The sequence below is a fragment of the Undibacterium sp. Di27W genome, from assembly GCF_049340345.1.
GTDB lineage: Bacteria > Pseudomonadota > Gammaproteobacteria > Burkholderiales > Burkholderiaceae_D > Undibacterium.
On sequence record NZ_JBMPOS010000016.1, the window covers coordinates 115,344 to 164,712 of the forward strand.

General features: G+C 49.9%; 40 protein-coding genes and 2 pseudogenes (1 of these 42 running past the window's edge). 21 read left to right on the forward strand and 21 right to left on the reverse strand.

The window, feature by feature from the left end; genetic code table 11:
* Positions 1 to 2,162, reverse strand: the 5' portion of a protein-coding gene (locus ACO0LF_RS26350; RefSeq protein ID WP_423019482.1) for a S41 family peptidase. Its footprint begins 1,189 nt before the window's first position; 2,162 of the gene's 3,351 nt are visible here — the first part of the coding sequence; it begins with the start codon at positions 2,160 to 2,162; its stop codon lies off the left edge, out of view.
* A gap of 316 nt (positions 2,163 to 2,478) precedes the next feature.
* On the opposite strand from ACO0LF_RS26350, the gene ACO0LF_RS26355 reads away from it, so the two are divergent.
* Positions 2,479 to 4,260, forward strand: a complete 1,782-nt coding sequence (locus tag ACO0LF_RS26355) for a glycoside hydrolase family 44 protein (protein ID WP_423019484.1) — start codon at positions 2,479 to 2,481, stop codon at positions 4,258 to 4,260.
* Positions 4,261 to 4,317: 57 nt separating this feature from the next.
* On the opposite strand, the gene ACO0LF_RS26360 is transcribed toward ACO0LF_RS26355, so the two are convergent.
* A complete protein-coding gene (locus ACO0LF_RS26360; RefSeq protein WP_423019486.1) occupies positions 4,318 to 5,331 on the reverse strand; it encodes an NADP-dependent oxidoreductase in 1,014 nt (337 codons plus the stop codon).
* 158 nt (positions 5,332 to 5,489) lie between these two features.
* Between ACO0LF_RS26360 and ACO0LF_RS26365 the strand changes: the two genes are divergently transcribed.
* On the forward strand, positions 5,490 to 6,383 hold the full coding sequence (locus tag ACO0LF_RS26365) for a LysR family transcriptional regulator (protein WP_423019488.1): 894 nt from the start codon (positions 5,490 to 5,492) through the stop codon (positions 6,381 to 6,383).
* Here the strand turns inward: ACO0LF_RS26365 and ACO0LF_RS26370 are convergent.
* The 3 genes from ACO0LF_RS26370 to ACO0LF_RS26380 form a co-directional block, all read right to left on the reverse strand.
* A complete protein-coding gene (locus ACO0LF_RS26370) occupies positions 6,366 to 8,414 on the reverse strand; it encodes an alpha/beta hydrolase family protein (RefSeq protein ID WP_423019490.1) in 2,049 nt (682 codons plus the stop codon). The genes ACO0LF_RS26365 and ACO0LF_RS26370 overlap by 18 nt on opposite strands.
* Before the next feature lie 143 nt (positions 8,415 to 8,557).
* Positions 8,558 to 9,748 carry an acetylornithine transaminase gene (locus ACO0LF_RS26375; protein ID WP_423019492.1) on the reverse strand — a complete coding sequence of 397 codons (1,191 nt, stop codon included), beginning with the start codon at positions 9,746 to 9,748 and terminating at the stop codon, positions 8,558 to 8,560.
* Positions 9,749 to 10,020: 272 nt separating this feature from the next.
* A complete protein-coding gene (locus ACO0LF_RS26380; RefSeq protein WP_423019494.1) occupies positions 10,021 to 11,046 on the reverse strand; it encodes a CDP-6-deoxy-delta-3,4-glucoseen reductase in 1,026 nt (341 codons plus the stop codon).
* A 12-nt stretch (positions 11,047 to 11,058) separates the two neighbouring features.
* Between ACO0LF_RS26380 and ACO0LF_RS26385 the strand changes: the two genes are divergently transcribed.
* Positions 11,059 to 11,955, forward strand: a complete 897-nt coding sequence (locus ACO0LF_RS26385) for an NAD-dependent epimerase/dehydratase family protein (protein ID WP_423019496.1) — start codon at positions 11,059 to 11,061, stop codon at positions 11,953 to 11,955.
* Here ACO0LF_RS26385 and ACO0LF_RS26390 read toward each other — a convergent pair.
* The 5 genes and pseudogenes from ACO0LF_RS26390 to ACO0LF_RS26410 form a co-directional block, all read right to left on the reverse strand.
* Entirely contained in the window at positions 11,901 to 12,404 is a 504-nt protein-coding gene (locus ACO0LF_RS26390) for a sensor histidine kinase (RefSeq protein WP_423019560.1), read from the reverse strand. The two genes, ACO0LF_RS26385 and ACO0LF_RS26390, sit on opposite strands and share 55 nt — an antisense overlap.
* 15 nt (positions 12,405 to 12,419) lie before the next feature.
* A pseudogene (locus ACO0LF_RS26395) lies at positions 12,420 to 13,109 on the reverse strand (histidine kinase dimerization/phospho-acceptor domain-containing protein); the annotation flags it as partial.
* Between the two features lie 168 nt (positions 13,110 to 13,277).
* A pseudogene (locus ACO0LF_RS26400) lies at positions 13,278 to 14,615 on the reverse strand (CHASE domain-containing protein); the annotation flags it as partial.
* A gap of 23 nt (positions 14,616 to 14,638) precedes the next feature.
* Complete coding sequence (locus tag ACO0LF_RS26405) at positions 14,639 to 16,420, reverse strand: GspE/PulE family protein (RefSeq protein WP_423019498.1); 1,782 nt, start codon at positions 16,418 to 16,420, stop codon at positions 14,639 to 14,641.
* 22 nt (positions 16,421 to 16,442) lie between these two features.
* Positions 16,443 to 17,261 (reverse strand): spermidine synthase, encoded by an 819-nt coding sequence (locus ACO0LF_RS26410; RefSeq protein ID WP_423019500.1) that lies wholly within the window; start codon positions 17,259 to 17,261, stop codon positions 16,443 to 16,445.
* A gap of 307 nt (positions 17,262 to 17,568) precedes the next feature.
* Here ACO0LF_RS26410 and ACO0LF_RS26415 point away from each other — a divergent pair, with 307 nt between their 5' ends.
* Positions 17,569 to 18,450 (forward strand): hypothetical protein, encoded by an 882-nt coding sequence (locus ACO0LF_RS26415; protein WP_423019502.1) that lies wholly within the window; start codon positions 17,569 to 17,571, stop codon positions 18,448 to 18,450.
* Between the two features lie 68 nt (positions 18,451 to 18,518).
* On the opposite strand, the gene ACO0LF_RS26420 is transcribed toward ACO0LF_RS26415, so the two are convergent.
* Entirely contained in the window at positions 18,519 to 19,025 is a 507-nt protein-coding gene (locus tag ACO0LF_RS26420) for a DNA-deoxyinosine glycosylase (protein WP_423019504.1), read from the reverse strand.
* Between the two features lie 95 nt (positions 19,026 to 19,120).
* Between ACO0LF_RS26420 and ACO0LF_RS26425 the strand changes: the two genes are divergently transcribed.
* Positions 19,121 to 19,615, forward strand: coding sequence for a hypothetical protein (locus ACO0LF_RS26425; RefSeq protein WP_423019506.1), 495 nt, complete (start codon positions 19,121 to 19,123; stop codon positions 19,613 to 19,615).
* Positions 19,616 to 19,811: 196 nt separating this feature from the next.
* The gene (locus ACO0LF_RS26430) at positions 19,812 to 20,318 is read left to right on the forward strand and encodes a DUF3016 domain-containing protein (protein WP_423019508.1); all 507 of its coding nucleotides are present in this window, start codon (positions 19,812 to 19,814) and stop codon (positions 20,316 to 20,318) included.
* Between the two features lie 70 nt (positions 20,319 to 20,388).
* Here ACO0LF_RS26430 and htpG read toward each other — a convergent pair whose 3' ends face one another.
* Positions 20,389 to 22,299, reverse strand: coding sequence for a molecular chaperone HtpG (gene htpG / locus ACO0LF_RS26435; protein ID WP_423019510.1), 1,911 nt, complete (start codon positions 22,297 to 22,299; stop codon positions 20,389 to 20,391).
* 253 nt (positions 22,300 to 22,552) lie between these two features.
* Here htpG and ACO0LF_RS26440 point away from each other — a divergent pair, with 253 nt between their 5' ends.
* Entirely contained in the window at positions 22,553 to 23,314 is a 762-nt protein-coding gene (locus ACO0LF_RS26440; RefSeq protein WP_423019512.1) for a substrate-binding periplasmic protein, read from the forward strand.
* Positions 23,315 to 23,488: 174 nt separating this feature from the next.
* Positions 23,489 to 25,729 (forward strand): TonB-dependent receptor plug domain-containing protein, encoded by a 2,241-nt coding sequence (locus tag ACO0LF_RS26445; protein ID WP_423019514.1) that lies wholly within the window; start codon positions 23,489 to 23,491, stop codon positions 25,727 to 25,729.
* Between the two features lie 35 nt (positions 25,730 to 25,764).
* Here ACO0LF_RS26445 and ACO0LF_RS26450 read toward each other — a convergent pair whose 3' ends face one another.
* Positions 25,765 to 26,391 carry a hypothetical protein gene (locus ACO0LF_RS26450; protein WP_423019516.1) on the reverse strand — a complete coding sequence of 209 codons (627 nt, stop codon included), beginning with the start codon at positions 26,389 to 26,391 and terminating at the stop codon, positions 25,765 to 25,767.
* Positions 26,392 to 26,468: 77 nt separating this feature from the next.
* A complete protein-coding gene (gene cysS / locus ACO0LF_RS26455) occupies positions 26,469 to 27,842 on the reverse strand; it encodes a cysteine--tRNA ligase (protein WP_423019518.1) in 1,374 nt (457 codons plus the stop codon).
* A 398-nt stretch (positions 27,843 to 28,240) separates the two neighbouring features.
* Between cysS and ACO0LF_RS26460 the strand changes: the two genes are divergently transcribed.
* Both ACO0LF_RS26460 and leuE read left to right on the forward strand, forming a co-directional pair.
* Entirely contained in the window at positions 28,241 to 29,332 is a 1,092-nt protein-coding gene (locus ACO0LF_RS26460; RefSeq protein ID WP_423019520.1) for a GGDEF domain-containing protein, read from the forward strand.
* Positions 29,333 to 29,391: 59 nt separating this feature from the next.
* A complete protein-coding gene (gene leuE / locus ACO0LF_RS26465; RefSeq protein ID WP_423019522.1) occupies positions 29,392 to 30,048 on the forward strand; it encodes a leucine efflux protein LeuE in 657 nt (218 codons plus the stop codon).
* Positions 30,049 to 30,070: 22 nt separating this feature from the next.
* On the opposite strand, the gene ACO0LF_RS26470 is transcribed toward leuE, so the two are convergent.
* Positions 30,071 to 31,492: a PLP-dependent aminotransferase family protein gene (locus ACO0LF_RS26470; protein ID WP_423019524.1), complete on the reverse strand. Its 1,422-nt coding sequence runs from the start codon at positions 31,490 to 31,492 to the stop codon at positions 30,071 to 30,073.
* Positions 31,493 to 31,683: 191 nt separating this feature from the next.
* Here ACO0LF_RS26470 and ACO0LF_RS26475 point away from each other — a divergent pair, with 191 nt between their 5' ends.
* The 9 genes from ACO0LF_RS26475 to ACO0LF_RS26515 all read left to right on the forward strand — a co-directional run bounded on the left by ACO0LF_RS26475 (position 31,684) and on the right by ACO0LF_RS26515 (position 40,447).
* Positions 31,684 to 32,304 carry a LysE family translocator gene (locus ACO0LF_RS26475; RefSeq protein WP_423019526.1) on the forward strand — a complete coding sequence of 207 codons (621 nt, stop codon included), beginning with the start codon at positions 31,684 to 31,686 and terminating at the stop codon, positions 32,302 to 32,304.
* A 260-nt stretch (positions 32,305 to 32,564) separates the two neighbouring features.
* Entirely contained in the window at positions 32,565 to 33,023 is a 459-nt protein-coding gene (locus tag ACO0LF_RS26480; RefSeq protein ID WP_423019528.1) for a RidA family protein, read from the forward strand.
* A 62-nt stretch (positions 33,024 to 33,085) separates the two neighbouring features.
* Positions 33,086 to 34,279 carry a PLP-dependent aminotransferase family protein gene (locus tag ACO0LF_RS26485; protein ID WP_423019530.1) on the forward strand — a complete coding sequence of 398 codons (1,194 nt, stop codon included), beginning with the start codon at positions 33,086 to 33,088 and terminating at the stop codon, positions 34,277 to 34,279.
* 202 nt (positions 34,280 to 34,481) lie between these two features.
* The gene (locus ACO0LF_RS26490; RefSeq protein ID WP_423019532.1) at positions 34,482 to 35,093 is read left to right on the forward strand and encodes a glycine zipper 2TM domain-containing protein; all 612 of its coding nucleotides are present in this window, start codon (positions 34,482 to 34,484) and stop codon (positions 35,091 to 35,093) included.
* Between the two features lie 239 nt (positions 35,094 to 35,332).
* A complete protein-coding gene (locus ACO0LF_RS26495) occupies positions 35,333 to 36,169 on the forward strand; it encodes a substrate-binding periplasmic protein (protein WP_423019534.1) in 837 nt (278 codons plus the stop codon).
* Between the two features lie 24 nt (positions 36,170 to 36,193).
* Complete coding sequence (locus ACO0LF_RS26500; protein WP_423019536.1) at positions 36,194 to 38,188, forward strand: ATP-binding protein; 1,995 nt, start codon at positions 36,194 to 36,196, stop codon at positions 38,186 to 38,188.
* A 54-nt stretch (positions 38,189 to 38,242) separates the two neighbouring features.
* On the forward strand, positions 38,243 to 38,959 hold the full coding sequence (locus ACO0LF_RS26505) for a pseudouridine synthase (RefSeq protein ID WP_423019538.1): 717 nt from the start codon (positions 38,243 to 38,245) through the stop codon (positions 38,957 to 38,959).
* A gap of 127 nt (positions 38,960 to 39,086) precedes the next feature.
* Positions 39,087 to 39,701 carry a ParA family protein gene (locus ACO0LF_RS26510; RefSeq protein WP_423019540.1) on the forward strand — a complete coding sequence of 205 codons (615 nt, stop codon included), beginning with the start codon at positions 39,087 to 39,089 and terminating at the stop codon, positions 39,699 to 39,701.
* A 137-nt stretch (positions 39,702 to 39,838) separates the two neighbouring features.
* Positions 39,839 to 40,447: a lysophospholipid acyltransferase family protein gene (locus tag ACO0LF_RS26515; RefSeq protein ID WP_423019542.1), complete on the forward strand. Its 609-nt coding sequence runs from the start codon at positions 39,839 to 39,841 to the stop codon at positions 40,445 to 40,447.
* 28 nt (positions 40,448 to 40,475) lie between these two features.
* Here the strand turns inward: ACO0LF_RS26515 and ACO0LF_RS26520 are convergent, their stop codons facing one another.
* On the reverse strand, positions 40,476 to 41,549 hold the full coding sequence (locus tag ACO0LF_RS26520; RefSeq protein ID WP_423019544.1) for an acyltransferase family protein: 1,074 nt from the start codon (positions 41,547 to 41,549) through the stop codon (positions 40,476 to 40,478).
* 334 nt (positions 41,550 to 41,883) lie between these two features.
* Between ACO0LF_RS26520 and ACO0LF_RS26525 the strand changes: the two genes are divergently transcribed.
* Complete coding sequence (locus tag ACO0LF_RS26525; RefSeq protein ID WP_423019546.1) at positions 41,884 to 42,513, forward strand: flagellar basal body-associated FliL family protein; 630 nt, start codon at positions 41,884 to 41,886, stop codon at positions 42,511 to 42,513.
* 67 nt (positions 42,514 to 42,580) lie between these two features.
* Here the strand turns inward: ACO0LF_RS26525 and ACO0LF_RS26530 are convergent, their stop codons facing one another.
* From ACO0LF_RS26530 to ACO0LF_RS26545, 4 genes are all read right to left on the reverse strand, one after another.
* Complete coding sequence (locus ACO0LF_RS26530) at positions 42,581 to 43,462, reverse strand: EF-hand domain-containing protein (protein WP_423019548.1); 882 nt, start codon at positions 43,460 to 43,462, stop codon at positions 42,581 to 42,583.
* A 104-nt stretch (positions 43,463 to 43,566) separates the two neighbouring features.
* Positions 43,567 to 44,592 (reverse strand): ATP-binding protein, encoded by a 1,026-nt coding sequence (locus tag ACO0LF_RS26535; protein WP_423019550.1) that lies wholly within the window; start codon positions 44,590 to 44,592, stop codon positions 43,567 to 43,569.
* Entirely contained in the window at positions 44,589 to 45,359 is a 771-nt protein-coding gene (locus tag ACO0LF_RS26540) for a response regulator (protein WP_423019552.1), read from the reverse strand. Before ACO0LF_RS26540 ends, ACO0LF_RS26535 begins: the two co-directional genes overlap by 4 nt.
* Entirely contained in the window at positions 45,360 to 45,845 is a 486-nt protein-coding gene (locus tag ACO0LF_RS26545; RefSeq protein ID WP_423019554.1) for a CinA family protein, read from the reverse strand.
* Positions 45,846 to 46,198: 353 nt separating this feature from the next.
* Here ACO0LF_RS26545 and ACO0LF_RS26550 point away from each other — a divergent pair, with 353 nt between their 5' ends.
* Positions 46,199 to 47,026, forward strand: a complete 828-nt coding sequence (locus tag ACO0LF_RS26550; protein ID WP_423019556.1) for an HDOD domain-containing protein — start codon at positions 46,199 to 46,201, stop codon at positions 47,024 to 47,026.
* Between the two features lie 69 nt (positions 47,027 to 47,095).
* On the opposite strand, the gene ACO0LF_RS26555 is transcribed toward ACO0LF_RS26550, so the two are convergent.
* Entirely contained in the window at positions 47,096 to 48,703 is a 1,608-nt protein-coding gene (locus ACO0LF_RS26555) for an NAD(P)/FAD-dependent oxidoreductase (protein ID WP_423019558.1), read from the reverse strand.
* Positions 48,704 to 49,369 lie beyond the last annotated feature (666 nt).

Consider the following 49,369-nt stretch of genomic DNA (forward strand, 5'->3'; position numbering starts at 1 on the left):
TCGAGTTTGGGGCTGAGGAAGAAACTCCAGTCATTGATATTGACCTTGGCCTTGCTGATGTCGCCAGGTTGTTTGGCACCGGCTTCGACAACAAAGAATTCACTCGGACCCATATTAATTTGCTGGCGGTAAAACACATGCTTCTTGTCGGCGGATAAATCAAACTGGCGTATATTGCCAGCAAAGATTTCTGGCTGTGGTGAAGTCTTGCTGATGGCCAGGGTTTTCAGTGTTGCTTTGCCATCGGTACCTTCCAGTTCAGTGAAGTACAAACGCTTGTCATCAATAGCGAGATCACGGTAATTGCCATAAGCCAGGGGTACTTGATACAGGCGTTCTTCCAGGCCAGCATACTGTATCGCTGGTAGGCTTGGCTTGGCTGGTTTTTTGACTTCTGCAGTTTTTTCTGCAGTTTTATCGGCTGCGTTGTCGACGGCTTTATCAGTTGTTTTGTCAGCAGCTTTATCAGTAGCTTTATCAGTAGATTTATCTGCGGATTTATCCGTTGATTTACTTAACTCATCATCTGCCTTGTATGGAAAGCGGTTTCCTGCTTGCAGGGCCAGTGCATATACGCCAGTGCGTTTTTCAAAATACGGGCCCATATTGCGATCACCCCAGGGCGCGCGATTGCTGACCTGGAAATTGCGTTCAGAGTAAAAATACAGCCAGTGGCCATCCGGTGAAAACACGGGGGCGTGGGAGTTGTAGCGGTCGCTGGTGACGAAATGCAATTGCTTGCTGTCTATGGCATACAAACCTATTTGCTGCCTTTGTACTTTGGTGTTGGCCCTGACGATGGCGATGGTCTTGCTGTCAGGTGACCAGATGATTTCTTCCTGCTTTTCTGCACCTATCTTGCCTGCGTCGTCGATGAGTTGATTGGTCTTGCTGGCCAGGTCCAGCAGCCACAGGCGGCCGCGTTTGTCGGTATGTGCCAGCCACTTGCCATCGGGGGAAGGGTAGATACGGAAGCGATGCACGTCTCCATTACTGGTCAATACTTCTGGCTTGCCTACGCCACTGGCTGGAAATTTCCAAATTTCATTTTCACCTGTGGTGTCGACGATGGCATACACAGATTTGTCATCATGCGAGAATACAGCTTCGCGGGCGCGGGCATTTTCAGGTATAGGCAAGTCTATGCGTCTTTGCGGGCCTGTACTGGCAATCGTCACACGACCGCGGGCAGTGAGCAGCAGGCGTTCTTCCTTGCTAGCGATTTCTACATTGCTCAGATAGTCCAGCGGGGTTTTGATCAGGCGTTTGCGCTGCTGGTCAAAGTCAGATACCAGGTCTATGCTCAGGGCCTGGTCTTTAGCATTGGCAATATCGAGCACATGCAAATCGGCACCCAATTGATAGGCAATCTTGCCATCGCCTATGCTGGCATTGCGCACTTCCCATTCCTTGTGCTGGGTCAGGGCGCGGGCATCGCTGCCATCAAGATTGGCGCTCCAGATATTGAAAGCACCATTGCGGTCACTGACGAAGTACAGCTTGCCTTTCCACAGCATGGGGCGGCGGTTATTGCTCTTGTCATCGGCAAATAATTGTATGGCTTCAGTTTTCGCCTGTACGTCATAGCGCCAGACCTGCGCGGTAGCACCGCCGCGATACTGCTTGGCATTATCATTGGTGATATGCAAGCCAAAGCGGGTGAAATACAAATACTTGCCGCTATCATCAAGCACTGCTTCATTCGCATCTGCTACCGGGAACACCCTTTGCGTCAGGGTTTGCGGATTGATGGCAGCGATAATACGATGCGATGCCGGGCCTGTGCTATTGAGGGTAGTCACCAGGACTTCGCCACTGGCTGTCCAGCCTAACACGGAGACCTGATCGTTTTCAAAACTGATACGCTTGGGTACACCACCTGTCATGGGCATGACATAGGCTTCTGTTGCCCCCTCATAAGCGGCGGAAAATGCCAGCCATTTGCCGTCTTGCGAGATGGCGGGCAAAGTTTCTGCCGCCGGGTGGCTGGTCAGCCTTTGAGCCTGGCCACCATTGCTTGCTACTTTCCATAAGTCGCCTTCGGCAGTGAACACCACGGCATCGCCACGTATGCTGGGGAAGCGATAATAAGCAGGTGCGGCAAATGCAGAAGTCATCAGACTGGTCAGGCTCAATGCCAGGGCAAGTTTGGAAAGTCTCATTATTGGTCTCGGAGTATGGGAGTGAGGTGTTTTTACTAATTACTTATTCAAAATTAAACGACTATGGTCTTCGTCGCCAAACGATCCATATCAGGACAAAACCGGGTAAGCATTGCCTGAAAAATAAGCTTTATACCTGCATTTGCAACATTCTGTAAGTGGCTTTTCATTTGTGTGGGGGAATTACTTACATCTGATGTTTTACGGTTACATTTGGCGCTGGCAGCTTTCTTGAATTGTTAAAAAATATGAAGTAATCTGGACTCTGTATTTCCATATGGAAATTTATGACTTTCGAGCAGACCAGGAGTGCATCATGAGACAAGTCAGCTTATGCAAAGTTCTTTTAATTCTGGGGATTTCTGCGGAAATTTCGACAACTTCAGCCCAGAACGTCACTTTTTCTATAGATACCCAGGCAGAGCGCAAGCCTATCAGCCCCTTGATCTATGGTTATAACGCCTATGCCGATGGCACTAATCGTGCTGGTTGGGCCAATCAGGGTGGGCAGGCCGCTTTGCAAAGCCTGAATATGCGTTCCCGTCGTCTGGGCGGCAATAATATGACCAGTTACAACTGGGAAAATGGCGTCAGCAATTCCGGCAATGACTGGTGTAATTCTTCCAATGCCGGTGTCAGTGCGACTGCCGGTGCAGGCAACCCCAATTCCAGCAATGGCCTGGCTTACTATGCGCCTGGTGCTGCCTTGCAAAGTTTCCAGGATCAGTCGCTGGCCTTGGGCGTCTACTCTTTGCTGCAATTACCTGCTGCGGGCAAATTACCCAAAGACATCGTCAATTTGAACCCACCTTCGACTTGCATGGGGTCACAGTTATGGCAAAGCACGGCCGGGCCATCCAATATAGATACGGCGCGCTGGGTGAATATCGTCAATGACAAACCAGCCGCTGCTGGCGCACTGAGCCTGTCCCCAGGCTTGAATGATGGCGTTGTCTATATCGATGAGGAAATTAATTTCCTGGTTCAGAAATATGGTGCAGCCTCGTCCGCCCGCGGTGTCAAAGGCTATGAACTCGATAATGAACCTGACCTCTGGCATCACTGGACTACGCCCAGTGGTGAAAGTGGTACCCATGCCAATTTGTATCCTGTGCTGACGACGGTCACCGATGTCATACAGAGGAATATAGGTTTGGCCAAGACCATCAAGCGCATGGATGCCAGTGCCGAGACCTTTGGACCTGCCATCAGTGGTTATCTGGGCTTGTTCAGCTTGTGGGCAGTGTGGGATGGTTCAGCATCGCATCAACCGGCAGACTGGGGGCAATACAATGTTGAACCCTATTACAGCAATAATACCGGTGACCGCTATCGTTATAACGGCATGGCCATGGCCAATGCCTATCTGGCGAAAATGAATCAGGCTTCGCAAAGTGCAGGCCGTCGTTTGCTGGATGTGTTTTCTTTCCATTACTATCCGCAAGCTTCTTACAATGCCACTGACCGGGTACAGGCTGCCCGTAGTCTGTGGGATGCCAGCTATGTAGAGCCTAGCTGGATTACCCAGAATGGCAATGGTTTTACCGATGGTCGTGGCTTGCAAATGCTGCCCAAGCTGCAGCAATCCGTCAATGATTTTTATCCCGGCACCAAGCTGGCGGTGACGGAATATGATTTTGGTGGCAAGAGCGATATTACCGGTGCCATTGCCCAGGCCGATGCCCTCGGGGTTTTTGGCAAGCAGGGTGTTTATCTGGCTACGTATTTTGGTGATGCAGAACAATTCATTGCATCTGGTTTTAAAATCTATACCAATTATGATGGCAACAAATCCATGTTTCCGGCGACTTCAGTCAAGGCTGTCGCCAGCAATAATGGCAATGCTGCCGTGTATGCAGCGATTGATACCAGTGACGCTAATGTCGTCCATGTGATTGCCATTAACCGCCAGGCCAGCAATGTCACGAGCAGCTTCCAGATCAGCCATCCTGTGAATCTCAAATATGCCCAGGTCTGGGGAGTCAGTGGCAGCAATACTACGATTACTGCCAGGACAGGCTTGAGCAATATTACGCAAAACAAGTTCAGCTATACCTTGCCTGCGCGCTCTGTTCTTCATTTCGTCTTGAAACCTTGAACGGTAGGACTTACGCAAAATGGCCACCGGCAGCCCGGTGGCTATGTCTTGTCAAACTCAAGCCTTGGTGACTTTCAGGATCAGCTTGCCATTGTTTTCACCTGTGAACAGTTTTTGGAAAGTGTCAGGGAAATTTTCCAGGCCATCGACGATATCTTCACGGCTTTTCAATTTGCCAGACATGATCCAGCCACCCATGACCATGGCAGCTTCCATGGCACGTGGGTAAAAGTCAGACACCATGACACCTTTCATCGTTGCCCGCTTGACCATCAGGTTCAGGTAATTCGATGGGCCTTTGATAGGCGTGGTGTTGTTGTACTGGGAGATTGCGCCGCAGATAACCACGCGGGCACCAAAAGCCAGTTGCGCCAGTGCTGCATCCAATATGTCACCACCGACATTATCGAAATACACATCGATACCTTTGGGGCAATGCTGTTTCAGGGCGGCACTGACATCTTCGCTCTTGTAGTCGATGGCGGCATCAAAGCCCAGTTCTTCTGTCAGGTAACGGACTTTATCTGCACCACCAGCAATACCGACAACACGCGCGCCTTTGATCTTGGCAATCTGGCCGACGATGGTACCAACGGCACCGGCTGCACCAGAGATGACGACGGTATCACCTTCTTTAGGCTGGCCGACTTCCAGCAAACCAAAATAAGCAGTCATGCCTGGCATGCCCAGGGTGCTCAGGTACATGGGCAAAGGGGCCAGTTTAGGATCAAGCTTGTTGATACCATTGCCATCAGAGTAGGCATATTCCTGCACACCCAGCATGCCACTGACATGATCGCCGACTGCAAACTTGGGATTATTTGACTCAACTATCTCGCCTACAGCCAGGGCACGCATGACTTCACCTATTGCTACTGGCGGCATATAGGAATTTTTATTGTCATTCATCCAGCCACGCATGGCAGGGTCCAGGGAAATAAACAAATTCTTGATCAAGACTTCGCCGGCTTGCAATTCACGCAATTGCTCGCTAACGTGATTGAAGTCGCTGGCCTTGACGCTACCTTGTGGGCGGGCTGCAAGTTTGAATTGATAGTTGATGGTGTTCATGGTTTTTCCTTGTCGGCTTGGTGTGGGCTTTTTTAACTTTGTGAGGCAGCGATGCGCTGACCATGAAGAGCAGTATAGGCAGGATATTGTTGCTTGATAAGCTGGGTATAATGCATAATATTGTTGCTTAAAACGCGACAATCTAGAGATGATATTTTATGCTGAATCCACAACACCTGGCCGTATTTGCCACTATCATCCGCGCTGGTAGTATCAGCAAGGCAGCCATACAACTGGGTTGTGGCAAATCTTTGCTGTCGCGCCAATTGGCAAAACTTGAAGAAGACCTGGGGGCTCGCCTGATACAGCGTTCCACCCGCAAGCTGACCCTGACCGAGATCGGTGAGCAAGTCTTGCATGAAGCACAGCGCATTGATGCAGCTCTCGCCAACATAGAACAAATGGCGGGCCAGCACCAGCAAGAAGTCAAAGGGCGTTTGCGCGTTACCTGCCCCATGCCCGCCGTCTCCAGACTGGTGCCTGTCATGACAGAGTTTTGCCAGCGTTATCCGCAAATTGACTTTGCCCTGCAAGTCGAAGACCGCCTGGTGGATTTGATCGCCGAGCAGATTGATGTCGCCATTCGTGTCGCCCACCTGGACGACTCCAACCTCATCGCCCGCAAGCTGGTGGATAGTCAGCGCATACTGTGTGCAGCACCTGCCTATCTGGCAAAAGCAGGCCACCCTGTCGTGGCAGAGGATCTGGCGCAGCATGCCTGCCTGCTGTATATCTACGCAGGCCGCGCCAATGATGAATGGACTTTGCTACAGGATGGCGAAGTGAAAAAAGTCAGAGTGAGCAGCCACTTCCAGTCAAATAATGGTCTTGCCCTGGTGGCTGCCGCCTGCTCAGGTGCGGGTATTTTACTGATAGACAAGCTGATCGTTAGCAAGCACTTGCAAAGCGGTGAGTTGGTCGCTGTGCTGGATAATTACCAATTGCCCAGCGGCTCGCCAGTCTATGCCGTCTATCCGGCACGTGACTGGCTGGCATTGAAGACAGCCACTTTCGTGGCTTTCTTGCAGGAGAGATTATTTACTGGCGCTTGATGTCGCTGAGGTTGCTGACGTTGCTGATGTCGCCAGCGATTCGCCTTTGCCTATGTTTTGCTCCAGGAATTTCTCTACGCGACCCCAAAAATCGATATTGTTCTTGAGCAGGTAGAAGCCATGACCTTCTTCAGGATATTCTACCCATTCGACATGGGCATTTTTTTCTTTGACTGCCTTATAGAACTTTGTGCCGTGTTCCAGGGGAGTACGATTGTCGTGTTTGCCATAGGCCATCAATAAGGGGCGGGTCAGCTTGCCAGCATTTTCCAAGGGTGAGGTGGCTTTAAGCTGGGCGGCGTCCTTGACCTGATCGCCTATCAATACTGGCATGCCAAACCATTTGAACTGATCACTCACTTCCGTCAGGTGGATGTCATACAGCAGATTGATATCAGTAATACCAGCCCACTCTATGCCACAACGGAATATATCGGGGTCTTTGATCAGGCCCATCAAGCTTGAATAGCCACCATAATCAGCGCCGGCGATACAGACACGTTTAGGATCGACATAACCCTTGGCTGCGGCCCATTTGGCTGCATCAGCGATATCGTCCTGCATGGCAAGTCCCCATTGCTTGAGGCCAGCTTGAAAATGCTTCAAACCATAACCCAGGCTACCACGAAAGTCGGGTTCTATGACTGCGTAGCCGCGTGAAGCCAAAAACTGCGCTTGTGCATTAAAGCCCCAATGATTGCCACGGGCATAAGGGCCCCCATGTACCAAGACCACTGCAGGCAGGTTTTTGCCCGTACTATTTTTAGGCAGGGTCAGGTTCACCGGTATCTGCATACCATCACGCGCGGTATAGCTCAGCATCTCTTTCTCGGCCATTTGTTCTGGCTGGATTTCAGGCTTGCTGACACCCAGGCGTGTCAGTTTTCCAGTACTGAAATCAAACAACTGCCATACGCCAGGCGCAATGTCGGAATAAGAGTAAACCAAGGTGACATTGCTTTTAAGATCGGAGGGCAAGTACAAGGCGTTGAAGGTATTCGGCAAAAGCGCATCTACCTGCTTTTGTTTTTCAGCCATGGACTCGTCAAACCAGATAGTCGCCGGCCTGCTCATTTCATAGCGCATGCCAAGGACTTTTTTGTCTGCCTGGTTATAAATCAGTTGCCCTTCAAAGTCATAGCCCTTCAGTGAAATGATGGGCTCAGGGTCTAACTGATTTTTTCCCAGATCAAAGCGATACAGGGAGCTAAGATCCTTGCCATTATTGGCACTCACATACAAGTCGCCTTCCGGGCTGAAAAACACGGGAGTAATCCTGTCGTAGGATGCCCAATCAGAGGTGGCTAACACCCGCCAGGCATCTTTTTTTGAATCTTTATAATAGATGATAGATTTTTCTTCTGCGGTTGTGACTGCTATGCGTGGCACGCCGTTCTTGTCTATCAGCCACTTGCCAACTTTGCCTGGACGAGGAGTGATCTCTGTATTGCCTGTCATCGTATTAAGCCGGTATAAGTCACTTGCACCTGAGCTGCCGCCAGCCGACTGTATGACGAAAATATCCGGGGATGATGAGCCCTCCACAATGTCGAGGAAGCGTGTATTCCAGGGTAATTCATTGCCCACGACCTTGGTACGAGCGCCAGTGTACTGATGCGTGACGAGACGCAGGCGTTTGCTGCTGTCTTTATTGACGGCATACAGACCTGGGCCGAAAAAGCGTTGAACGTCCTTGTATTGCATGTCCATCAGGTCATACACCAGGCGCTCATTATTAATCCAATGGACGGAGCGCACGTCCTTGTCTTCATAGTTGGCGATCACTTCCGGGCGCAGCTGACCAATTTCCAGCACTGCCAGCACCATACGGTCATTGGCACCTTTCATGATCATGGCAATGTTTTTTCCATCTGGTGACAGGCGGGCGTCGCGGAACTGGGATTCTTTGAAAAAACTGGCAATCGGGATAGGTTCAGCCGCCGCCTGCGAAACAGGGGCATGAAGCAAAAACATGCTGCTGAAAATACCAAGAGCAAACTTGCAGACGAGAGGCTTGTAAAAGTTGTTCATGCACGCTTTCATTGCTGGAATGGAATTGTGGATTATATACATATTAAAAAATGTTAAACATGCTCTATGGACAATATTTTTAACGAAAAAAAACCTGCATGACGCGCACCATGCAGGCTTTTTCAGATTGTAGAGGATGAAACTTAGTTTTTAACTTGCTGTATTACTACACGCAACATACTGATCAGTTGATCAATTTCTTCCTTGCTCACATTCAGTGCCGGCATAAAGCGCAGCAAGTCCGGGCGAGGGGAATTGATCAGCAAGCCTACTGGTTCCATGTCACGGGCAACTTCCACCAGCTTGCCGCCAATATTCTCACCCAGCTTCAGGGCGCGCAGCAAACCAAAACCACGTTCGCCCTGCATGCCAAACTCTGCAGACAGTTGTTCCAGTTGCTGGCTCAGGTATTCCGCTTTTTCCTGAACCGATGTCAGGAAGCCTGGCTTGGTCAATTCCTTGAACACAGCAATGCCGACCGCTGCCATCAAAGGCGCACCATTGTAAGTGCCACCCTGGTCGCCAGGAACAAAGCAGGCTACTTCTTCACGACATAGCAAGGCACCCAGTGGTACGCCGCCGCCTATGCCCTTGGCCAGGGTCATGATGTCCGGTTCTATGTTGGACAATTGATAGCCAAACAATTCACCAGTACGGCCCATGCCGGTTTGCACTTCATCAACGATGAGTAGCAAGCCATGTTTCTTGGTTAACTCACGCAGGGCTTGCATGAACTCAGGGCTGGCAGGTATGACGCCACCTTCGCCTTGTACCGGTTCCAGCATGACGCCTACAGTTTTATCGGTGATCAATTTTTCTACCGAAGCGATATCGTTCAAGTCTGCCTTGGGGAAGCCGCTGACTTGCGGTGCAAATATCGTATCCCAGCCTGGTTTGCCAGAAGCCGACATCATCGCCAGCGTGCGGCCATGGAAACCATGGTCAAAGGTGATGATTTCAAAGGCGCCATTCTTGTTCAACTGACCCCATTTGCGTGCCAGCTTGACCGCACCTTCATTGGCTTCTGCACCGCTATTAGTGAAAAACACGCGGTCAAAGCAAGAGTTCTTGGTCAGCAGATCAGCAAATTCCACCATCGGAGCATTGTAGAAAGCCGGGGAAGGGTTCAGCAATTTTTTCGATTGGCTGACCAGTGCTTCATGAATCACGTCCGGGCAATGCCCCAGGCAATTGACCGCCCAGCCTTGCAGATAATCCAGATATCGCTTGCCCTTGTGATCAGTCAAGTACATGCCCTTGCCTTCAACGAACACGAGTTCGGGGCGGGGGGTGATGTACATCAGGGAATTTACGTTGTACTGACTGAATTCCATTTCAAGACTCCTAAGGTCGTTACAGTGGGTGGGGTAGACAAAAATTCAAGGTAAAAAAAAGCCACAGGACGGAACCTGTGGCTGGATATTCGTGGTGCAGCTTTTACGCGCACGCTCACTCCTACATCGGCCCAGGCTCGCTAAGCGAGTTGCGACGTCGTGCAATATTTGGTGAGGACATGTCAGTAAAAATTTTCATAAAACGGATAGTAGGACTTTTTGCGCACTGCGTCAAAATAATTTTTGAGGCTGGCGCAAAAAGTTTGCTGCCATCAATTTGCCAGATCAGCCTCAGAAGTAAACGAATCTGCATAGAATTCGTCAACAGGCAACTGGCACTGTGCAGTAAAGTCGCGCTTGGCTGAATCGACCACGATAGGCGCACCGCAGGCATATACTTGATAGCCTGACAAATCGGCATGATCAGCTATCACAGCCTGGTGGACAAAACCGCTACGTCCCGCCCATGCATCTTCCGGCAAGGCATTAGAGACTACCGGGATATAGTTGAACCCAGGTATCTGCTTTTCCCATTCCTTGCACAAGGCATGCATATACAGGTCAGCAGGGCGGCGGCCACCCCAGTACAGGCTGACCGGACGCCTGGATTCCAGGTGTATCAAGTGTTCGACCAAAGCCTTGATGGGGGCAAAACCAGTGCCAGACGCTAGCAAAATAATTGGCTTTTCACTATCTTCACGCAGGAAGAAAGTGCCTTGTGGTCCTTCAAAACGCAGGATGTCACGCTCTTTCAAAGTAGAAAATACCTGGTCAGTGAACACACCGCCTGGCATATGGCGTACATGCAGGGTGATATGCTCGTCCAGATGCGGGGCATTTGCCATGCTGTAGCTGCGGCGTTTGCCGTCCCTGAGCAGGAATTCTATGTATTGGCCAGCACGGTATTGCAGACGCTCATTGGCGGGCAATTGCAGGGCGATGAGCATGACGTCGTGCGAGAGTTTTTCCAGTTTGGCAACGCGGCTAGGCATTTTCTTGACTGGGTAATCACCATCGGCGACGATTTCGCGGGTTTCTATGGTCAGGTCTGATTGGGGCCTGGCACAGCAGAACAGGGACATGCCCTGCGTTTCTTCCAGCTCAGTCAGGGCGCGTTGCTGATGTGGGCCATGCTGTACAGACCCACTGGCTATCTTGCCCTTGCAAGAGCCACATGCACCATTTTTACAACCATATGGCAAGATGACGCCTGCGCGTAAAGCGGCCGACAATATGGTTTCATCTTCTTCACAGCTAAATTGACGGCCACTGGGGGTGACGCTTACTTGAAAAGTCATACTATCCTGAACATGAAAAAACAGTTTACACAAATTGGCAAGCCACGCTTGCTTATCATAGGTTGCGGCGATGTAGGCATGCGCCTGCTTCCTTTGCTGCGCCCGCATTTCCGCATCTTTGCCCTGACCAGTCAGGCCGGGCGCTGCGCAGAATTACGTGCTGCTGGTGCCACGCCCTTGCTGGGGAACCTGGATCAGCCTGACACTCTGGCCCGCCTCAAAGGTCTGGCAGGCCGCATTGTTCATTTGGCACCACCACCATCTGAAGGCAAGAGCGACAGGCGCACACAAAATTTGACCGCCATTTTACCTGACAAGAGCCACCTTGTTTATATCAGTACTACCGGCGTCTATGGTGACTGTGCTGGCGCCTCTTTTGATGAGACCAGGACAGTCAGGCCACAGAACGCCCGCGCACTGCGCCGTGTGGCGGCAGAAAGCTGCCTGCGTAGCTGGGCCAGACGCAGCCATTCTTGCCTGTCCATCTTGCGAGTGCCTGGTATTTACGCCGCAGACCGCCTGCCGCTGGAGCGCTTGCACAAGGGCACACCGGCTTTGACAGAGGCGGATGATGTCTACACTAATCACATCCATGCAGATGATCTGGCGCAATTGATCAAACTGGCCTTGTTCCGGGCCTTGCCCAATCGGGTGTATCACGCTGTCGATGACAGCGATATGAAGATGGCTGCTTATTTTGACCTGGTGGCCGATGCGTTTGCACTACCGCGGCCTCCACGTCTGCCGCGTGCTGAACTGGCACAACAGGTCAGCCCTGTGTTGCTATCTTTCATGTCAGAATCCAGGCGCATGCAAAACCAGCGCATCAAACTGGAGCTGGGAATGCGCCTGCGTTATGCAGCCGTCAGCGATGGGCTGAGGGTCGCGGCAATGGGCAGGGTGATATAGAAGCAGGACCCCAGGTTTTCTGTGCTGATAAAACCGATTTGCCCGCCCATTTTTTCCATCATGGTTTTACTAAGGCTAAGGCCCAGGCCGGTGCCTGCATATTTGCGGGCGGCCTTGGCATCTTCCTGGGTAAATTTCTGGAAGATGCTGCTCTTGAATTCTTCTGAGATGCCTATGCCATAGTCTTGTACTTCTACCCTGACCTGTTCATCAATGATGCTGACACGCACATCGACCTGACCATGGGGGCGCGAGAATTTGATGGCATTGGACAGCAGGTTGGACAAGACTTGCACAAAGCGCTGGGCATCCACCCTGACCAGGACGGCCTCATCCACAGGCGACTCATAACAGATTTCGATGTCAAAACTTTGTGCATAGCCCTCGTTTGATTGCAAGGTACTGCCGATCAGATCGGCCAGCGGCAAGGTATCGAAATGGAATTGCATGCTGCCATATTCGAGTTTTTCAAAATCCAGCAAATCGTTAATGAGCGTGGTCAGGCGTCTGGCATTGTCATTTGCCATGATCAGCATGGAATGGGCTTTTTCTGGTATCTCGCCAGCCACACCGCCCACCAGCAAACCAAGCACGCCTCGTATCGACGTCAGCGGAGTGCGCAGTTCATGCGAGACGGCGGAGACGAATTCGGTTTTGAGTTTCTCGACGCGTTTTTTCTCGGATAAATCATGCAGAATGATGACATGCAAGACCTGCATACCCATACGCACGCGGGTGATCGCCAGTTCTACCGGCACCTCATGCTCATCTTTTTGCCTGGCTACTAATTCCTGGCGCTCGCTTTTACCTGCCACTTCATACTGGGTCTCATGCTGGCTGTGGTGTAAATGCCGTGATAAAAACTGTCGCGACACCTGGTCTGGAAACAGACTGAGCATATCCCTGCCACGCAGGCGGCCATGTTCATATTTCAGCAATACCTCGGCCGAACGATTGGCAGATTCTATGATGCCGCTTTCATCAGTGGTGAGTATGCCTTCCGCCGCATTGTCGAGTATCGTGCGCAGGCGCTCTTCGCTATTGTGCAGTTCGGCCGTTCTTTGCGCTACCAGGCTTTCTATGCCAAAGGTATGTGCGGTGGCCACCAGCAGGTAGGCACCCAGCAAACCTGTGAACAGCAAACCGCCTATCATGGTGATCCAGGTAATCCAGGCAATATGGCTGCGCCAGTATTCTGAAGATGGCTGGGCTTGCAGGGCATACTGCCTGCCACCAAAATTGATGGTGGACTGGAATAAATGGCCAGGATTCAAGCCATTGATTTCGTCGATGAATATCCCCTTTTTCCCGGGGTAAGACAAATCATAGAACTTGATGCGCACACTGCGCATGTCTTCGTTGGAGAGCACCCCCCTGACCAGGTCGGCTATCCTGATCATGCTCACGGCTACGCCGGAAAAAGCAGCCTTCCTTTGCGCAATATTCTCTTGTGGCTTGCCATTTTCATAGACGGGCGCAAACAGCAATACATGTAATTGCTCCCGCCCATCGGTGTCGTTGGAAATCAAAGGGTCGGTGACAGTGAGGTTGCCACTGTCACGCGCATCTTCTATGGCGATCCTGCGTGCCGTTGTCGAACCCATGTCAAAACCAAACATCTGGTGATTGTCGAAAAAAGGCTCGATATACCGCACGGGGTAATAATCATCCCTTTTACGGACCTCGGCAAGATGATGCAGCTCATTCATTTCCTGTATCTGGAAATTGGCAAAGCCTTCACGCAGCACCGAAATCTCGAAACTTGCACGCTGTTGATGATCGATCCTGGGCACCCAGGATAAAAAGGAAATCGCTTTTTGCTGTTGCAGGGTATGACTGATAAAGGTAGCAAAGTCACTGCGGCTGACTTGCACAGAGCTGGCATAAAATCGCTCTATGTTGTGCATGATCTCGGAATGACTATCGAGCTTGTTTTGCAGGTTCTGGCCTACACGCTCTGCCTTCAGGCGAAATTCCAGTTGCAGTTTTTGTTCTTCGCGGTAGCGGGTAAAGGTAAATGCCGTGATCACCAGCATCAGGCAAATCAGCAGGGGCACCATGACACTCCAGCGTCTGGCATGCCAGATTTCACGCGGTTTGCCATAAATCACCATGACGATGGGGGCGATAGTCAGTACACCAAAGGTGTCACCTATCCACCAGCCTATCCAGTTATTGAAAAAATCCTGCCAGGGAATAATATCCAGCGCAACCAGGGCAGTGACGCTGATGCTGGCATTAACCAGGCAGGCAATAACACCGCCGTAGATAAAGAACTGGAAGATAGCCTTGTCTGAATCCAGCGCCAGATTGTCCTGCAATTTTTTCAGTATCATCTGGGTGCCGGCAAACGCCTGCAAGGAGGCACCGGCAGCAACGATGGTCGATGCAATCAGGGCACTGGTATTGATGCTGCCAAAAATATCCAGGTTGATCAAGAGGTTGGCCGTAAAGGCACCGATGGCGACACCCGGCAAAAGCCGCAAGCCGCCAGTCAGTACCATGCCCAGCGCCACCCCGGCTGAAGGGTAGATCGCGATAGAGTAACCTGGCGGTATAGCCAGTAACAGGGAAAGCCTGCCTAGCACTGCATACACAATGGCAAGCACCAGCATTTGCCATATGAGTTGCAGCGTATCACTTTCCCTTGTTGAACGCATCCTCGCCTGCCCTGAAGACTATGCTAGATTAGTGATGAAGTGACTTTCAATACCTCATCTGCCGTGGTAACACCTTCGATGATCTTATATGCGCCAGCAATGCGCAAGGGTTTCATGTCATCCTTGATGCTTTGTGTCCTCAATGCGTGGATATCAGCGTTTTCTGTAATCATTTTGCTGAAGGGCAGGGTGACTGTCAGCAATTCATACAAGCCGGTACGTCCCATGAAGCCAGTCTGGCGGCATTCCGGGCAGCCCACAGGTTTATAGATTTTCTCGGGTTTGCTGATGCCCCAGCCTTCGGTCAGGGTATCCCATACGGCATCCTGCAATTCACCTTCTGGCGATTTGCAATGGATGCACAGCGTTCTGACCAGGCGTTGGGCCAGGATGCCGATGATGGTTGCCTCCAACAAATAATACGGAACACCCAGCTCCAGCAAACGCATGATGGCAGAAGGCGCATCATTGGTATGCAGGGTGGACAGTACCAGATGGCCCGTCAGTGCGGCCTGTATGGCCATCTCGGCAGTTGGTAAATCGCGGATCTCACCGACCATGATGATGTCAGGATCCTGACGCATGAGGGCGCGTATGCCATCGGCAAAACTTAAGTCTATGGATGACTGTACCTGCATCTGGTTGAAGGAGCCTTCCACCATCTCAATAGGGTCTTCGACGGTACAGACATTCACGTCCGGTGTCGCCAGGGCTTTCAGGGTGGTGTAAAGGGTCGTGGTTTTACCAGAGCCGGTAGGCCCAGTGACCAGGATGATGCCATGCGGCTTGCTGGTCAGATGATCCCAGCGCTTGGCATCATTGAGAGGAAAGCCCAGTTCCGGCAGGGTCTTGACGACCACTTCAGGATCAAAAATACGCATGACCATTTTTTCGCCGAACACTGTAGGAAGCGTAGACAGACGCAACTCCACTTCCTGGCCATCGCTGGTGCGGGTCTTGATACGACCGTCTTGCGGGCGGCGTTTTTCTATGACGTCCATGCGACCCAGTAATTTGATACGTGCCGTCATGGCGATCATGATGGTGGCAGGTACTTGATAGACTTGATGCAGGACGCCATCGATACGGAAACGGATGATGGAAATATCGCGCTTGGGTTCGAGATGGATGTCGGAAGCGCGCTGGTCAAAGGCAAACTGCCACAACCAGTCAACAATATTGACGATGTGCTGATCATTGGCATCAACTTGCTTGTTGGTCTTGCCTATCTCAATGAGCTGTTCAAAGTTTTGCCGTAAATTGGCATCATTTTTGTTCGCCTTGCGCGCATCCTTGATGGATTTCGCCAGGGAGAAAAACTGTACGATGTACTGCGAAATCTCCAAAGGGTTCGCCAGTACCAGACGAATTTCCTTGCGACTGAATTTCAGTATTTCATCTTGCCATTCGGTATTGAAAGGCTCTGTGGTGGCCACCACTATCGTATTGGCGTTTGACTCTACCGGCAAAATATTGAAACGCGTTGCGTAGGACGAAGACATGACGTCCGATACACTGGTGAAATCGATTTTCAAGGGGTCGATGCGATAGAAAGGCATATTGACCTTGCCTGCGGCCCATTCTGTCAGCCAGTCCAGTGTCAATGAAATATGCGGAGCGAGGGCTGAATGCAATTTGGCTTGCGCGACGGCAGTCAGCGGGTGCATGCTGGCCGGGCCGTTCTTGAGCAAGCCCTGGGTCGCGTGGAACTGGGTCTTGGCATCTTCTTTGAGGATGATGCCGTCTGCCATCAGCCAGGTGAAAATTTGTTGCAGGTTTAGGCTGCGGTGTGCGGGTTTATTCATGTCTTAGGGCCGTTTCCATTATTTATTGAGGATCACAAGCTGCTTTCAGCCCGTTGACCCAGGATTTTGCTGGCAACTTGGTGTTTGTTTTGATCTGATCGGCTTTTTCGTACAAGGCAGGGAAATCCAAGACCGGTTTTTGCTTGAATGCTAGGGCAACCACATTGCCATCATGGACTTCAGGCAGGCATAGCACGGTATCAAAGGCAAAGCGCATGGCTTTCAGGTTGCGGGCATAGCTGGGATGGTCGCCAAACAGATTGACTGTCAGGATGCCATCATCCTTGAGGCAGTTTGCGCAGGCTTGATAAAATTCTGCACTGTCAAGTACCGGGCCCTTTGCAGTCGCATCATACAAGTCCACCTGCATGGCATCGATATGGCCGTGATTATTGGAATCGACTACGAAATCCATGGCATCCATTTCCAGCACATGAAGACGCTCATCATTGGCAGGCAGTTTAAACATGCTTTCGCAAATGGCGATGACCGAGGGATTGAGTTCTACCGCAGTCACTTGCGCCTCGGCAAACTGGCGATAGCAGAATTTACTCAGCGCACCGGTGCCCAGGCCCAGTTGCACCAGATGGGCAGGTGCCTCAATGAACAGCATCCATGCCATCATCTGTTGAGCGTATTCCAGCTCTATGGCGTCGGGTTTGCGCAGGCGCATGGCACCTTGTACCCATTCAGTGCCGAAATGTAAAAAGCGTACGCCATCCATTTCAGACAGGGTGACAGGCGCGAACTTGGGTTTGCGATTAGCTGACTTGCTGACAGCCGCTTTAGGGCCGGAGCGGTGGTTAGCCTCGGCTTCTATGGATTTTCGTTTGATTAGCATGCGCTTATTTTAACCCTCATTGTACTTGTAACATGCAAATTTACATCTTCCAGGACCCTGGTAATAAGTTTTCCTGGGGAAATTTTACCAAATGACAGGGTCTATCCTTCTTATGCGTGGGGATAATAATAAATTGACTGGCTGAAACTCAGCATTTATTTTCTGCAAGAGCGGAAAAAGGACAGTTTGGAGTAGAATTTGTGCGCATTAAATTGTTGTTAAATCATTTATTTTTTATCGATCAATGAAATATAAAAAAGCCACTATTTTAATTACACTGACTCTGGTTCTCTTGAGCTTATTGGGAGTGACAATCTATGTCCTGTCCAATCGGACACCAGTGGATATTGCCAAGCCCGAGGTGTTCAATGCAGACACGGCAATGCTGGCCATCTTTGGCACCTACAACCAAAAACAGCAAGGCGTTCTGTTACCTGAAGAAAACACAGTGCAGTGGGATATGAAGCAGGCAGATACGCTGGTCAGGCCCCTGCTGGTTGCAAGCTATACTGAAGCCGGTAAACAAAAGGGGGTACTGGCCATGCAGCGCCAGCAACTCCTTGAGGGGGCTGCTATCAATAGCCATGCAACAAGTGCCATGATCTCTGTCTATATATTTGCCTATGATGGCAAGCAGTGGATATTTGAAAAAGGCAAAAAAGAAGTGACGGAAGCCGGGGCATTTGGTGAAGCGCCAGGTGGCAGGCTGATACGACTGGGGCAGGATAAATATGGCTTATTATTTAGTGGTGGAGATGTGCATCAGGGGTATACCAATGACTACGCCTTCATCATCTCTTTAAGTGATGCCAAGCCGCTTAAAGTGCTGGAATTGAATATGGGAGAAAGTAATAGCGGTACTTGCACGGATGTAGTGGAGGAGCAGGAGGGGATGATGCAGGCGTGCTGGGAAAATACGGGAAAAATCAGTTTTTTGCAAAACGCCGCAGAGCCATATTACGTGATCAAACTAACGACAATCGGTAATAATTTGCCTGAAAACGGCAGCAGGCCTGCCAATAAAAAGCAGGACGAGTATTTTGTGCACACTGCGGGCGCATACAAGGCAAGCAAGGAGCAGCGTCTGAAAGCGGCTAAAACTGTGCCGGATGAGGTGGTCTATAAGGCGGGTGATACGCAAACGCAGACTGACTCCATCCCCAATCTGGAAAGACGCAAACTTAAATAAACGGGCTCAAACCATAGTCAGGAAATGTGGCAGGTATTTCATGCAGTCCTGTGCCAGGTTTTTTATCGTCAAAAGAGATTGTCAGGTCGCAATTCACTTTGCCAGGCTTGCAATTTTTCATCAAAACTGCGCATGGCGTAAGCGGGTGATGAAGAGGGCAGTATGGCCGTTACATAGCCACGTTCTTTGAAGTAAGCTGCCATCTTGCCAGCAGTCTGGCCATTGAAACAAAGTTTGCGCAAATTCGGGTAGCTTGCTTGCAGGCTGCTGAAATCATTCAGTTGGCCATCCCGGATTGCTGAATCCAGGCTGCCTGCGCGCGCGCAGGAATGAAATACATCCCAGAGACCTATACCATGCGCCAGCAGGGCTTGCAGGCGCTGTTCATACTCCAGTTGGACCAGATCGCTGCCCAGCGAGGCAGACACCAGGCGCCAGAACTGGTTTTGCTTGTATGCATAATATTGCGTGGCGCCGAGTGAGGCCACCCCGGGGAAGCTACCCAGTATCAGGGTATGTGTTTGCGCATTGATGACGGGAGGAAAGCCTTGCAGAAGGTGAGGGGTTTGATCCATGAATAAATCTTTATATGCGAAGTCTGTTTGGTTCATGGGCGGACAAGAGCTTGCGCAATCTGTCAACGCTTTGTCAGGCCATGCGTTAAGCAAGGATGATCATCTTTGCCGGTATCAGGCCGGACCAGGAGCTTATTTTGAAACGTTTGCTTATTTTACTTGCTATTGCCAGTCTAAGTGGCTGCGCAGTCAGCACACACAATTCTGGCAGTGTGTATAGCGCAAGACAAACCCAAAACGAACAGAGCGTGCGTATGGCCTATGTTGAGTCTGTGCGGGAAGTCATTATAGACAAAGGACAAAGTGGCGTCGGTACGGCCACCGGTGCTGCCCTCGGTGGCTTGGCTGCTGGCTCCGCCATAGGCAAAGGGAATGGTTCGGTTGCTGCTGCCATCGTTGGCGCCGTTGCCGGGGGCATCATCGGTCAGAACCTAGAAAGAGATGCGACCCATGTGCGTGGCCTGGAAATTACCGTCAGGCTTGATAACGGCGACTTGCGTGCCATTACGCAGGAGGCGGATGAAGCTTTTCAATTGGGAGAGCGGGTGCGTTTGCTGTCAAATGGCAGGACCACCAGGGTGACGCATTGAAATGGATTAAATCTGATAAACTCTGTGACAAAATTCAGCAGCAAAAGCGACCAGCATGTCTGGTCGTTTTTGCGTATATGAACTATTCTTTAATCACCTAGGTTCGCGTGTATCTGCCGCGCAGCCTGGAGTGGGGAGAAAAGAATCTTTCATCCGCTCCTTCGTTCAGCTTTATTGTTTGCCTCAGGAGGTCACAATGAAAAAGATTTGTAGCATAGTATTTCTGGCTGCTGCCTTATCGGCCCAGGCGCAAGCCGGTGAGGTGAAAGTCGCCTGGCAAGAGCCAGAGAAATTTACGGATATTCGCCCCAGCAATGAATCCAAGCCTGATTTTCAGGTGCGCTTGATCAAGGAATTTGATCAGATATTTGCCGACCTGGCGAAAAAACTGCCGGATGGTTATCAATGGGATGTGACGGTGACTGATGTCGACCTGGCTGGTGATGTGCGCCCTTTCTTTCACCATACTATGAACGATGTCCGTGTCATCAAGGATTTATACTGGCCCCGCATGAGCTTTAATTTTGATTTGAAGGATGAGCAAGGGAAAAGCATCGCCTCAGGCACAGAAAACGTCAAGGATATGAGCTTTCTTTTTCATGTAGGAGTTGCCAGCGGACACAGCAATTTTCAATATGAAGAGCAAATGTTGCGAGACTGGTTTGGCAAGCAGCAGCGGGATAAGGTTTTCCCTACACGCTGAATTGACCAAGAAAAAAACGGACTCATTGCTGAGTCCGTTTTTCTTTCATCAGACAGAAATTCGACTGAATTTATTTGCTCAGCAACATCTCATTGAGACGTTTTACAAAAGCACTAGGGTCACTCAAATTACCACCTTCAGCCAGCAAGGCTTGATCAAACAGCAGGTGCGACCAGTCATCAAACTTATTGACTTCATACTTGAGTTTCTGTACCAAAGGATGGTCAGGATTAACTTCCAGTATAGGCTTGGATTCTGGCGCAGCCTGGCCTGCCGCTTTGAGCATGCGTGCCAGATTGCCAGACAAATCATGCTCATCTGCGACCAGGCAAGCTGGTGAATCAGTCAGACGGAAAGTCACGCGTACATCCTTGGCTTTATCGGCCAGGGCAGTTTTCATTTTCTCGACCAGGTCTTTGAACTCGGTCTGGGTTTCTTCATGTTGCTTCTTTTCTGCCTCATCTTCCAGTTGACCCAGATCCAGGCCACCTTTGGCGACGGAGGCCAGTTCCTTGCCTTCGAATTCGCTGAGGAAGGACAACATCCATTCATCGACGCGATCAGTCAGCAACAGGACTTCTACACCTTTCTTGCGGAAAATCTCCAGGTGCGGGCTGTTCTTGGCAGTTGTATAGCTTTCTGCTGTTACATAGTAAATCTTGTCCTGGCCTTCTTTGGCGCGACTCAGGTAATCTGCCAGCGAGACATTTTGCGCATCGCTGTCATTGTGGGTGGATGCAAAACGCAGTAACTTGGCGACGCGGTCTTTGTTGGCGCTGTCTTCGCCTACGCCTTCCTTCAGGACCTGGCCAAATTCTTTCCAGAAAGTCGCGTACTTGTCTTTCTTGGCTTGTGCATCTTCGTCACCGTCGGCATTTGCCAGATCTTCCAGCATGCCCAGTACACGCTTGGTCGAGCCTTCGCGTATCGCCTTGATATCGCGGCTTTCCTGCAGGATTTCGCGCGAGACATTCAAAGGCAGATCATTGGAGTCTATGACACCTTTGACGAAGCGCAGATAGACTGGCATCAGTTGTTCTGCATCATCCATGATAAAGACGCGCTTGACGTAGAGTTTGATGCCGCCACGTTTGTTGCGGTCCCACATATCAAACGGTGCGCGTGCCGGGATATACAGCAATTGCGTATATTCGCTACGGCCTTCAACCCGGTTATGGGTATGCGTCAGCGGTGCAGTGTAGTCATGTGAGACATGCTTGTAGAACTCATCATATTGCTCAGGCGTGATCTCAGACTTGCTGCGCGCCCACAAGGCACTGGCCTGGTTGATGGTTTCCAGCTCGTCTTTCAAGACCTGTTCTTTTTTCTCTTCATCCCATTCTTCTTTCTGCATCTTGATAGGCAGGGAGATATGGTCAGAATAAGTGCGAATGACGGATTTGAGCTTCCATGCCGACAAGAACTCGTCTTCACCTTCACGCAAATGCAGGGTGATGCTGGTGCCACGGCCTTCTTTAACGATGTCTTCTACGCTAAAGTCGCCCGCACCTTCAGATTCCCAGCGTACAGCCTGGTCTGCAGGCAGACCGGCGCGACGGGTTTCAACAGTGATGCGGTCTGCAACGATAAAGCCGGAATAAAAACCAACGCCAAACTGGCCTATCATGGCCGCGTCTTTTTGTTGGTCACCAGACAATTTGCCAAAAAATTCTTTAGTCCCGGATTTGGCGATCGTACCCAGATGCTCAATGGCATCTGCCTTGCTCATCCCTATGCCATTGTCGGCGATGGTGATGGTACGTGCTTCTTTATTGAAACTGACCTGGATGTGCAGTTCAGGATCGTTTTCAAACAGGCTGGCATCATTAATCGCTTCAAAACGCAGTTTGTCGGATGCATCAGACGCATTCGAGATCAGTTCACGCAAAAAGATTTCCTTGTTTGAATACAAGGAATGGATCATCAACTGCAAGAGTTGTTTGACTTCGGCCTGAAAGCCCAGGGTTTGTTTTTCTGACATGGTTTCCCTCAAAGATTTCAACAGAGTTTCATCGGTATAGGTGGCAATTGCTTGCCTGTTGCTTTTTTATTGCAACATTGTTTGAGCTTGAGGAAGGTGAGGACGCTTTAGCAGATTTCAAGATGCTTGCTTAAGTGACATTAAAATAAGCCTAAGAGATGCATAGATATTTGTGTTTTTTGCAAAACATCACTAGACTCAAGGACATGGCAGCGTGTCTGGAATTGACTTTTGAGGCTCAGGGAATGACTTTATGTTGCTAAAAGGATGGAATTTGCTTGGCTTTTGCCTATTGTGTGGGTATGCATCCACACTCAGGTCGGCCAATCTTTATCTGACGGAAGTGACTCCCTTTGCCTTCGTCAAGGATGGCAAGGGTAGTTATGATGGTATCAATGTCCGCATAGCCCATGAGTTGAGCAGGCGCTCAGGCGTGTCTTTTGAATTGGTGGTGGTTCCCAGCGCCCGTCATCTCTTGATGTTTCCTGCAGATAAAGAAGCCTATAGTATTTCTCAGGCTGAAAATTTCACTGAACAAGAAGGCATTTTTTTATCTGAAGTAACGCAATTCCCTATCATGGTAGTTGCGCCACGTGGTGCTGTGCTAAAGAATTACGATGATTTGATTGCTCTGTCCATGGAGCGCGGTATAGGCATGATGCGCAGACTGAGCTATGGCTCTTTTGGCCAGGATGAGCGCGTCAGGAAAGTCGAAATCAATACCCTGGAAAATGGCATGCGCATGCTGGAGGCCGGGCGCATCTCTGGCATCGTCGGTAGCCAGCCAGCTATTCTGGCGGCAGCTGAAAAAAATGCCTCGGCAAATCTGTTGGGACCTGGCCTGATTATTTCTTATGGTTCGCATGTCATGCGAGTCAGGCCAGAGTTTGCTTCCAGCGCAACTTCAAAAACCATTAGTTCAACTTTGCTGGCCATGAAAAATGACGGCAGCATAGCGCGTATTCTGGACGATTTTTTGAAAGAGCCCAAGATAGGATTGCAGTCAGCAAAATAGCGGGTTGCCGTAGTTTATCCTGACATCCAGAAATAATTCCCGGTCACCTGATTTCGGGCTTTTGTCACATGGCTATTCTGCTATAGTCTTGCCCACTTCATAATTCCTCCATCATTTATTTCTGCCTACCTCGTCTGGTACTCAGCTACTTTCCTGCTCAACTTATCTATTGTCATGACCAAGCTTGTTTCAAGTAATAAATCTCGTTTATCGTCCCTGCAATACCTAGCCTGCTTGAAGGCTGGCGTAGCTGGAGTGGGAGGTTCGCTCTTGTTCTGGAGTGGTCAGCTTCATGCAGCGGATTCGCCTTTAAAAAAAGACGATGTCGTGCAAACTGTGGAGGTCGCAGGTCCGGGTGCGGCCATGCAAAGGAAAAACGAAACAGCCGCTAAAATCGTCATCAATGCAGCAGAGCTATTGCAGTATGGCGACAACCAATTGTCATCCGTATTAAAACGCCAGCCTGGCGTTTCTGTGGTTGGCAATGAGCTGCGCATGCGTGGTTTGGGATCGGGGTATACCCAGATATTACTGAATGGCGATGCAGTGGCGCCAGGATTTTCTATCGATAGTATCGCGCCTGAATTGATAGACCGGGTAGAGATATTGCGTACCACGACGGCAGAATTCAGTGCTCAGGCTGTGGCCGGTACCATCAACATCATCCTGAAAAAAGCGACGGGCCGGGCCAGGAGAGAATTCAAATTTGGCCTGGCCCATGCCGACGATAACTGGAATCCCAGCCTGGCTCTGGAAGTGGCGGATAAACTCGCTGGTCTTGCCTACTCGGTCACTGGCAACCTGACAAAAACCGGCTATGAAAACAGGCCTCAGGTGACTGAAAGTATTTATGGTAGCGATGGACAACTACATACCCTGCGCCTGATGCAGCAAAAGAATCAGGGGGACAGTTGGCGGCTGGGCCTGAGTCCGCGACTGAATTGGAATCTGGAGAATGGCGATACACTGGGCTGGCAAAGTCTGATTGATTTTTATCGCACAGTGAACTGGGGGTATGACCATGAAACGACGCCTGTCGGTAAGCCTACCTCGTACCCGAATAATCATTACCGTACTACCTCCCATACTGGTTTGTTGCGTACGGATTTGAACTGGTCCCACAGGATAGATGCAGACAGCAAGCTGAATGCGAAGCTGGGGCTGAATTACAATAAGCGCGAGACTGATTTTGATTTTTATGGCTATCCTGCGCCTCAGGATCAGCCTTTCAACCGGCATGTCGTATCGAATGCGGCAGAAACCAGTGTCAGCAGTAGCGGCAAATACCTGAGTCGCTTTCGCGAAGATCATAGCCTTGCCATTGGATGGGACGCTACGCTGACACAGCGCAGTGAACTTCGCATGCAATTTGACAGGCCGACGAATTCCGACATTCCCAATAAACCGCTGCTGGAAGACTACAAAGCCAACGTACGTCGCATTGCCATGTTTGCACAGGATGAATGGGATGTGACGAACCGACTGCAAGCTTATCTGGGTTTGCGCTGGGAAGGCTTGAATACAGAAACTACAGGCGGCCTGATAGACGCAGTGCAGACACGATCCAGCGTCTGGAGCCCGGTCATGCAAATTCTATGGAAACTGCCTGAGCAAGAGAAAGACCAGTTGCGATTTGCCTTGTCCCGCACCTATAAGGCTCCCACGCCGCGCAGCCTGGTGCCGCGGCGTTACACAGCAAATAATGATAATGGGCCGACTAACCCGGATTATCAGGGCAACCCGCAACTCTTGCCTGAGCTGGCCTGGGGGGCTGATCTGGCTTATGAATCCTATTTTGCCAAAAATAGCATGTTCAGCCTGTCGGCCTACGTCAAACGGGTGCAGGATGTGACTGTGCAAAACCTGTACGAACAAAAACCGGATAAACAAAAAGTGGATGAGCAAAAAAGCGTGTGGATTACAACACCCTATAACCATGGCACGGCCAAAGTGATGGGGATAGAGATGGACGCAAAGTTCGCTTTGCAGAATTTTCTGGCTGCAGCGCCACCGCTTGAAGTACGGCTGAATGCAGCGCGTAACTGGTCGACACTGGATGCTATACCCGGGCCAGATAATCGCCTGACCGACCAGGTGCCGTTGACTGCCAATCTGGGCATGGATTACAAGCGCAGTGAACTGCAATCATTTGGTTTTAATTTTAATTTGCAGACAGGTGGTTATGTGCAGGCCACATCTGGCTTGCGTACTTACACAGGTGTCAGTCGCAATCTTGACTTGTATGGTTTGTGGAAGCTGGAAAATAAAATGCAATTGCGCCTGTCAATGAGTAATCTCTTGCATCAGGACGTGTTGCAGGCTTCAGAATATAGTGGGCTTGCAGAGCGTACCGTGCGTCGTATGCGGACACCGGCAAGTGCGACGATACGCTTGCAGTTTGAAAAGAGTTTATAGAAATATTGGGGGCTTCCCCCAATATTTCTTCTCATTTATTTCGCACCTGCACCCTTGAAATTTTCAGGATCAAAATCGGCGATATCAATTTTCCCGAAATGCCTGGGTGGAGCGAAAATCTTTTCTTTGACCTTGTCTGGCTCGGATGCCATAAATGATAATTCAGACACTTTGACCAATTGCCAGGTATCGTCTTTCTTCGAATAATTGAATTGATAGGTGTTGGCCCAGCGCCAATTGCTGCCACCATAATGCGAGACTGAAAAGGTCTTTTTTCCTGCTGTTAAATCAGAAAACGGATCACCAAATGCGCCGCCACAGCCGGAGCAAAAAACGATTTTGTCATTGGTCTTGATCAGCTTTAATTTACCGTCAGCCTGACGTATGGCGATATTCAGGCGGCGTTGCTCGTGATCTATGGGATCATCATCGGGATGTTTCTTTTGTTTTTCCAGAATAAAAATATAATCGGCTTTGTCATCGCCATTCAAGTCAGCTACTTCATAAGCCAGCAGTTTGGTGTTCGGCAAGATGAAGGGAAGTAATTCTGCCGGTATGTTTTTTCCTTCTACATAGTCAGTCGCCATGCTGATCACTGGCATCATTGCGAGGCTGAGGATGGCAGCAAACTTGGCAGGCAGTAAATCAAATTTCTTAAACATATAGCTTTCCTTTTGTCTTCACCAAAAAAAACAGGGGAAACCATCGTTTCCCCTGTCTTGTTTTCCACAGATCACTATTATAGTGCCTTGATTTGCATGCCATCGGCTTTATCTTCAACTTCATAACCCAGTGCGTGTAGCTCACCACGCAGGCGATCTGCCTCTGCCCAGTTCCTGGCTTTGCGGGCCGCCTGACGTTGCTCCGCCAGGCTCTGTACTTCTTCCGGGATGGCCAGTACAGCAGGTTGCCATTGCGCCAGACCCAGGCCAAATACTTTATCAAATTCTGTCAGCGTGGCTTTTTTGTCGGCATCAGACAAGTCGGCTTTCAGCATTTCCCAGACCAGTGCCAGAGCACGTGGTACGTTCAAGTCTTCATTGATGAAGGTGGTGAATTTTTCACGGTATTCAGCACTGGCATTGCCATCTGTTGGCCATGCATGGTAAGTCTCGCGCAGGCGTTGCAAGGCAGTTTGTGCCGACAACAGGGCTTCAAAGCTGAATTGCATCTGGCTGCGGTAATGCGCAGTCAGGCACAGGTAACGATAGGCCAGTGGATCGATATTCTGATCCAGCAGGGTTTGCAGGCGCAGGAATTCACCTGTCGATTTGGACATCTTGCCAGAATCGATTTGCAGGAAATAACCATGCATCCAGAAGTTGGCCAGGCGGGTGCCATGGCAAGCCTGGTTTTGCGCTATCTCGTTGCTGTGGTGGATGGCAATATGGTCTTCGCCACCGCAATGGATATCAAACCAGGGCGTCAGGTACTTCGCTGACATGGCCGAGCACTCTATATGCCAGCCAGGGAAGCCACGACCCCAGGGGCTATCCCATTCCATTTGCCTGTGTTCATCCGGTGGGCTGAATTTCCATAAGGCGAAGTCGGTCGCATGCAGTTTTTCACCGAGATCAACGCGGCTGCCAGCCTTGATCGCATCACGCTTGATACGCGCCAGGAAGCCGTAGTCATCCTGCTTGCTGGTATCAAAATAAATGCCATCGCTGGTGCGATAGGTATAGCCATTTTTTTCTATGGCAGCAATGAAATCGATTTGCTCGACGATATGGTCGGTGGCCTTGCACCAGATCGCTGGTTCCAGGATATGCAGTTTTTGCAAGTCATCCTTGAAAGCGGTAGTAAAGCGGTCGGCAATCTGCCAGGCAGATTCACCGGCTTTGCGGCTACCTTTTTCCATCTTGTCTTCACCATCATCGCCATCGGACACCAGATGACCCACATCGGTGATATTGATGACATGGCGCACGGTATAGCCATTCCATTCCAGGGCGCGGCGCAGCAAGTCTTCAAACAGATAAGTGCGCAGGTTGCCTATATGGGCATAGTCATACACGGTAGGTCCGCAGCAGTACAGGCCCACCCAGTCTTTGTTCAAAGGGCTGAAGGGGCGCAGGCGGCGTTCCCAATTATCGTAGAGAAGTATGTCCATTTGTTGTGAAAATAGCTAAGTGTGAATGTGGTCTAAATTGAAGGAGGGTGCTTAGGGTATTACTCAAGACAGGCAGGCAAGCCAAGGCCATGCTGCGTACGGATTTGCAGGCTCAACAACAACAGGTCGTATTCGCAACTTGTGTTTGCGCGGACGCAGACATGCCTGCTACAGGCGTGTCGCCTATGCAATCTTTAACATGTTGGTGGTCCAAGTGAGGCATATAATTATGATGAATAATTCGATGACTAATTCCGTTATATCTGAAACCCAGAAGCTCAGAGTGAGAATGTAGCATAGATATGCGCTCTTGGCCAAAGTTGAGCAGATTGATCGTCGACAGGCGTGTAGGCACGCAAGCAGGGCAGGCGCAGCTGAAAAAATAAAACGGTGTAAAAATGCAAACGAATTATAAAGATGTCAGCGAAGAGAATTATCGTTCGCAATACATCAAGCAAGACAGGGCACAAGTTCGCAGGGTAGTACGCATCATGTTGTGGGCGTTTTTACCCCTGGCATTGGTGGATGTGCTATTTCATGAATTTGCCCTTCCTCTGGCGCTCTTATTATTAATGCGCTTGACTGTCTTTGTCTATTCATTATGGCTGGTAAGACTATACGAGACCGAAGAAAACGTCCCCAGACTGGACCGTTATGTCATGCACTGGATAGTCCTGGTCTTGTCGATGCAGTTCATCAGCAATGCCTGTTTGCCACGTGATTATCTGGGGCATTATATGGTCGATGCCTGGCTGGTGTTAATGGCTTTCATTTCCTTGCCGCTGGCCTTGAACGTTTTGCGCATTCCTTTGTACTTATTTACTGCAGCCTCTTGTCTGCTGCTCTTGTACAAGCAATCAGGTACATTTTCCCAGGCTGCCAGTGTCTTGCTGATTTTGCCTGCCGTTGCCATCACCGGGCATGCGATCGCTGCCTATGTGCACAGGTATAGACGCAAGCTCTTGAGTGCAGAGCAGGAGCTGGAAAGGCAAGCCAATATAGACCCTGTGACGGGTGTCGCCAACTGGAAAGAATTCATGCGCATCTCTGACGGTGAGCTGCAACGCCATCTGCGTCTGGGCAAGCAATTATCCATGCTGGTGCTGGACCTGGAAGACTTTAAACATTTGAATGACCTGCATGGACCGCAAGTGGGTGATGTGATCCTGGTTGAAGTCAGTCGCCGTGTGAAGCGTGCCATGCGTTCTTATGATTGCATCGCCCGTTATAGCGGCGAAGAATTTTGCGTGCTCTTGCCCGAGGCATCGGCTGAAGATGCCACAAAAATTGCTGACCGTACCCGCGCCACTGTGGTCGCCATGCCGATTGCTGTCTCCGGTACGGAGATGAAGGTGAGTGCCAGCGTACGTACTGCCACCTTGCGCGAAGGCGATACTGCATTGAGTCTGTTACGCAGGGCTGGCGAGGGTTCGGGCAGGCGTCAGCAAGAAACGCAGCAAGATGTTAATCTCATACCCATGCCTGTGTAGTTTTTTAAAAATGTCGCTGGCTCAGCATAGATTAATCAGCAAGATGTGAGGGTAGGAAAATGAGTTTTTATGGCGTGACGGATTTGTGGACTTATGTCTTAGGTGCTTTGGGCATTATCTTGTTGCCAGGACCTAATTCCCTGTACGTATTGGCGGTTGCTACGGCCCGCGGCATACGTGAAGGATATAAGGGGGCTTTGGGGATTTTTGTCGGCGATAGTATTTTGCTCATGCTGACTGCTTTGGGTGCTGCAGGCATCTTGCGTACTTATCCGGCTTTATTCATGGTAGTCAAATATGCGGGTGCTGCTTATCTGGCCTGGGTGGGCGTTAACCTGATCTGGGCCGCCATACAAAAATGGCGTAACAAGACTGCAACCGTGGCAGAAACCCAGGCGGCCGCCGTCAACATGCAAAACCCTTTCAAGCGCGCGCTGGTAATCAGTCTTTTGAACCCTAAGGCGATTTTGTTTTTACTGTCTTTCTTTGTGCAATTCATTGATCCCGCTTACCCGACACCGGCGATTCCGTTTTTGATATTGAGTGCCGTGGTCATGGTATTCAGCAGTATTTATCTGTCGGTATTGATCTTCCTGGGAGCCCGTCTGGCACGCAACTTTAGCCAGCGCCGCCGTTTGTCGGCCAGCTTGTCGAGTGGTGTGGGTAGTCTGTTTCTCTGGTTTGGTGTCAAGCTGGCCAATGCCAGCCTGCACTGATATACAACACTTTCTTAATTCTTTAGTTAATCTCACGCTTCAGAAATTCCCAGACACCAGGATCGGACATCGCAGCAATATTGATGCGCATCTTGGTGGAAGGGAGCTGGCTGGGTGAGAACAAACTGCCGGGTGCCAGCAGATAACCCTGCTCCATGGCTTTCTCGGTCAGCTTATTAGTGTCGCAGCCAGTCTCGGTCCACAGGAACATGCCTGCGGGTGTGCGGTAATCGACCTTCATGCCTTGCTGTTCCAGACGTTTGGTGATGTCATCGCGTACGCCATCGAGCTTGACGCGTATGCGGTCGACATGTTTGCGATAATGTCCCTCTGACAAAATTTTATACACTACGCGCTCGCCAATTTCTGTGGTTGTCAGGGTAGACAGCATTTTGCGATCGGCCAGGCGTATCGCCAACTCAGGTGAGGTGGCGATAAATCCCACCCGCAGATTAGCGGCCAGCGACTTGGAAAATCCGCCTAGGTAAATTACCCGGTTCAACTGATCCAGCGCCGCAATGCGGGTGGCAGCCTGCACTGCGGGGCCGGGGTGCATGTCGCAATACACATCATCTTCAACAATCATGAAGTCATGTTCTTCAGCTGCTTTCAAGACTTGAAAAGCCTTGGCGGCTGAGAGCGAAGTGGAAGTTGGATTGTGCAAGACCGAGTTGATGATATATAGCTTGGGTTTGTGCAGGGCAGCCAGTTCTGCCAGCTTGGCCACGTCCGGCCCATCATGCAGGCGCGGTATGCCTATCACCTTGGTACCCAGGATGGCAAAAGAACCAAACATCAGGAACCAGGCCGGGTCATCGACAAAGATGGTGTCGCCGGGCTGGGTGAATTCACGTGCCACCAGATCCAGTGCCTGGGTGACGCCACTGGTCATAACGATTTGCTCGGGCGAGGCGGCGATTTCCAGTTCAGCCATCTTCAATTGCAATTGCTGGCGTAAAGGCAAAAAACCTTGCTGGGTACCGTAATGCAGCAAGAGGTTCTGGTTCAGCCTGCTGATGGAGCGCAAACCATTCGCCACCAGTTCCCCATCCAGCCAGTCATGCGGTAACACGCCGGAACCCGGCATTTTTTGGGGTGGCAATTGCCTGAACATATTGCGTACCAGCCAGACTACATCCAGGTTTTGGGTGATCGGGGCAATTTGTGCCGTACTAGGGACATTATTCAACATCGAGGCACGTTCACGGACAAAAAAGCCCGCTCCCCGGCGTGACTCCAGATAGCCCTTGGCGACCAGTCTGTCATAGGCTTCCACCACGGTAAAGCGCGACACTGCCTGTTCATCGGCAAACTGGCGTATTGAGGGCATGCGTGCACCAGTACGTAGCAATTTGTCGTCTATGCGATTGGCCACGGCATTGACGATTTGCTCCACCAGGGAGCCGCCAGAATCGCGTGAAATGAAAAAAGTGGGTGTCAGCATGACTAGTCTCCGGGCTGCGGTTCTGTAATGGATAGTTGACCATGACAGTGTGAATATTATCGTTTGCAGTGTATTGGTACTGTATTGGTTTTTGCGCTTAGGATAGCACAAACACCAAATCAAAAACTGGAGAATCACTATGGATAGACAGCCCAATCAACACCCTGGATACCAAATGTCGGGAGTACAAGATGCCCGTTGATACACTGATGGCCTTTGCCTTGTTTGCTCTGGTGTCGTCCATTACACCTGGCCCGAATAACCTGATGTTGCTGGCTTCCGGCGTGAACTTTGGTTTTCGTGCCACCTTACCGCACATGCTGGGGATCAGCATAGGTTTCATGATCTTGGTGTTGGCCGTTGGAACTGGCCTCGCTGGACTGTTCACGACTTTCCCTTGGTTATATGCGGTGCTTAAATGGGCAGGCGCGGCGTATTTGCTTTACCTGGCCTGGAATATCGCCAATGCTGGCCCTTTAGAAGACAAGGCCGCAGGCAAGGCTGAAAAAGCAGAGCAGGCTCGCCCTATGAGTTTCATGAGTGCGGCTGCTTTTCAATGGGTCAATCCCAAGGCCTGGGTCATGGCACTCGGGGCCTTTAGTACCTATATCCCGGCGACGGGTGGCTTCTTGATTGTGGCCCTGGCTGCTGGTATCTTCGCCGCCATCAATTTACCCAGTGTAGGCATGTGGGCCCTGTTTGGAGCCAGGGTCAGGCATTTGCTGAAAGTGGAACGCAATCTACGCATTTTTAACTATGGCATGGCCTTGCTACTGGTATTGTCGCTCTACCCTATGCTGGCAACTGCCTGAGGCATAACAGAATGACAAATGAACATTCAGCGGCGAATGACGCTCAAAACCTGTGTTGACCAAATTTTATCTGTCAGATGGAATGCGATGGGGGGTGTTAATCGCCCCGGTGCAGGCATACAATAGAGGGCTTAATATGTCCAATGGGATATGTCCCGGACTTCTGCAGGCTTTTGAAGTTTGCAGAAAATAATAATAAAAAATTTAATTATCTCTAGTGCATCAGTGAGGGCTGTTGTGCTTTTTCCTGGAAAATAGACATGTCATTTTACGAAAAGCTCCAAGCATTAAATATTGAATTACCAGCCGTGGCGACACCTGCTGCTGCCTACGTCATGTACGCACAAACTGGCAACACCGTATTCTTGTCTGGCCATATCGCCAAAAAAGAGGGCAAGCCATGGGTAGGCCAACTGGGCAAGAATATCGCTACTGAAGAAGGCAAGCTGGCCGCACGTGCAGTGGCGATAGATTTGATCGCCACTCTGCAGGCTGCCTGCGGTGGCGATTTGAACCGCGTCAAACGCATCGTCAAACTGATGAGCCTGGTTAATTCCACACCTGATTTTACTGAGCAGCATCTGGTGACGAATGGCGCGTCTGAACTCATTGGCGAAATCTTTGGTGAACAAGGCAAACATGCCCGTTCCGCCTTTGGTGTTGCCCAGATCCCTATGGGTGCTTGCGTAGAAATTGAAATGATCGTCGAGATCGCCTGAATTTTATAAAACAATAAACTTGCCCGAGATGGCAATCCTAAACGAGAGATAGTGAGACCAGCATGAAACTTGAGAATCCCAGCCCCATAGAGTGGAAATTTTCCGATCGCGCCGAGCAGTTGCAAAGCTCGGCCATCAGGGAAATATTAAAAGTGACCATGCGTCCTGAAGTGATTTCTTTCGCTGGCGGTTTGCCATCTCCAGAAACTTTCCCGGTAGAGCGCATGCGCGCTGCCTTTGATAAGGTGCTGACACAACAGGGCAAGTCCGCCTTGCAATACGGCCCCACTGACGGCTATGCGCCTTTGCGTGAATTTCTGGCAGACTCTTTGTCTACCGGTGATTCAAAAATCTTGCCCGACCAGATCATGATGGTATCCGGCTCCCAGCAAGGCCTGGACTTGCTGGGCAAAGTACTGGTCGATGAAGGCAGCAAGGTTTTGGTGGAAACACCAAGCTACCTCGGTGCATTGCAGGCTTTTTCTGTGTATCGTCCCGCATTTGAATCGGTGGATACCGATGAGCATGGTCTGGTGCCTGCTTCGGTCGCTGCCAAAGGCGCAGGCGCGCGTTTGATGTATGCCCTGCCTAATTTCCAGAATCCTACGGGCCGCACCCTGTCAGTCGAGCGTCGTTATGAGTTGGTGGAAACCTGTGCCCGTATGGGCATCCCGCTGGTCGAAGATAATCCCTATGGCGATCTGTGCTATAGCGGCGAGCCTTTGCCAAAGATGTTGAATATGAACCCAGGTGGCGTGATTTACATGGGCTCGTTCTCCAAGGTACTGACACCTGGCATACGCCTGGGTTATGTCGTTGGCCCTACACCGCTGATACGCAAACTTGAGCAAGCCAAACAGGCTGCTGATTTGCATACAGCACAATTGACACAAATGGTGGTGTATGAAGTCATCAAGGATGGTTTCCTGAGTGAGCATATCCCTACCATCCGTACTCTGTATGCCAAACAATGCGACGCCATGCTGGAAGCCATGAGCAAGCACTTCCCTGACGGCGTTCGCTGGACCAAGCCTGAAGGTGGCATGTTCATCTGGGTGACTCTGCCTGAGCATATGGACAGCAAGCAATTGCTGGATGAGGCGATACAACAAAATGTAGCCTTTGTCCCTGGTGGCCCTTTTTACGCCAACAATCCAGAAAAAAACACCCTGCGCCTGTCATTTGTGACTGTGTCGCCTGAGCGTATCAATGAAGGTATAGAAAAACTCGGCAAGCTGATCAAGGCAAAAATCTAATCGTCACTGTAGTGCAAACATGAAAACCCGTCGTATGACGGGTTTTTTTATGTGCGCAGATATTGATTGCTTAAGGAGATTGCTCAAGGGCATGTGTAACTGTCAACTATTGTAATTTGCGTCATCAATTTTTATGATTGGCCGTTAACTGCTTTATGTTTCGCCTGGCGATACTATATTTCCATTAATTGAGGAGCTTCACATGAATAAAAAAATCCTGCTGGTCAGCCTGATGTTAACTGCGGTGACTGGCGCTTTTGCGCAAAATATGAGCCCCAAACAGCAATATGCAGCAGATAGCAAGCGCGCTACGCAGCGTTACAACGAAGATAAAAAACTGTGCGCAGATGCCGGGAGCTCTGCGGCCAGAATGCAATGCTTGCGGGACGCCAAGACTGAATACAATAATTCACTCGCCGTCGCCAAGCAGGCAATGAACAAGCCGGTAGCGGCACCCGTTGGTGCCAGGAGTGAGCCTGCCTGTCCTGATTGCGGCAAAGTTGTCTCCGTTGACGTCCAGGACAAAGAAGGCGAGGGTGGTGCATTGGGCGTAATTGCTGGTGGGGTTGCCGGTGCCTTGCTGGGTAATCAGGTTGGTGGTGGTACAGGACGTGATTTGGCGACCATCGCTGGTGCTGCAGGCGGTGCCCTGGCGGGACATAAGATAGAACAAAAAGTCAAATCGACCAAGGTCTGGAATGTGACGGTTGCGTTTGATAATGGCAACAGGCAAACTTATGTTTTTGAGCATGACCCCGTCATGATGTCGGGTGATGCAGTCAGAGCAAATGGTAATTCCATCGTTAGGCGCTAAGCATAATAAGCGTATTAGCATATGCTGAAAATGGATAGTCGTGGGCCAGACTAGCCCTTTTCGGTCAATGTTAATAGGATAAACCAGGATGAAAATCCGGCATTTATAGTCAGGAAGTGGAGGAATTATTTTCTTTTTGGAAATCGTTCCTCCTTCACAACTCCTTCCTTGCCAAGCCTAATTTCAACAGTTAGACTTAAGTGTCCATTCCCCGTCTTTAATGCTGAGAAGGTTGTGCTATGAAGCTGGTATCCTACAAAGCCATTCATTCAAACTCTGCCTTACTACAGCTACTGTATGGGGCGGCCTTATTGCTAGGAATTGCATTTAGTTCAACTGCAAGCGCCAATGAAATCTGCAAAAGTTTGCTGGCGACAGGCAATCCTGAATATCCTCCTTATCTGTGGCGTGACCCTGAAGATGAAAACCGCCTGATCGGTGCAAATGCAGAATGGATGCAATTATTGTCCAAAGAAATAGGCATACCGATAGATATCAAATATGTAGGCCCCTGGGGCCGGGTGCAGGAAGAAGCAAAGCTGGGGCGGGTAGATTTGCTGGCGGGTGCATTTTTTACTCAACCCAGGCTGGAATACATGGATTATTTCTATCCTGCTTTTCGCGAGACACGTACTGTCATCTGGACCCGTAGTAATTTCAATTTACCGTATAAGAAGTGGTCTGACCTTACTGGCAAGCAAGGTGTAACCGTGATCAATAATAGTTTCGGCGAAGAATTTGATCGTTATGCCAAGGAGTCCCTGAAAATATCCATGGTTCCCAGCCTGGAGCAGGCTTTGAAGATGCTTAGCCTGTCACGGGCCGATTATTTAATTTATGAAGAAGACCCGGGCTTGGCTTATGTTGCCAAACTCAATATTTCAGGCTTGAAAACCGTCACGCCACCGATTACGAATGAAAATTTATATTTGACGTTGTCCCATAAGTCAGCATGCAATACACCCGAAATGCGAGGGCGCATTGCCAAAGCTGTCTATAAACTGGACAAACAAAATGTGATGAGCAAGCTAATCACGGCAAATATACAATTGTGGCGTAAACAACAATCGAAATAATCGCTGCAAACAACAGGTTATCCATTGCGTACACTCTCTCTCCGACAAATTCTTATTATCGGCGTTGTGGTTGGCATCGTATTGCCTGCGATAGTTCTGGGGCGTTTCCTGGTTCAGGATAGATACGAGCGGGAGCTGCAGCTACGCGTGCGTAACCCCATGTCGCAATATGCCGATATGCTCGCGCGCGGTATGGCCGTACCCGTCTGGACACTCGACAAGGCGGTTGCCAATCAATTCATACAAGCGGTCATGCGCAACCCCGAAGTGGTCAGCGTGGAAGTGCTGGATGAATCCAAGTCTGTGTTTGCCCACAGCAGCAAATTCAAGAAGGCCGATGCCAAAGTCTTGCGTGAAGAGCGCCCAATCTTACTGGAAAGCAAGGTGATAGGTAGCGTCATGCTGGAATTGACCACCGAGCATATAGAAAAAGAATTGTGGGCCGATTTTCTCAAACTGGGTTTGGCCTTGCTGGTGCAAGTAGTGTTTTCTTTCATTTTGATCTGGCTCTTGTTTGAGCGCCGCATCGTCAGACCCATCATGGAATTACAATCGGCAACAGCCAGACTGGCACGCGGCAAGCTGGACCAGCCCCTGGAATGGGGGCGCCAGGATGAAATTGGCAACCTGGCCCAGGGCCTGGATAAAATGCGCCTGAACCTGGGGCGATTGATCACCGAAAGGGAAGCACAAAACATCGCCTTGCAACAAGAACTCAATGAGCGCTTGCGTGCCGAGCAGGCCTTGAAGGTGACCGACGAAAAATTCACCGGCATTTTCCAGGCATCGCCAGTCGCCATGACGGTATTGCGAAAAGAGCAGCATTACAGCATGATCGATGTGAATGATGCCTGGGTCAGGCAATTCTACTGGTCACACGATGAAATCCTTGGTGATAAGGAAACCCAGAAAGCACTCTGGCGCAATCAGGCAGATTTTCTTGAAATCCTGCGTATCGTCGAACGTGATGGTGAAATTCATGACTACGAAGCCTGGCTGACTTGTGGGCAGCAAGAGAAAATCATCCTCTGCCAGGTATCTGGACGCATGATACGTCTTGGCAATGAACCCCTGGTGATCCTGGTGCAGGAAGACATTACTGAAAAACGCCAGAATGAGCAAGAAATCCGCAATATGAACACCACGCTGGAAAGACGGGTGTCCGAGCGTACCCAGGCACTGGAAGCAGCCAATAGTGAATTGACCATTGTCCTGGAAAACCTCCAGCGGGCACAGCGGGAATTGCTTCGGACAGAAAAAATGGCGGCCCTGGGTTCTCTGGTGGCAGGGGTGGCGCACGAGTTGAATACCCCCATAGGCACCAGTGTGACCGTCGCCAGCACACTGTCCCAGCATACCAATGATGTGCTGCTTGAATTTAAAACGGGCTTGCGCCGCTCTGTACTTGAAGAGTATTTGAGAAATGCCAAGACGGGCGCTGATTTGCTTTTGCGTAATCTGAGTAAGGCATCCGAGCTAGTGATCAGCTTCAAACAAGTCGCGGTGGACAGGACCAGTGCCAATCGCCGGGTATTTGCGTTAGATGAAATGTTGTCAGAACTCATCGTCACCATGGGGCCGACGATACGCAAGACGCGCCACGATATTATCCATCATGTACCGCCCAAGCTGATGATGGATAGTTATCCCGGGCCTTTGGGTCAAGTCATGACTAACTTGATTAATAATGCATTTATCCACGCTTTTGAGGGGGATTGCCGCGGTACGGTGACGATTGCTGCCAGGACTCTGGATGAAGAATTTGTTGAAATTACCGTGCGTGACAATGGCAAGGGCATACCAGACACCAACCTCAGCCGGATTTTCGACCCCTTTTTTACTACTCGCCTTGGGCAAGGTGGCAGCGGCCTCGGTTTAAATATCGTCTACAACCTGGTGACCGGTGTGCTGGGGGGGAATATCGTGGTCGAAAGTGAGTTGGGCAAGGGAACTTGCTTCAAAATCAATTTGCCGCTGGAGCCCAAGATGACGGAAGATGAAACTGCCGTGCTTGAATAGAAAGCCGGCGGGTACACCTAGCCTTGACGGGCGTACATCTGATAAAGTCGCGTCATGACAAAATTAAGCTTAGATAAAATCCTGCAATCGCAAGGATTTGGAACCCGAAAATATTGCCGCGATCTGGTGGAAGATGGTGAAGTCAGCATCAATGGTGAGGTAGTACGCAGCGTCAAGACCAGCCTGGAAACCCAGGGTTTGCAGTTTCATATCTTTGATGAAGACTGGGAATATCGCGAACGTGTGTATATCGTCCTCAATAAACCGGCTAACTTTGAATGCTCACGCAAGCCCAGCCATCATCCTGGCGTGCTGACACTATTACCTGAACAATTCAGCTGGCGTGATGTACAGCCCGTTGGGCGACTGGATCATGACACAACCGGCATGTTGCTGATGTCTGACGACGGGCCATTCATCCACGCACAGTCGTCCCCCAAGCGCCATGTTCCCAAAGTGTACCAGGCCACGACTGCTGAGCCAGTGACTGAAGAATTGATCAGCTTATTGCTGCAAGGTGTGAAACTGCATGACGAGCCAGCACCTCTGGCGGCTGTGCATTGCCAGAAGCTGGGTGAGCATCTTCTGGAAATTGTGCTGGAGCAAGGCAAATACCATCAGGTCAAACGTATGCTGGCAGCAGCGGGCAACCATTGCGCAGCCTTGCAGCGCACGGCCATAGGCAAGTTGACACTGGAATCGCTGGGCCTGGAAGAAGGGGAATGGTGTTACTTGACTCCTGAGCAATTGGCTTTATTGGTGCCTGCCTGATTTTTTCCGGATTTTCGTTGCGCACTTGGCTGTTTTTCGTTTTTATAGATGAAATATATGCATGCTGTGGTTAGAATGCCTAATCACAGCAGGTATAGCGGTTCTTGAACTCTAGCAAGGAGTGGACATGCCAGTCATAGCAATCGTCAATCCCAAGGGCGGGGTAGGAAAAAGCACAGTGGCCACTAACCTGGCAGGCTATTTTGCCTCTAGCGGGCATAAAGTCATGCTGGGCGATACCGATGTGCAACAATCTTCACGTACCTGGCTTACTCTGCGACCCGAGAACCTGCCACAAATTCAGCCCTGGGATATTGCTGATGGCAATGTATTAAAACCACCCAAAGGCACTACTCATGTGGTTTTGGATACCCCGGCTGGGCTGACAGGTAGCAAGCTGGATGCGGTGCTGAAGTCGGCAGATAAGGTCATCGTCCCCTTGCAAGCTTCAATTTTTGATATCTTGGCAACCGAAGAATTTCTAAAAAGCCTGTCTCATCATAAAAAAAATGGCTATCAAATAGGAATCCTGGGCATGCGGGTAAATACCCGTAGCAAGGCGGCAGAGCAGCTGGAACATTATGTCGGTCAACTGGGTTTGCCTGTCCTGGGCTTCTTGCGTGATACCCAAAACTATATACAACTGGCTGCACATGGCGCTACTTTATGGGATGTTGCGCCTTCCAGGGTAGAGAAAGATTTGCCGCAATGGGATCAGATTTTGCATTGGGTGAAGGCTTGAGGAATTATTTTTAATATTGCTTTCGTTAATTAACTTAAAAAAAGCAGATATTTATTTCCCATTTAGCTGCTGCTCACTATAATGCCGCTTGCTTGAAGAGAAGGCAGAATTCTCTTTTCTTATCAAAGACTTACGGCATGCATCTTACCATTTTTGAAACTCCCATCATTAACACTTTCATGCGCTGGATTTCCATCCTGTGCCTGAAGCTGGCTGGCTGGAAAGTCGAAGGGATCGTTCCTGCCGAACAGAAATATGTCTTGATCGCTGCGCCACATACCAGCAACTGGGATTTTCCTTTCACACTGATGATATGTTTTGCCTTGCGCTTGCGGGTGTACTGGATGGGAAAATCCAGTCTTTTTCCGCCGGTGCTTGGCCACATCATGCTGTGGCTGGGAGGCATTCCTGTCGATAGAAGCAAGTCTGGTAACCTGGTGCAGGGCACGGTAGATGCGTTTCATGCCAATCAGAGATTGACTGTGATCGTGCCACCAGAAGGTACGCGCGGTAAAGTCACGCACTGGAAGACGGGGTTTTACTATATTGCCCAGGGTGCTGGAGTGCCGATCGCGCTAGGTTATCTTGACTTCAAACGCAAGGCTGGTGGTATAGGCAAGATGTTTGCAGTCAGCGGGGATATCGCTGCTGACATGGTCAAAATACGCGAATTTTATTGCGGTATCTCAGGCAAGCATCCACAGCAATTTGATGAAGGCAAATCACAAGCTGGCGCTGAAAAATAAAGCCAGTCAGCTTTTTCAAAAGAATTTCTTAAGGCTCCTGTTGTACAGGCTTATCCTGTTCAGTGGCAATCGCTGCGGATATAGGGGCTGCCTGGGGTATTAACAACCAGCTCAGCGGGTTGAGAATAAATCGCTTGGTCAGTAATTCCGTCTTTTCATGGGCGCATACCCAGGTAATTGCCAGGGAAACCAGGGCTGAGACCGTCAGGGCTATGGTGTTTTCATGTTTGAAGATGGCGCGTAATACGCCAGTCTCTTGCAAGATGATGAGCGCCATGCCATGCCATACCAGCACATAGATAGAGCGCTTGCCGATGTTGGCCAGCCCCAGTTCTTTTTGTGCCAGCAAATACAGGACTGACAATCCGATAACCGTTGACGCCGCATACTGTAATAACTGGTACATGCTGCCAGTCAGATTCGCCATTTCCAGGCGATGCAGAGAATAACTGCCATACAGCCAGCGATAATCAAAATCATTCTTCAGCATGAAGGAACCAATCAGGGCTGCCACCACGATGACGGCACTGAGCACCAGTCTTTCATTTTTCTTGACACTGAATACATTGGCACCGAGTTTCCAGCCCAGTAAAAAATAAGGGAAGAAGATCAGGGTGCGCGATACGCCCAGGAAATAACCCGCATGTTCTGAATAACTGCCAGCCAGAGATAATGCCACCGCCAGCATAACGCCGAATTGCATACGTGAAAACAGCGGCAGCAACAAACGCCAGCACAACAAGCTCAGCAAATACCATAGCATCCAGTAAGGGGCTACCAGGCCAGCATAGACACTGAGATTGCCCTTAAGGAAAAATTCAGTTGCCTCATAAATAATTTCAAAACCTATCAGAGGCACCAATACGGTAGAGATTAATTGAGTAGCATTTTTATCATCCCATTGCGCCTTGGAAAACATACCTGACATCAGGGCGAACATGGGCATGTGGAAGGAATACACAAACACCCAGACAGAGCGCAAGACATGATCTTCCCCGACATAAATTTCTATCAGATGACCAAATACAACCAGAAATATCAAGACGGCTTTGATATTGTCTATGCTCAGGTTTCTGGCTTTTGGAATAGGGGATGTGGTCATGCGTGTAATGTCTTGCGGGGGAATGCCGCCATGATAGCGAAATCAGCGCTGGTTTTATACCCTTAGTTTGTAACGAAGCGTTGGCTGCAGGGTAGCTGTATTTGCTGGAATGAAGACCAAGTAGTTCGTATTGATAAAAGAGCTATGATTAATACAATAAAAATAGTGAGCGGATTTGCAAGGCTTTTCGCATCAACTGATCAACTGTATACGCTGGTGTTTTGCGAAAGTGAGTAGAATAAGGCAGATGCTTTCCTGGCTTTAAAAATTTCCCATTAGTAATATAATCGCTGGGTCGTGGCTATGTAGCCATACCAAGCCTTATGAGGTAGTCATGTCTAAAGATAGGTCAAAAGCCAGCATACTCAGTGCACAACTGGATTTTGAGGCGATAGATGGTAGCGCGCCCCAGAAGTCTGCGTCAGCACTGGATTTTGAGGCGGATGAGCCAGAGGCCGCGGCTGCACCTGTACCCAAGGCGACCCCTGTGCGCAGCCCGCCCCCTGTCCAAGTGCCCAAGAAACCGGCGCTGGAAAAAAAACCAAATAAAAAAAAGAATGCAGGAAATGACCGTTTCGGTGTTTATGCTGCGGTGATAGTTCTGGTGGTTTTTTCCATTTTGCTGGCGATTTTCTTTTATATCCGTAGTGTCAACAGCAATGCTGCCGGCCTGAGTTATTTTGTCTTGCCACAACAGGTAGCGAACCTGAATGGTCAGGTAGTGCGCATGCAGGTCACCATACAAGTACGCACCGAGGATAGTGACTGGTTATTTGAAAACAAGAAATTGTTGGCGAATTTATTTCAAATCGAGTTTGCCAAAATAGACCCAGACGACTTGCATAGTGAGGAGGGCTTCGATACCGTCAGGGCTCAGCTTAAGTCCGGTCTCAATCAAGCTCTACAGACTGACAAGATAGAGTCAGTATTGATCAATGAATTACTCATGCAAAACCGCGAGTAGTTATAAGCCCATGAAAAAATGGCCCATGTATAAAAACATGGGCCATTTTTCGTCCAGGCTTTTCGGATCAGGCACTGACGGCAATGCTTGGCGTGCTGGCAGTGGCAGGTGAGTTATAGGCGCGTAATAACTGTAAGGCTTTTTTGAATAAAGCGGCGTCGGTACTATTGCTTGCTGTTGACGAAGTTGCTGTGCCGTCAGATGTACCTGTAGTGCTGCCAGTGCTGGAATTAGTACTACTGGAATTGCTACTGCTACTGTCCGCCGTTGAACTGCTGGCAGTGCCAGAAGTGCTGCCTGTCGAGTTGGATTGTATGGTTTTTTCCAGGTAAGCCAGGGTTTCCTGCAGGCTGACCTTGCCATCCTGATTGGTATCGGCTGCATCAAAATTTTGCGCGACCTGGCTCAAGGCAGCACCTGCACTGCTATTGCTTTGGCCAACTTTGGCAGACAACTCTATCAGTTGCGTCTTATCCAGCCCGGCTTTGTCTGGCCCTCCGCCTCCTTCAGGCGGTGGTGGTGGCGGGCGAGAGCCTTCGGCACCGCGGGTCCGTCTGGCATTAAATTGCCCTTCCAGGGCATCACTGAGTTTTTTAATGCCATCGCTAAACTCGCTTTTTGTCAGCTTGCCATCACCATTGCTATCGAGTTTTTTGAATAAATCATTGATACTGCTATTCGTGTTATTACTGCTATCAGTACTTGCAGTATTTGAAGTACTGCTACTAGCAGTGCTGCTCGCAGTGTCCGTACTGCTGGTGGAATTTCCAGCGATATTACTGAAAGCCGTTTCCAGGTCCTGTATTTCAAGATAACCCTGGTTCTTGGTATCAAGCCTGGAAAAGACATTGTCTGCTATTTTGCTGGTGTCACGTTCGCGTCGCTGTGTGCTGCCAGTTTGCTGGAAATAGCTATTACTGCTGCCACTCAGGCCAGTGATGCTGCTCATCGCACTCTCCTTCAATCAGGTATCGGTATTGATGGAGAATATCGCATCAGGATGTTGCCAGCTTGTGTCCGCTTTGTATCGGTTTTGACACAATGCCTGGCTCTCTATGATGGGCGGGGCAAGCGCAGTTCTGCCAGCAGGCCTTGCTGGTCAGTGCGATTTTTCAATACCAGGCTGCCATGGTGGCGCCGGGCAATTTCCCTGGCGATGCTCAAGCCCAGGCCGACTCCACCGCTATGCTTATTCCTCGAGGCTGCAAGGCGAAAGAATGGGGCAAATACTTTTTCCAGGGCTGCCTCTGGTATGCCAGGCCCCTGATCTGTGATGCAAATCCGTAACTCATGGGCATGGTCATGCAGGCTGATTTCTGCTGTCGCACCATAAAAAATGGCATTTTCCAGCAAATTGCTGATGCAGCGCCTTAGTTCATTGGGCAAGGCAGGTAAAGGAAGAGCAGTGCCATACATGCTGACGGGTTTGCCTTCATCCTGCATATTGTCAACGATGGCAGCTACGAGTGAATGGATGTCCAGCATTTGCATTGATTCTTCGCTGCCGCGCAGATAATCCAGCGTAGCGTCCAGCATCAGACGCATTTCTTCTACATCGTCGAGTAGCTTGTCGTTGTCCGTTCCTGCATGCATTTGTTCTACCCTGAGTTTTATGCGCGTCAGGGGAGTGCGCAAGTCATGGGATATCGCTGCCAGAAAACGTTCCCTCTCCTCCATTTGCTGGAACAGTCGCTCTTGCATCTGATTGAATACCTGGGCGCTTTGGCGTGTTTCTTCCGGGCCTATTTCTGGAATTGCTTTCGGCTGCTCATGGTTGCTCAGCGTGCTGGCGGCGGCAGCCAGTTGCTGTATGGGGCGGGCCAGGTTGCGTGACCCTATCCAGGTGGCGATAGCCAGCAAGAATAGTTGCAGCAACATACTCAGACAAAACCCCAGGAAAGGCCCGCTGAACAGACTGTGGGCATGATGGGGCGGTGGTGGCCCAGGCGGAGGAGGTGGGCGATGATCGCCAAGAAACACAAATAGCAGGATAAAAGTGGCAACATGACTCAGCAACACCGCCGCCATGGCCATGCCAAACAAACGGCTGAAGATGGTATCAGGCAGCAGTTTTTTCATCGCACACTGGCATTGAACAGATAACCTTCGCCACGTATGGTTTTTAACAGACTGGGGTGGCGAGGATCATCTCCTAATTTTTGACGCAAACGTGACACCAGCAAATCTATGCTACGGTCAAAGACTTCAGTGGATTTATTGTGTGCAAAATCGATCAATTGATCACGGCTCAGTATTTGCCCCGGCCTTTTGATAAAAGCCAGCAAGAGCCGGAACTCAGCATTCGATAAAGGGATAATCAGTTTTTCCGGGTTGCAGAGCTGCCGCGCAGGCAAATTCAAAGTCCAGGCATCAAAGCGTATTTCAGTCGCCTGGCTGTCCTTCTGCTCTTGCATTTGCTGGGCCGAAGCCTGCGCCCGCCTGCTGACACTTTGTATGCGGGCCACAAGTTCGCGGGTATCTATGGGCTTGACCAGATAATCATCTGCACCAGATTCCAGCCCCAGTATCTTGTCGCTGAATTCACCCCTGGCGGTCAGCATGATGACGGGTGTAGCAACATGCCTGCGTAGTTGACGTAATTGACGCAAGAGACTGAGGCCATCTTCATCTGGCAACATCAGATCCAGCAAAATGACATCAAAATTATGCGCTTGTAGTGCAGAACGCATGGCCTTGCCGTCTGGCGCAGCCATGCAGCCGATATCAAATTTCTCCAGGTACTTGCTGAGTAATGTCGTAATTTCGGTATCATCATCCACCAGTAAGACTTGCAGGCGGCCTGCATGTGCAGATGCGTGCACAAAAGTGGGTGATGATGCCTGCATTTATAACTCCTTGATATATCTCAGTAATTTATCCAGGGCATGAACGACAGTTTGTTCGCGCACGGCTTTTCTGTCACCAGAAAATACCAGCCTTTCTGTATGCGTATTACCGCCAACTACCCAGCCAAAGCATATGGTTCCCACCGGTTTGCCAGGTACTGCGCCAGTAGGGCCAGCGATGCCGGTGGTTGACAAGGACAGATGCGCTTCAGAATTGGCCAACGCACCCTGTGCCATGGCTGCTGCGATCTCTTCACTGACTGCGCCATGCTGGGCGATCAGGGCAGCTGGTATATCGAGTAACTCTGTCTTGGAAGAGTTGGAGTAAGTGACGAAGCCACAATCAAACCATTCCGAAGAGCCAGCGATTTCCGTAATGGCATGAGCCACGCCACCGCCTGTACATGACTCGGCGATGCTAAGGATAAGTTTTTTGGATTTGAGTTCTTCACCGACTTGTGTTGCGAGTTCTATGGCATTCTGCATGATGTGTCTCCTGTCTGCTTGCTCTGACTTGATGAACTTATCCAAAACTATTGATGCTAAAAACTACTTTACCACCATGTCCACCCTGAAGTGAAGTAAAGAAACAAGACAAAAAGCCTGCTGATGAGAAAGTAACAAACTACCTCTGCGTAAGCCAAAGCCAGATTGCAAATTTATGTAAAGCAACGCAAGCATTAAAAAAAGCATTTCTGAAAAACCAATATCAGAGTATGATTTTTGATAGCAATGTGCATTCTTTCCGCGAGTAGGGAAAATTTGCTGAAGGTGTATCAATTTCCGGAAATAATAAGGGGCAAGACCCCTTGTATCTACATCCCCAAAGGAGATGCCCTATGAAAATCGAGACTCTGTTTCAGCAGCAAAATGCTTTGCCATCGATACCCAAAGTCGTCCAGGAGGTCATAGACAGTTTTAATAATGACGATGTTTCCATAGACGAAATTGCCCGCAAGCTATCTGCAGATCAGGTCCTGAGTGCAAAACTGCTGCGGCTGGCAAACTCCTCTTATTATCATGCTTCCAGGACTGTAGGTTCAGTTGATGATGCAGTGTTGATGCTGGGCTTCATGACCGTGCGCACTCTGGTGGTCAGTAGTGGTTTGACGAGTGGCTTCAAGTCCATGCCCGGAGTCGACCTCAAGCAATTCTGGCGCTATAGCCTGCATACTGCCGTGGTCTCAAAATGGCTGGCAAAAAAAGCCCATTGCAACTCAGACTTTGCTTTCACTGTAGGCTTGATGCATGCCATAGGTCAGTTGGTCATGCACGCAGGCATGCCTGAGCAAATGTTGCAAGTTGATAAAACAGCCGGGCCGCTGGATGCGCGCAGGCCGGATGTAGAGCGCACTTCCTTTGGCTATGATTTCTTTGATGTCGGTGCTGAACTGGCGAAACGCTGGCGCTTCCCTGATACTTTTGCAACTGCCATCAAGGCTTGTGCCGAACCCTTGCAACAATCCGAGTTTGATCAGATAGGCGCAGTCGTCCATCTGGCTGCCTGGTGTGCCCGTGGGGAAGAAAGTCATTATTCAAAAGAAGAGCGTGAAGCGACTTTTCCGACCGAAGTGGCAAAAAAACTCGGCGTCAAGCCAGAACTCATACTCGAAGAAATGCCGCCATTAAATGAATTGGCTGCCGGACTGGAAGATTTGTTAGGATAAAGACAGATATGAAAATGGCAAAAACCTTTGAGGTTTTTGCCATTTTTTATTCCAGATAGCGGATGTTGCTTATGACCTGGTCTGTATATCCAAAGCAACTGCCTCAGCCACTCTGATACCATCAACTGCGGCGGATAAAATACCACCCGCATAGCCAGCACCTTCACCCGCCGGGAACAGGCCGCGGGTGTTCAAACTCTGCAAATCATCGTCATTGCGCTTGATACGGATAGGGGAGGATGTGCGGGTTTCCACGCCAGTCAGGATTGCATCTTTCATGGCAAAGCCTTTGATTTTCTTGTCAAACTCTGGCAAGGCTTCACGTATTGCCGTGATCGCAAATTCAGGCAAGATCGTCGCCAGGTCACACAAAGTAATGCCAGGTTTATAGGACGGCTCTACTGTTCCCAACGCTGTTGAAGGGCGGGCTGCCAAAAAATCACCGACCAGCTGCCCAGGCGCATTGTAGTTATGGCCGCCCACTTCATAAGCCTTTTCTTCCAGCGCCCTTTGCAAATCTATGCCCGCCAATGGATTGCCAGGGTAATCAGCCGGCGTAATCCCCACCACGATAGCTGAATTGGCATTGCGCTCATTACGTGAATACTGGCTCATGCCATTTGTCACGACACGGCCGGGCTCCGAAGTTGCAGCTACCACAGTGCCACCCGGGCACATACAGAAACTATACACAGAGCGACCATTTTTAGCATGGTGTACCAGTTTGTAATCTGCCGCGCCCAATATCTTATTACCCGCATTTGGCCCAAAGCGCGCCTTGTCGATGACAGACTGTGGGTGCTCTACCCGAAAGCCTATGGAAAATGGCTTGGCTTCCACATACACACCGCGATCTGCAATCATCTGGAAAGTATCGCGGGCACTATGACCTATCGCCAGCACCACATGTGCTGTCTCTATATATTCGCTGTCATTCAGCTTTACGCCCTGTACCTTACCGTCAACGATGTCAATATCAGTCACTCTTTGCTCAAAACGGATCTCGCCACCCAAAGCTTCTATATTGTGACGCATTTCTTCTATCATCTTTACGAGACGGAAAGTGCCTATATGTGGCTTACTGACATACATGATTTCTTCCGGTGCGCCCGCCTTGACGAATTCCGTCAATACCTTGCGGCCATAATGCTTGGGGTCCTTGATCTGGCTATATAGCTTGCCATCAGAAAAAGTACCGGCACCACCTTCGCCAAACTGTACATTTGATTCTGGTTTTAATTCACGTTTGCGCCATAAGCCCCAGGTATCCTTGGTGCGCTCACGTACAGTTTTGCCGCGCTCCAGTACGATAGGGCGAAAACCCATTTCAGCGAGCAGTAGCGCCACAAACAAACCACAAGGCCCAAAGCCTATGACAACCGGGCGCTTGAATGACTTATCGTTCGCATGCGTGACAAACTTATAGGACGTATCCGGCGTTTCGGATAGCTTTGTGCGGTTCTTATGACTGGCCAACAAGGCCGTTTCATTCGTCGTTTCCACATCGATCGTATAGATCAAGATGATCGCTGTCTTCTTGCGCGCATCGTAGCTGCGACGGAATACAGTAAAGTTGATCAGCTCTTTTTCAGTGATGCCCAATTCCCTCAGTACGGCTGCCTTCAGCTCGTCCTCAGCATGGTCTAGTGGAAGTTGTAAATCGTTAATGCGCAACATAAATTCGGTCCGGATAACACTAATGGCAAAAATGACTCACTTATTTATATAAGCAAGTCTTTGATTTAGTGGTTTGATGAATCCGGTATTTTAACCGCTTGTGCTTTGATATAAAGATTTCCTTGTATAGAAAGCCGATACATAAATCAGTTGCCTTATCAATACAGGGTAGTAGAGTGTTCCGTGCGCACCGTCCCCTGCATCTGGTATTCCCTATATATGATTGCGCAAAAAAAGAACCTAATAAATAATTTTACGAAAGACTTGCAAAGCCTGCGATAAATTTGCTATAGTCCGCCTCCCGCTGAAGAGCGGGCGAAGATAGGAGTAGTGATGGGGTTTGAGCGAAAGAAATGACGCAGAAAACCTGGAGCTGTAAATAGCCTGAAGTAGTTGAGAATGAATCTAAAAGATTTAAACTGAACGAAAATAAAGACAGGGTGTTGACAGCACGAAAGAAGTGCTCCATAATCTCGTTTCTCTGCTGCTGACGCACACAACGCTGCGACGCAAAACTGGATGAATAAGTAGTCCGGTTAAGCAGAAAAGAATACGGTTCTTTAACAATTAACAGTCAATAAATGTGGGCACTTGGTGAAGCGCACCATTCGATCTAGGTTGAATGGAATGCTTAAATAATATAGCAAGTGTTCACAAGAAATAACA

Excerpts from the sequence above, each read along its gene's own strand:
- ACO0LF_RS26355 (WP_423019484.1), top strand. The coding sequence starts at position 2,479 with ATGAGACAAGTCAGCTTATGCAAAGTTCTTTTAATTCTGGGGATTTCT.
- ACO0LF_RS26360 (WP_423019486.1), bottom strand. The coding sequence starts at position 5,331 with ATGAACACCATCAACTATCAATTCAAACTTGCAGCCCGCCCACAAGGT.
- ACO0LF_RS26365 (WP_423019488.1), top strand. The coding sequence starts at position 5,490 with ATGCTGAATCCACAACACCTGGCCGTATTTGCCACTATCATCCGCGCT.
- ACO0LF_RS26370 (WP_423019490.1), bottom strand. The coding sequence starts at position 8,414 with ATGAACAACTTTTACAAGCCTCTCGTCTGCAAGTTTGCTCTTGGTATT.
- ACO0LF_RS26375 (WP_423019492.1), bottom strand. The coding sequence starts at position 9,748 with ATGGAATTCAGTCAGTACAACGTAAATTCCCTGATGTACATCACCCCC.
- ACO0LF_RS26380 (WP_423019494.1), bottom strand. The coding sequence starts at position 11,046 with ATGACTTTTCAAGTAAGCGTCACCCCCAGTGGCCGTCAATTTAGCTGT.
- ACO0LF_RS26385 (WP_423019496.1), top strand. The coding sequence starts at position 11,059 with ATGAAAAAACAGTTTACACAAATTGGCAAGCCACGCTTGCTTATCATA.
- ACO0LF_RS26390 (WP_423019560.1), bottom strand. The coding sequence starts at position 12,404 with ATGCAATTCCATTTCGATACCTTGCCGCTGGCCGATCTGATCGGCAGT.
- ACO0LF_RS26405 (WP_423019498.1), bottom strand. The coding sequence starts at position 16,420 with ATGAATAAACCCGCACACCGCAGCCTAAACCTGCAACAAATTTTCACC.
- ACO0LF_RS26410 (WP_423019500.1), bottom strand. The coding sequence starts at position 17,261 with ATGCTAATCAAACGAAAATCCATAGAAGCCGAGGCTAACCACCGCTCC.
- ACO0LF_RS26420 (WP_423019504.1), bottom strand. The coding sequence starts at position 19,025 with ATGGATCAAACCCCTCACCTTCTGCAAGGCTTTCCTCCCGTCATCAAT.
- ACO0LF_RS26425 (WP_423019506.1), top strand. The coding sequence starts at position 19,121 with ATGATCATCTTTGCCGGTATCAGGCCGGACCAGGAGCTTATTTTGAAA.
- ACO0LF_RS26430 (WP_423019508.1), top strand. The coding sequence starts at position 19,812 with ATGAAAAAGATTTGTAGCATAGTATTTCTGGCTGCTGCCTTATCGGCC.
- htpG (WP_423019510.1), bottom strand. The coding sequence starts at position 22,299 with ATGTCAGAAAAACAAACCCTGGGCTTTCAGGCCGAAGTCAAACAACTC.
- ACO0LF_RS26440 (WP_423019512.1), top strand. The coding sequence starts at position 22,553 with ATGTTGCTAAAAGGATGGAATTTGCTTGGCTTTTGCCTATTGTGTGGG.
- ACO0LF_RS26445 (WP_423019514.1), top strand. The coding sequence starts at position 23,489 with ATGACCAAGCTTGTTTCAAGTAATAAATCTCGTTTATCGTCCCTGCAA.
- ACO0LF_RS26450 (WP_423019516.1), bottom strand. The coding sequence starts at position 26,391 with ATGTTTAAGAAATTTGATTTACTGCCTGCCAAGTTTGCTGCCATCCTC.
- cysS (WP_423019518.1), bottom strand. The coding sequence starts at position 27,842 with ATGGACATACTTCTCTACGATAATTGGGAACGCCGCCTGCGCCCCTTC.
- ACO0LF_RS26460 (WP_423019520.1), top strand. The coding sequence starts at position 28,241 with ATGCAAACGAATTATAAAGATGTCAGCGAAGAGAATTATCGTTCGCAA.
- leuE (WP_423019522.1), top strand. The coding sequence starts at position 29,392 with ATGAGTTTTTATGGCGTGACGGATTTGTGGACTTATGTCTTAGGTGCT.
- ACO0LF_RS26470 (WP_423019524.1), bottom strand. The coding sequence starts at position 31,492 with ATGCTGACACCCACTTTTTTCATTTCACGCGATTCTGGCGGCTCCCTG.
- ACO0LF_RS26475 (WP_423019526.1), top strand. The coding sequence starts at position 31,684 with ATGCCCGTTGATACACTGATGGCCTTTGCCTTGTTTGCTCTGGTGTCG.
- ACO0LF_RS26480 (WP_423019528.1), top strand. The coding sequence starts at position 32,565 with ATGTCATTTTACGAAAAGCTCCAAGCATTAAATATTGAATTACCAGCC.
- ACO0LF_RS26485 (WP_423019530.1), top strand. The coding sequence starts at position 33,086 with ATGAAACTTGAGAATCCCAGCCCCATAGAGTGGAAATTTTCCGATCGC.
- ACO0LF_RS26490 (WP_423019532.1), top strand. The coding sequence starts at position 34,482 with ATGAATAAAAAAATCCTGCTGGTCAGCCTGATGTTAACTGCGGTGACT.
- ACO0LF_RS26495 (WP_423019534.1), top strand. The coding sequence starts at position 35,333 with ATGAAGCTGGTATCCTACAAAGCCATTCATTCAAACTCTGCCTTACTA.
- ACO0LF_RS26505 (WP_423019538.1), top strand. The coding sequence starts at position 38,243 with ATGACAAAATTAAGCTTAGATAAAATCCTGCAATCGCAAGGATTTGGA.
- ACO0LF_RS26510 (WP_423019540.1), top strand. The coding sequence starts at position 39,087 with ATGCCAGTCATAGCAATCGTCAATCCCAAGGGCGGGGTAGGAAAAAGC.
- ACO0LF_RS26515 (WP_423019542.1), top strand. The coding sequence starts at position 39,839 with ATGCATCTTACCATTTTTGAAACTCCCATCATTAACACTTTCATGCGC.
- ACO0LF_RS26520 (WP_423019544.1), bottom strand. The coding sequence starts at position 41,549 with ATGACCACATCCCCTATTCCAAAAGCCAGAAACCTGAGCATAGACAAT.
- ACO0LF_RS26525 (WP_423019546.1), top strand. The coding sequence starts at position 41,884 with ATGTCTAAAGATAGGTCAAAAGCCAGCATACTCAGTGCACAACTGGAT.
- ACO0LF_RS26530 (WP_423019548.1), bottom strand. The coding sequence starts at position 43,462 with ATGAGCAGCATCACTGGCCTGAGTGGCAGCAGTAATAGCTATTTCCAG.
- ACO0LF_RS26535 (WP_423019550.1), bottom strand. The coding sequence starts at position 44,592 with ATGAAAAAACTGCTGCCTGATACCATCTTCAGCCGTTTGTTTGGCATG.
- ACO0LF_RS26540 (WP_423019552.1), bottom strand. The coding sequence starts at position 45,359 with ATGCAGGCATCATCACCCACTTTTGTGCACGCATCTGCACATGCAGGC.
- ACO0LF_RS26545 (WP_423019554.1), bottom strand. The coding sequence starts at position 45,845 with ATGCAGAATGCCATAGAACTCGCAACACAAGTCGGTGAAGAACTCAAA.
- ACO0LF_RS26550 (WP_423019556.1), top strand. The coding sequence starts at position 46,199 with ATGAAAATCGAGACTCTGTTTCAGCAGCAAAATGCTTTGCCATCGATA.
- ACO0LF_RS26555 (WP_423019558.1), bottom strand. The coding sequence starts at position 48,703 with ATGTTGCGCATTAACGATTTACAACTTCCACTAGACCATGCTGAGGAC.